Source organism: Roseibium sp. AS2 (genome assembly GCF_038900065.1).
Lineage (GTDB): Bacteria > Pseudomonadota > Alphaproteobacteria > Rhizobiales > Stappiaceae > Roseibium.
In genome coordinates this window covers 57,672-115,342 of record NZ_JBBMQN010000007.1, presented here as the reverse complement: position 1 = coordinate 115,342, position 57,671 = coordinate 57,672, and the positions used below count along the sequence as shown (strand labels likewise).

Here is a 57,671-nt window from a genome sequence, read left to right as displayed (position 1 = left end):
TCCGCGAGACGGGCCCGGCCGAATGCCTGTGCGACAGGCCCAGGCGCCTGTTCGTCAAGACCTGAGGGCGCCATGGCGGCATCGCATCTGCTTTCTTCGACACGTGAGATTCTGGACAAGCTGATCGGGTTTCCGACCGTATCTGCCGACAGCAATCTGGACCTGATCGCCTATGCGGCCAATCTGCTGGAGGACTGCGGGGCCAGGGTCTCCGTGTCCGGCGACGGCACGGGCAGCAAGGCCAATCTGTATGCGACCCTGGGCCCCGAAACGGCCGGCGGTCTGGTTCTGTCCGGTCACACGGATGTGGTGCCGGCGGACCCCGCCGAGTGGCACAGTGACCCGTTTTCAATGCGCGAAGCGGACGGGCGGCTTCATGGCAGGGGGGCGTGTGACATGAAAGGCTTCATCGCCGCCGCCCTTGCCAAGGCGCCGGAATATGCGGCTCTCGACCTGAGGCGGCCACTGCACTTCGCCCTGACCTATGACGAGGAGGTCGGCTGTTTCGGCGCGAGGCAACTGGCCGAGGACCTTCGCCGCTCGGAGCTGCTGCCCTCGGTCGTCATTATCGGCGAGCCGACCGAAATGCGGGTCATCGAGGGCCACAAGGGCTGCTATGAATACACCACGTCCTTTCACGGTACCGACGGTCACGGCTCGGAGCCGGAAAAGGGTGTCAACGCGATCCATGTCGCTGCCCGGTTCATCGGCCGGATACTTGAACTCGCCGAAGACATGCGTCTGAAGACCGGCGCCGACAGCGCCCGCTTCTCGCCGCCCTGGACGACCCTGCAGACCGGCCGGATCGAGGGGGGCTCCGCGCGCAATGTCATAGCCCGTCACTGTACCGTCGAGTGGGAGATGCGCCCGGTCCGCGAGGCGGACGCGCAGCAGGTCAAGGCCGCGCTGGAAGCCTATTGCCGGGATGATCTGCTGCCGCGCATGCGGGCTGTCTGCGCGGATGCGGACATCGTCACCGAGGTCATCGGTGAAGTGGCGGGGCTCGCCGTCATGAGCGAGAACGAGGCGCGGGACATCGTCAGGGCACTGACCGGCGCGAACCTGTGCGACGTGGTCGCCTTCGGCACCGAGGCGGGCCTGTTCCAGGCCCTTGGCATGTCCGTCGTCGTATGCGGACCCGGGTCGATTGCCCAGGCCCATCAGCCAGACGAATTTGTCAGTCTCGACCAGTTGGACAAGTGCCTGGACATGCTGACCGGACTGGAGGAAACGCTGGTGAATCCGGCATGACCGATTTGCCCGACAGCAGTGCTGCCGACGTCGCACTCAGGCTCGAAAACGCCGCCGGCGCACAGGAACGCTTCCAGATCATGTATTCGGTCCTGCGCGACCGCATCTGCACGCTTGTCTATCCGCCGGGCACACAGCTCGGCGAAGAAGCGTTGGCCGAGGAGTTCGGCGTGAGCCGGTCGCCCTTGCGCAAGGCCTTGCAGATCCTGGAAGCGGACGGATTGCTGCAATCGCAACAGGGGATCGGGACGCTTGTGACCGATGTCGATCTGGACGCGCTTGCTCAGGTTTACCAGTTGCGTTTGGAACTCAACGAACTTACCGGCAGACTGTCACCGGCGACTGTGGATGACGCATTGCTGCAGGAATTCGACGCGATGAACCGTCGGGCAGCGGTATTGCGCGCACATCCGGACCGGCATGAGTTCGCGCGACTGAACATCGATTTTTTTCATGTGTTTCAGCTCTTGAGCGAAAATCAGCCGCTGCGCGATCATTCGGAAAAACTGTTCTACCAGACCTGCCGCATCTGGCTGACCTTGATCCCGGAAGCGGCGCTCGAGCGCGAGGTCAAGGTATTTTGCGGCGAGATCGAGGAGATCACGACCGCCGTCAACTCCGACGATCTGCAAGCTGCCGCCCTGATCAGGCGGGCGCATCTGTCCATGGGGTTCAAGCGGTTGCGCAAACACAGGAAGGTGGATGCGATCGCCTGAAGCCTCGGCGGCTGTTCCATGGGCGCAATCCTGAAGGTGATCGCCGGATCGTATCGGGCAGTCCGTTTCGAACTCGGCTGAAACAAGCAACCTGGGACATGACACCAGCCAGACGCGGACTTAGCCTGACCCTCTGATTTCTTGACATCGCATGAAATCGCCGACGTCCCATTCCGCATCACCAGTGCTCGAATTGGAGAGAGGGTGCCTGAGCAAACGGCAATCGGTCGAAAACGACTCGCCTGCCTCGTCCAGCAGGGTGTTTGGGACATGCCTGTCGAAACAATGCCGCTTGCCATGGGCTACCTCAAGGCCATGGTCGACGCCGATGATCTTCTCGGTCGCGAAGTGGATGTCAGGATTGCCAACTTCGGCGGCGGCGCAACCCTTCAGCAGATGGTTCGGCGCCTGTTCAGCGGTCCCATGCCGGACATACTGGCATTCTCTGTGTTCGGCTGGAACATCCAGTCCTTCGGACGGCTCGCGGAGACTTTCAAGCAAATCAATCCGTCCGGCTGGGTGATCTTCGGCGGGCCGCATGTCGCCCATCAGGCCGAACGGGTGCTCGGCAGATGGCGCGGCGTCGACGTCGTCGTCAATGGAGAAGGCGAATTCGTCTTTTGCGACCTGCTGCGCGCCTGTGTCGCCGGCGGGCGTGTCACCGAACTGGACAGCATCGACGGTATCTCGTTTGCCGCCGGCGATGGCACGGTGCACACGACAAGACCCCGCGACCGCATCGGCACTCTGGACCGGATACCGTCTCCGTTTCTCTCCGGCGCCATTGAAATGAAAGACGCCGCTGGCCGGTTTCGCTATGACGCGGCCCTGATGGAAAGCAATCGCGGTTGCCCCTATGCCTGTTCCTTCTGCTATTGGGGCGGGGCCATCGGACAGAAGGTCCGCGCCTTCTCGCGCGAACGCCTGAAGGCCGAACTCGATTTTTTCGGCTGGCACGGGATTGAGAGCCTGGTCCTTTGTGACGCGAACTTCGGGATGCGCGCAGCCGATCTCGTGTTCATCGAGGACATCATTCAGGCGCGTGAAACACACGGGTTCCCACGTCATCTCATCACCTCGTGGTCCAAGAACAAGTCGGAGACCTTCTTCGAGGCGGTCCACCTGGTGAAAAGTTCTGGCCTGTGCAGTACGTTCACCCTGGCCCTGCAGACACTCGACGAAGACACGCTGCAACACATGGGCCGCAAGAACATGCGGATCAATCAATGGAAAGGCGCCGTGGACCGTCTCGATGCACTCGGGGTGGACAGTTACGCCGAACTGATCTGGGGAGCTCCCGGCGAAACCTATGATGGTTTTATCGAGGGGTATGACCGTCTTGCGGAACAGGTTTCCTGTATCGCGGTGTATCCGCTCCTGCTACTGCCGAATTCCCACTACGCCGACAACCGTGCAGCTTACGGACTGGTCACGTTGCGCACGCTGGAGGATGACTTCGAACGTGTCTTGAGCCACGACGCCATGACGATTGACGACAACAGGAAAATGATGCGGTTTCTGTTCTGGGCGCGCATCCTGTCCGAGAACTCGGTTTTTCGAAACATCTGGTCTCCGCTGCTGAAGCTGGCCGGAGTGTCTCAATCACAGGTTCTTCTCGCCCTCGACACCTGGATCGACGCCCAGACCGACAGGATCTCCGGGTTGCTCCGTGCCGTCCGGGACCAGATGGCGGACAGTCTCGATGCCTCGCGCTACACTGCGGGGCTGCGGATTTTCTACACCGAAGCCGGCGTCCTGGACATGCTTCTTGCCTGGTGGACGCAATCGATTAGGCCCATGGTGCCGGCACCGCACGCGGATTTGCTGGACGACATTTTTGCCTACGATCTCGCAACCCGCCCGATATACGACGATCTGGAACGGCCCGACTGGCGGTTGCAACAGGAGCCCGCGGTCGAGACCGTCCACGGAGAGTGTTTCTACGTCATCGATTGCCAGGAGATCTGCTGCGACGTTCCCGAACTTGTTCGCCGCATCAAGTCAGGCGAAAGGAACCTGTCGCGGGGTGTCCGTACTGCGGGCGGCCTTTATTTTCGCACCGGGTTCCAGCGTTGTTTCGCCAACCAGGAATTTGCCCCCCGATACATCGGCAAGACCCGGGCCATGGTCGAGGCCGCGAACCGAAGTCGCAGTCAGACACTGTCACCCGGCCACCCCGGCGCCGGAACAAGCTCCGGGAAACCCGGAACAATCGAGGAAACCAGCACCAGAACAAATCGGGTCAGCCATGCTTAAACTTTCGCCCAGTGACGTCGAAACATACAACCGGCAGGGATTTCTGATCACAGGTCACAATATCGGAGCAGACCGTCTGTCGACGCTTCATCGCGCGGTGGAGAGCGTCATAGAGGCCAATCCCGATGTCAGGCCCGAGCGGCTGGTGAACATCCATCAACCGGGCCGTAATCCGCAAGGCCTCGTCGGAGACCGGCGCTTTCTTGATATCGCGCGGGAACCGGATATTGTCGATCTCGTGAACGATGTCATCGGCCCCGACATCATTCTCTGGGGCGCTCAGCTTTTCTGCAAGCCGGCCGGCGACGGCATGGCGGTGCCCTGGCACCAGGACGGCTACTACTGGCCGATCCGCCCCTTGGCGAATTGCACCGCATGGCTGGCCCTGGACGCGTGCACGGTGGGCAACGGTTGCCTTCGGGTGATATCGGGGTCTCACCGCGAGCGCAGGTTGTTTTCCCATTTGCGGGAGGCGCGGGAGGGCCAGGTCCTCGATCTTGAGGTCAAACCGGAAGAAATCGACGAAACCAGTATTGTCGACGTTGAACTCGAAGCAGGGCAGGTTGCGCTTCTCGATGTTTTCCTGGTCCACGGATCCAATCCGAACCGGTCCGCCAATCGCCGCGCTGCGCTTGCGATGAGATACATTCCCGGCACCTCCTACATTGACATGGAGCTGTTTTCACCAAGAGCGCTCTGGTTGCTGCGTGGCAAGGATCACACGGGACGCAACGACTTCGATGTCTTCCACCGGGAACTGACCCGGGAAGAAACCTGACAAGAGGGGCAGGTGAGAGGGCCTATTCATGATCTGGGCGGATTTCGGCGAACCGGGCTTGCTGGAAGCCTTTGAACAGGGGAAACGCGCGCCTGCGAACGAGGACCAGTCTGCTCCCCTGCGCCAGTTCAGCGAAGCACTGTGGACAACGGTCTCCGCCAGGTTGCCGCGTCACGAATGTCAGTTCGTCAAGCATTGCGCGCAATGGCACAAGGACACGCTGCAGGCGGCCAGGTCCGATGACCTCGCAAAGGCCCAACGGCTTTCAAGGGAGATCTGGAAGGTCGCGCGGTCGCGCGCCCTGTCGCCACTCGCCTGCATGCTGATGGATGTCTTTCTGCCGCCGGCCGACGCTTATCTGGCCTACCGCCTGGGCGATTATGAAGGCGCCCGCGCGTTGCTTCTGAAAATTTCGGCGCTCGATGAAACGCTTGTGGGCGCGCACGGCCTGCCTTTGTTGAGCGTGCACAGACTACAGCTTTGCCACAACCTGATGCGGGTTCACACGCGGCTTTCGGAAAACGGGGCGGCGGCAAGACTGGGCGCCATGCTCCTGGACTATATCGAGTTTCGCATTGACCCGGTGGCGCCGGAACTTGTGTCCAGGCGGGAGGTGCTCGATTGTGCCTCCACCCCGGTCCTGTCGTTCTATTTCGACAAGATCTGCGGTGAAATCGCGGTGGCACTTGCCCAGGAGCCCGCTGACAGCGCAGCCGGTCTGTTCCGATTGATCCGCGCGCACGGGTCTTGCGGAGTCAGCGAATTCGCTCCCTTCGCGCACAAATGGATTGGCCTGAAGGAAAAGGCGTTGCGCGGTGAACTTGCCGGGTTCAGGGCTGCGGTCATCCCCCTGTTGCGCGGCGGGCGATCGACCGAGCCTCTTTTATGGTACGCAGCGATCATCGAGGTTATCACGGTCGCACGGACCTTCGATGACGTCCCGGCGCAAGCGTTCGCCGAGCGCCTCGCCCGAGCCGCAACGGATCTGCCGGACGCGCCGTGGATCATGGCGGCGATCCTGGATCAACCGGTCGCGCGTCAGGCCCTGTCAGCCAATTGACCGGGTCTTGTCGGTTCTGGCCCCTGCAGGACATGACATCCCCCTTTCTTTGCACAAGCCGCGCAACCGGTTGACGTTTTCCCGCCACGAAACGGCAAGCCGTATCCCTGGCACATAAGCAATTTGAGAGAAGACGGAGGGGCTTGGCCTGCGTCACCTTTGCGATATCGAGGCGATCCGGGATGCAAGGCCGGGCGGGAACGACCTCCGGCCGGCGCCAGCAACGTGTCGCAAACCGCAACAACCACGTCGACGGCCGGGCCGTCCGCCAGGGGAGACCGGTATGCAGGAATTCGAGGTCATGGATGTCGTGGCGGTGTCGCGGGAATCGTTTTCAGCGGGGATCAGACGCGCCGTCGAAGAAGCGCTTTCGACGCTCGGTGACCGTCTTGAAAGTGTCGAGATCGACCCGCCGTGGAATGTCGCGCTGACCAGCGACGGGCAGGTTGAATTCCGCAACACCGTGCGCCTGATCTACAGGTCGAACAAATAGCAGGCCTTTTCGCGCTTTCAGTCATCACGAGGAATTCGGAAAATGGGCACGTTCAAGGTGAAGGACTTTGTCGGGGTCTCCAGAAAGACATTCTCCGACACCTACCGGGATGCGATCAGGCAGGCAAAGACCGTCGTGCCAGGTGACATCGGCGGCGTGGAAGTCTCACCGCCTTTCTACGTCGTGATAACCGAAAACCGCGAGATCGAATTCCGCTCCACGGTGCGCATCGTCTACGAAACGGATGACTAGCGCACGGTTCCAGAAACGGTCCCATCACACTTGCCGTCATCTGGGACCCGGAAGGGGCGTGTTATTTCTGTTCCTTGAGAATCCTGTCCTCTGCCTGAAGGATGCTTTGCCAGCCGGACTTTGTTTCCTTGATGTAGTCTTGCCACTTTTCATCGATCTCGTTGTCGATGGTCACGATGCTGCCGGCGCCATCCGGTGCGATCGTCAGGCAGACGTTGCAGGGGTCTGACTCGTCGGAATCGGGAGTGTTCCACGTAAACAAGAGCCGATTGGGAGGCTGGAACTCCAGGTAGGTGCCCCAGTGGCAGAATTCCTCGCCGTCACGCATGTCGCAGAACAGGAACCTGCCGCCGATCCTCGGGTCGATTTCGACGCGGGCGATCTCGCCTGTCAAACCCATCGATTTCAACGCATCACTCATCCAGTCTCGCACCTTGTCGGGCTTGATCCAGCCGTTGAAGACGTCTTCCACCGGCGCATCGAATTTCTGCGTGACCTTGACGGAAATAGGCTTTCCCATGTCCTGACCTCTGTGGTTGCCTAGTGGATCATCTTAACAAACGCCCGAAACACTGTTTGGTTCCCACAGCGCGCGCGCCAAAGAAAAAGTCGCGAGGCGGAAATCTCAAGATACCGGGCCTTTTGGACTCCATACCCGGCGCCGTATGAGACCCTTCAGGTCTTTGCACTGCACCTCATGGTCACCCGGTAGCCGTTCCGATAGTCGAACAGGGGCACCGGATTGGCCAGATCCGCGCCGAACCAGTCGTAATATCTGAATGCGCCATACCCTGCCTTTCCAAGCAGAAACTCCAGGGCGCCCTTTGTCGGATACCCCACCGGAACCCAGGGGTCGCTGGTACTGGTATCGACCGACATGCCCTCGCGCTGGGTTTCATCTTCGTGCAGCAGTATGAGTGGTTGCTCGGAAAGAAATCTGGTGAGCTGTTCCATGAAGAACCTCCCGTAGATGCCTTTCGACAGTTCCAGCCAGTCGGGCGGTTCGTGAAACCCGACGGGCACGCCGACCTGTGTATCCACGATGACGTGTGCCGGCTTCAGACGGCAGATTTCCTGGATCAGCAAGGGGATATGAGCGGTATGATAAAGATAGCCGAGGCACATGATGACGTCATACTGTCCGGCCTCGAGTGTCGATATCGTGCTCAGGGCATCGCCGCACAGGAACGTGTACCGTTCGTCCGCGATCTGCTGGGTTTGCATGTTCACAACACTATTTCGGACCAGGTAGGGCCTGATTTCAATGCCTGTGCAATGGCGCGCGCCCGCCGTGAGGGCCGCGAAACTCCAGCGTCCGTCGTGACTTGCGATATCAAGCAGGCGGCTGCCCTGGATGATGTCGCGATTGTCATCGATTATGGCACGATGGCGTTCGTTCAGACGGTCCCTGTCGGCGCCGGTTTGGCTGGTCTCCAGAAATTGCGGGTAAAGGTCAAAGAACCCGCCGCCGTCCGCGGCCCGGTTGTCCTTTTGCACAGTGGGCATTTCGTTCATCTCGGAAACCCTCGACTCTGAATTGGTTGCGGAACAGGTCTTGCGGACGCAGGACAGCGGCGGCCCCTATGTCAAACGTGCGGCGGTCGGAAGGCTTGGGGTTTCTGTCACGGTGTGCGTTCCTTAAAAGCGGATCAAGGGTCTGTTTCAAGGCTCTCAAGCCCCATGAAGGGATCGGCTGTGGGATGTTTCACTCTCAGGCAGACGCTTTCGGGCGATACCATGTCCGCGGACTGGTCGTAGCTGTACAGCAGCGTCACCCGTGCCCGTGCCGTCGGACCCACCCGCGCGACGCGGTGAAGGGAGCGCCGTCCCATGAACAGGGTGAAGGCACCGGTTGGAATTTTCAGGGACCGGGGCGTGTCAACGCCGTCGAACACACGCCGCAACCCGTCGTCATTCTCGTCGTCTTCAGTCCGGATCAGGGGAACGTAGTCGAAGGTTCCACCGACATCCGCCTCCTGGATCATGAGCGACACGGCCCATTCGTTCGCGTCGAAGTGCCAGCCGAACCTTTGGTTCTCACGCATGACATTGATCATCACTCCGAGAGTTGGGCAGGCCCAGCGATACAGCGTGTCGAGATCAAGCAGACGGCGCACGAACTCGGTCAGTTCGTCGAATTGAAACAGGTCGAGGCAAGGTCCGTCCGCAGCGAGTTGCTCGGTTGTCAGGATGCCGACATCGCGCAGGTGCAGCCGCCGGCGCGGGTGGTCCTCCGCAAAGCCGCGATTGTCTTTCCAGCCATAGGCGGTGGCCGGGTACTTGTTGGGGCGCGCCTCGGCTTCTACGGCCTCGACTTCCCGGGCCATTTCCCGTGTCGCGGCCTCTGTCAGGAAACCGGGCAGCACACATAGCGTTTCCGCGCGCATCATTTCGTGACATCGCTCGATGAGTGCAGACGCACGCGGGCTCGACAGGTCGTGTATCGGGTATTGATCGAGGTCGATATAATGCGCCAGTCTCTCAAAACGCCGTTCGGTTTCAGCACGGCTGGCTGACTGGCTGCTGGCTATTGCCACGGTCGTCTCCTTGTCTTCATCTCGGTCTTCACCTTGGTCTTCACCGGGGCATGCGCCCGGCGGTTCCTGGGTTTTGCGAATTTCGGCGTTTCTGGAACGGTGCTTCTTTTGCCGGGCCGGGTCTTCTCCTGAATTGCCTGCTGGGGCGGCGACTGCCGGCCGGAGACCCGACAAGCGCTGCGCAACCTGGGAGAAGATGCAAGGGGTGGCGGACCCCTAGATTTTGCTGATCTGAAAGGCAGCTGTCATGGTTTCGCAAAGCAACAAGGAGCGCACCTTCGCGCGCCTGTCCCGCCTCGAGGCGCTTCCCGACATACTGCCGTCGCAGCCGGGAGTTCCGCGCGTCGATGTGTCCGTGGCAGTGCGCGGCGGTGCTTTCGCGAGTTCAGATGCGCAAACACGGGCAAGACTTGACGTGCCCGCGGAAGACGTCTTTGCGTCGGCCACTTCCTTCCTTTCCAGGACCTGCGGCTACGAGGACCAGGTCGCCCGGTTCGCGGAGGCCGGTATGCTCTTCTTCTATCCGAGGCGCGATCTCCTCGACGCGTCCCTGGACGAACGCCGGGCGCGGGGCGGAAACGGAGCCGTCAGCCGGGTCTTTGTCGATGACGGGCGCCTCCTTCTGGAGACGGGACGTGTGCTGATCGGTTTCGACCCGGAAACGCGGGAGGCGGACCGGAAGCTGATCATGGACCGCGCCGGTCTTCTGGAACTTGCCGGATCCGGCCTGCCGCAGGGTGTCTGGCGCGCATTGGTTCTGGATGGCACGCCGGCAGTCGAGAAGTGCCTGAACCTGCTGGACGAAAACAAGGTGACCTTCGCCGAACCGGACTTCATCGAACAGGTCGGAGGTCGGCTGACACCCGACGATCCCCTGTTCGCTCAGCAGTGGCACCACAAGGCGATTGACTGCGAGGCCGCCTGGGACATGTCCCTGGGCACCGACGTCAGGGTCGCGATGATCGACAACGGTTTCAAGACCGATCACGGCGATCTTGCGTTTGCCGCAGGGTCCGGGTTCTTCCGGACAACTTCCGACTTTCAGGACGCGGATTTTGTCCCGGGCACTCTGGGAATGCCGGAGGGCGACCATGGCACGGCGACGGCGGGCATGATCGCCGCAATCAAGGGAAACGGCTTCGGCGGTTGCGGCGTGGCGTTCGAATCGAAGCTGATGGGGATTTCCTGCCTCAACGACCAGGTCGGGACCCAGTCGACCCTTGGACGCGCGATTGCCTACGCCGCGCGGCCTGATCTCGAAGGCCGCACGGAGGCCGGAGCCGACGTGATATGCTGTTCGCTCGGGCCCGATGGTGCCGTCTGGCGGATGAGCGAGACGCTGCGGCTTGCAATCGAATTCGCGGCCACGCAGGGACGCGGCGGGCTGGGATGCCCCGTATTCTGGGCGTCGACCAATGGCAACTACCCGATCGGAGCCGACGAAGTCTGCTCCCATCCCGATACCATTGCCATCGGCCGGTCCACGGAGGCCGACACCGACGATTCTTCGGGTTACGGGCGCGAACTCGAGTTCCTCGCCACTGGCGCGCGCGTCCGGTTGCCGTCGGGCAACGGTGGCTACGGTTTCAAGCACGGCACCTCGTTCGCGGCGCCCTGTGCGGCAGGGGTGGCCGCCCTGATGCTGTCGGTGAACAGTCAGTTGACGGCCCGGGAGCTGCGTCAGATGATGCGCGACTCGTGCGACAAGATCGGCACGTTGCCCTACATCCTGGGGCGCAATGCAAGGTTCGGATGGGGCCGCATCAGCGCCCGTCGGGCTGTCGAGGCCGCAAGGGCCGGTGTTTAGGCGGGCAGGGAGGACGGGACCATTCCCGATCGCAAGCAAGAAATCCTGAAGCGTCTTTCCGGGATGGAAATCGTGAACGATGTCCACGTTTCTCCTCCCGGCCCCGCGCATTCAGCAGACACATCTGGTGGGGCGCCGGGACCCCTGACACCGGGTTCTCCGCTTCCGGGAAACCTGCCTGCCGGATCGTTGCAGAGCCTGGTGGACTCGGGTTGGGCCGTGGTGCCGCATGTTGCGGGAGCTCCCCAGAGCAGGGACGAAGACGCCTTCCTGCCCCTTGCGACCGGTGAACACGGCGGCCTGTTTGTTGTGACGGGCGCATTGACCGTGCAGTTCGACGCGCATTTGTCTGAAGACGATATTGCCCGCCTGCTGGCCGATCATGGATTGCATGTCCGGCGCAAGCTCGGCTTCGGCGGCCTGTATCTGGTCAGCGGGGCGGGAGACCAGGCCCTCGCAAAAGCCATGGATCTCAACGGGCTCGATCAGGTGTCCTTCGCCGAACCGGTTCTGGTCGAACCGCTGGGTGCGCGCTGAGAGACGTTTGTCCCACAATTCGAAATACATGAAAATCCGGCGCGGCGGCAGGCCATTGGCTGATGCCGGTCAATCAGCGCGGCGCCTCGGCGCGATAGATCGTCTGCATGTTCCCGCCGGAAGAATGATGCGGCTGTTTTTCGCGGGGCGCATGGAAGGTTTCGGCGCGGGTCGGCACAAGCCCCAGATCCCGGACATAGCCGGAAATGTCGGCGTCGGTATATGTGACGGTCTGGTAGAACGCCGGGCCCATGTCGAGCAGGAAACCCGGGCCGGTCGCCGCATAGGAATCGCCGATCATCACCGAGAAGACAACCGCGCCTCCAGCATCCGTCACAGGCAGGAACTTGCGGAAGATGGCGTCCATCATCGCCCGGTCGATATGCGAAAAGACGCTGCCCAGAAGGACGACGTCGGCCTCCCGGATGGCTTGTGCTTCGAGCGCGCTTTCGATCGCGCCGAACCGGGCTCTCGGATCCCCGCCGAACGTGCGGCCGGCATAGTCCAGACAGGCGTCTCCGTGCTTGCTCGGAGTCCCTTCGACTTCAAGTCCATAGTACCGGAAATCATTCAGACGCCCGGTCAGGAAATTGAAAAACCGGCCGAACCCGCAACCGTAATCCAGAACGGTCATGCCCTCCCGGTAATGCGGGCCCATGGCCTGAGCGAGACAGGCGCACCACAGAGAGGAAACCGGCTCGTCGTCGCAGCCGACACTTCCCACATCCGGAACCCGCCCCTCGATCAGTTTCGGAAAGGGCGTGTGTTGCCATTTCCCGGTCCACAAGGTGTCTTCGAACAGCATGGTCAGGTCTCCGCTACAGGCATTTGCGCAATTGAGTCCCGGGCGTCGCCGGCGATCCGGAGACGCAGGCGTCTCAGCTTGTGATAGTGGGGCAGGCAGTTCTCACAGGCGCGCCGGAGGCGTGGATGGTCGTCCGGCGACGGATAATCGCGCTGCCGGTTCTCCGAGAACCCGGTGCTCGCCGACAGATGCCGGTGCCAGCTCGGATCGCCCCACCAGTTGGCGTCGAAAGCATCGGGAATTCCCGGTTGCCAGGACAAGGCATCCGGCCGATGGCGCAAGCCCACCGCCGCGCACCAGGCGGCGACCGTATCCTGCGGCCTGGCAACAATGTCGGCCGCGTCGATCACGACCGGCGTTTCTCCGGTGCGTTCCACCGCCTCAACCATCGTGACCAGAGCGGCGTAGCCGGTTTCCTCGTCGCTCATGTCCGGCATGCGCGCAAAGAGCGAGGGAAGCGCCTCGTTCGGGTCACGGATCAGGAAACTGTTGCGGAACAGGGCGAGAAACGCAGGGGTCACATGCCGGACCACGTGATAGGCGTGATCCTTCACGAACACCGGCTTGTCCGCGGCCGCGTCCAGCACCTGCCGCAGGATATGGTCGAACCGCAGACCCGGATCGGGGCTGACATCCGTGCGGCGCGGACTGATCCGCTGATCGCTGAAATAATAGGGGCGGGCGAAGGGTTCGTCGAACACCTGGTGATCGCCCCGCTCGAACATCATTCTGCCCATCGCGGTCGACCTTGCCCGGGCGTGGCACCACAGGGCGAGCGGCTTTGTCATTGTGCGACCTCCAGACGATCCATGTACCAGCGCGCTCCGCCATCCACTGCAATGTCCTGCATCGTGATCGCGCCGGACGTGTCCAGGCACAGGTGAACGACAATGCTTGCGATCTCGTCGGGATCCACCAGCCTGCAGCGCGGCATGAGCCGCGTCAGCGCGTCCAGCAATGCCTGCGGTTCAACTTGTTCCGTCCTGGCCAGATCGCCGATGGCCGCGCGCGCCATGGCCGTGTCGACCCAGCCCGGACTGATCGTATTGCCGGTCACATTATACCGTGCGCCGGTCAGCGCCGCGGAACGTGTCAGCGAAACGACCCCTGCCTTCGCAGCGGCATAGGCAGGATATTCCGCCGATCCGAGCAGGGCGATATCGGACGCGATCGAGATGATCCGGCCCCAGTTGCGATCGATCATGACAGGCAGGCAGGCCCGCAAACATCGAAACGTGCCGGACAGCATGGTCCCGATTTCGTCGTCCCAGTCGGCATCTGAAAGCGTGCCCAGGCCGGCGCTGTGGCAACTGCCGGCCGCGCAGACGAGAATATCGATCCTCCCGTGACGTTTGAGGACCTTGTCCATGAAGGCGTCGACGGATCGGGTCGAGCGGACGTCGAGATCCTGTCCCGAGATCCCGTCGCCGGCGCCGGTCGCTTCGCCGGCCTTTCGGGATCCGATCACAACCTCGGCTCCTGCCTCCGCGAGCCTGCCTGCGACCGCCGCGCCGATACCGCCGGTGCCACCGGTCAAAACAGCCACCCGTCCCGCGAGTGCCTTGCTCATGGTCCGATGTCTCCGGCGCCGGAGCCGGGGCGTCGACACAGCACGATCTGCAGGCTGGTGGACCCCGTGTCTTCGGAAAAACAGCGAAATGGCGGGAAGAACTCCGGTCTGGTCGCCCTTTTCAGCGTCTCCAGCCGGGACAGTTCTTCATGAAAACGCACTGCCGTGCTGTCCGCCCGCAAGGTCAGGCAGAGAAGGCCATCGGGCCTGAGCACGTCAAGGAGGTTGCCGATGGCACGGGCCGGGGCGTGTCCGATCGTGAAAACGCCGCATGCGATGACCGCATCGAACTCCGGATCGAAGGGCAGGGGGTGACCGATGTCGGCGACGACGTGACCGTCATAAACCGCTTTTGCGCGGGCCTGCCCGATCATCCGGGGAGAGAGATCGACCGCGCAGATCCGCGAAAACCCGAGAGCGTTCAGCGCGGCGCCGACCAGCCCGGTCCCGGCACCGGCATCCAGCACCCGGACCGATGCCGGCAGCAGGCGAGCCAGTTCCGCCGCCGCGCGTTGCGCACCGGTATATCCCAGTGCCTCCTGCACATGCCGGTCATACACCTCCGCCCAAACGTCGTATCGATCCCGTAGGTCTTCCGCGCTGTCGGCGGCATAAACCCACTCGATACGCGCCAATGCCTCGTTCAATGCGGCGGTTCCGGTGTGCCCGCTAGCCAATGTGGTAAGCCTCCGCAGCATTGCCGCCGAGTATCCGGTCCCGGTCGGTCTCGGACAGGTGCGACAGCGTCTTTTGCAAGGTTCGCACCGGATCGGCATGACCTTCTTCGTGGGGATAGTCCGATGCCCACATGAACTTGTGCGCGCCGAGCAGGTTGACCATGGAATCGAATGTGAATTCGTCGGTTTCGCCGGCAACCCAGCACTGGCGCGCGAAATAGCTGCTCGGTTTCATTTTCATGATGTGGTGCCCGGTCATTTCATAGGCCCGGTCCATCCGGTCGACAAAATGGGCAATCCAGCCGCAACCGGCTTCAAGCACTCCGATCGACAGACCGGGAAAACGCTCAGGTACACCGCCCTGGAACATCGAAGCCAGCGCGATCTGGCAATCCACCGCATACATCATGTTCAGGAACCACGTGTTGCGGCCGAAGGTGGTCTCGTGGAGCTGGCGCCCGGCATGGAACGGTGAATTGCTGATGTGAAAGGCGACCGGCATGCCACGATCCTCGCATTCGCGCCAGATCGGATCGTAACAGGCATCACCATAGGAAATTCCGCTCATCGGCACGGGTGTCAGATAGAGACCACGGGCCCCCAGATCCGCGGCGCGCTTCAATTCCGAAAGGCCCTGTTCGATATTGGCCAGCGGGACCATGGCGATCGGAACGATGCGGCTCGCATAGGGTTTGCAGATGTCGTTCAGCCAGTCGTTGTAGACCTGGCAATAGGCCAGGGCCAGGTCGGTATCCTCGCACTCGCTCTGCCAGCCCAGACCCAGGGACGGATACATCAGCGAAACATCGATCTTTTCACGGTCCATCCAGCCCAGACGTTCGTTCATGTCCCGCGCGGCAGGGGGCACATGCCCTTCATAGGAAGGTCCGGTCTCGACTTTGTCCTCGTCCCACTTCTGGCGTATGTCGTCATCCAGCGTGCCGAAGGACCCCAGAGACCCGCCTTGCACGATCTGAGACTTGCGTCCGGCAATTTCCAGGTATTCGGCTCCATCCTGATCGACCCGGATCCGCAAGGCGCGCTCCTTGAAACGGGGCGCAAGATTTTTTTCCCACAAGTCCGCGGGTTCCAGAACGTGGCCGTCTACATCGATAACAAAGCCCATGGGTATCTCTCCGCCAGATAATGCCGGTACCCAGACCGCAGGGCCCCGGCGACCTCACGGTAATCATGCAGTCAAGGCCTCATCTACTCTTGAATTGCTGCATCGGCTTCTGGTGTGACGGCGGCTGTCGGAGCCGCTGACCTTCAGGAAATCCCGTGGTGACCCGCAAGCTGGCGGTCAGCCGCGCTCCCGACGCGCTGTCTGTGTGGACGCGGCAATGAACCGGTCAAGATCGTCGGAGCGGTGATACAGGCGCGTCGAAACGCGAACCGCGCTGGCCGTCCGGCCGTGGAGCGGAAAATCGACCCGCTTGACGATGATGCCGTGGTCCGTTTCCAGCCGGGCGATAAAGCGGTCGATCCGTGTCGGGTCAAAGATTGCGCCGGCATCGCGGAACGGATTATAGGCGGTCAGCCCGCTCAACAGCCTCGGGTCGCCATGCGGTGAAAACAGGTTCCCGGGTCCCAGCTCAGCCACGATCCGGTCGCGCAGGCTGGCCGACAGACCCAGAATGGCTGCCTCGATCCGTTTGCGTCCGAGCGCCTGCCAGATTTCGCAGGCCGTCTCGAGAGCCTGCAGCCGGGCGATGCTGGCGGCGCCGGCGTTCTGGACATACTCCGCGATATCGTAGGTGGGGTGTCGGCCGCTGGTGCGCGCCGGCAGGCCGCCTTCGAGTGGATACCAGATTGACGCTGCCGGCCAGAATACCGGCAGAGGATTGGGGTTGTATTCCGCCAGAACGCGATTGCGAATGTAGACGAGACCCGTGCCGGGCGGACCGCATTGCCACTTGTTTCCGGAACCGGCCGCGAAATCGGCACCCCAGTCGTGAAAGTCGATATCCAGCATGCCGGGCACATGAGCAGCGTCGACCAGTGTAATCGCGCCGTGCCGCTGTGCCAGACCCGCGATTTCCCGGACCGGCAGCCGCGTACCGAGATTGGCGGTCAGCGCCGAGAACAGAACCAGCCTGGTGCTGTCGGACACCTGTTGTTCAAACCGCGCCAGAATGTCCTCTGCGGTCTGATCGTGGCCGAAGGGGAGCGTCACGACTTTCAGACGAATGCCCAGCCGGTCGCGCAGAACCGCCAGCGGCGCAAGACTGCCGAAATGCTCGTTGTCCGTCACAACAACTTCGTCTCCGGGGGAAAGGTCCAGTCCCAGCAGGATCTTGGAGATTGAATCCGTGGTGCTGTTGGTGATCGCGATCTCGTCCGTCTCGCAGCCGAAACTCTGCGCAAGATTGGCGCGGATCCCGCCGAATGTGCTGCAGATCGGCTCGTCTGCCTCATGCAGACCGCGCAGGGGAGCGCCGACCGTGCTCGCATCCATGTTCACCAGGCCCGGATCGAGCGAGAAGAGATGGTCTACCCCGTCCAGTGATCCGCCGGTTCCGAGTGCGCAGCCGTTCAGATATTTCGTGACGTCTGGCGGCCTGGCTTGTGTTCTGACCGGAGTTTCAACGACGCCGAGTTGTTGCAGGCGATCGAAGAAGTCATGCATCGGAGTGCCTTTCCGCAATGTCTGGGCGGGTCTCTCTGGAGTTTACGCCGATGCCCGCATCAGGCTTCTCCTGCCTTGCGGCGTTTACCGGTTGAGCCGGATCAGCAGGTTGTCCGCGAGAATGTCGACATTGGGTGAATCAAGCATCGTCATGTGATTGCCCGGCACGATCACGGTGCTCACCTTGTTGTCGCTGAAACGTTGCCAGCCCCAGCTCGGATCGCTCCGTGACTGCTCCCTGTCGGGCAGGAAGTCATGTTCGGCGAGCCGCGTCCTGGCACGTATCAGCACCACCTCGTCTGCGCTGACAGGCGCCGGCCGGAAGTCCGCCAGGGCCGCAAGGTTGGCGGCATAACGCGTCGCGAGGTCGCGGGAGAGCCTGCCCGGCCTGCCGGACCCGGGACCTTGCGCCGGCAGAACTGCACCCGCCGTATCGAGGCTGCCGAAGGCCGGAAATCCCGATCCGAAAGCTGGCGACGCCGGGATGTCGAGGATCGCGAGAAGATTGACCGCCGTGCCGGAATTCTGCAGCGCCTGCGCCGTCGCATGGGCGAGTAGGCCGCCATAGGAATGACCGACGAGGGTAACCCGCCCCTGTGGAAACACGGCGCAAAGCTCAGCGGCAATCGCGGCGGCGCGCACGGCAATGGCAGCCTCCAACCCGGGATCCAGGTCAATCCCGAACACCGCGCCCGCGCCGGCCAGCCGGGCCGCAAGGTCTTTCAGGCCGGTTGTGGTCTCCAGCACCGAAGGCATCGCAATGACGGGCTCCCCTCCGGAAACACCGCACAGCCGGACGAGACGGCAGGCCCCGGGCGTCGGTGACAGCGGCGACACGGTGAAGAGACGTCCGGCAAGGCGCGCCGGCGTGTCATCGCCGAAGATTTCCGGCACCGCGCCGGACATCTGCTTTTCGAGCGCGGCGCGGAGCTCGAGCAGGGCGAGTGAATCCAGCCCCTGATCCTCGAAGGTCCTGTCGGCGGCGAACTGCTGCGTGTTCACACCGGTCAGTCGCGCGCACAGGCGGGTGACAACAGCCAGCGAACCGGTTCCGGCAACGGGCCGGACCTTTGACCCGGTCAAGTCAGCCGTGATCCCGGTTTTCCCGAAACTCATGAGGGCCTGTGGAACCGCGTCGGCGCCAACCAGATCTGAAGACGTTCTGGTCTCCTGCAGGGTCAAACCGGCCCTGGCGGCCAGTCTTGTCCAGTCATCGGTTGCCAGCAGGGGATGGCCGGGGCGAAGATCGTGGTCCTGAAACCGCCACCAGCCGGGCAGGGCACCAAAGACCATGTCGATCCAAGGCCTTGCGGCGATACCCTCGATCAGGATCAGTCTTCCGCCAGGACGGACGAGGGCGGCCGCGTGATCAAGAGCCTGCCGGACATTTCCGGCCGCGTGCAGGACATTGGCGGCGATCACCACGTCGTAGGCGCCTTCCGCAAAACCCTGCGCTGCCGCCGGTTGTTCGATGTCGAGACGCGAGACCGACACTTCGGCCCGGCCGCGCAGCCGCTGCCGGGCCCTGGCCACAAAAGACTGGCCGATGTCCGTGACCGTGTAGTCCAGGGACCCGGCCGGCGTCCCGCCGAGAACGGATAGCGTGGTCGCGAGTGTGCCCGCCCCGATCTCCAGCACGCGGAGCGGCCCGGAGCTGGTACGGACAAGCTCCGCAACAATGTCGGCCGCCGCGCGGTTGCTTGCCCGCAAGCTGGGGTCGCTCCGGTAGAACCGGGCGAGAAGCGTGTCGCGTCCACCGGGAAATAGCGCTTCCCGGCCGTCTTCGTTGCCGCGCAGGATCCCGGCAAGCCGCGCGCCGACCCGCTCCACGAGAATCAGGCCCGTCCGGCCGGACCCCGGCGAGGGACCTGGGCCGGTGTCCTGCTGCTCGTGGATATCGGCGAGACGTTCGGCCCAGGGCAGGTGCCTGGCGGCGACCACATCGCGTAGACGCGAACGCTCTACGCGGTGGTGATCTCCAAGCACACCAAGATCGGCAAAGGCCGCCCGGATATGATCCCGGGCGGCTGCATTCAGGCAAACGGCGCGCGCTCCCGGGCTGAGCGGTGCCGCCGGTGCCGCTCCGGCGTTTGCGTGGGGCGCCGGCCAATGGTCCTCAAGTTCGAACGGGGTCGGTGGCAGATGGCATTTACGGCCGGCATCCGCGCCGAACCAGGCCGTCCAGTCGATATCCACGCCCCGTTCGAACAAATGGCACAGGGCGCTTGAAGGAGCGCCGAGGCAGGCGAGCACGTGAAGCGCCTGACCGGAGCCGGTGGCACGCCATGGATCGCTGCGGCCAATGTCCGGCCGGAAATCCAGCACCACGCCGATACCTTCCTGGCGAAGATCCCCCATCTCATCCCGTGGGGAAGCGGCACAGCCACCATACGCCGGCGTGTCCAGGACACTCGGACCGGAGCTGCCACCACCTGCGGCGCGGCGGACCAGAACCTGATCGGCATCCCGGTTGCGCAACAGAGCGATCAGAACGTCCTCGATGCGGCACTGTCCCTCGAGTACAGACCCAATGTCCTTCCCAGGTCCGACAGGCACAATCCGGTCAGGGCGAACGCCCCAGCTTGTCCAGAGCTCCGTTAGGGCCAGGGAAATGGCGAAAGTGGCGATGCTGTCGGAGCCCAAGCCCCCGGACAGCCGTTGTTGCGGTCGGGCATTCAAAAATGGCTTTTCCGCACCGGGCATTTCCACCAAAAGCGCGTCAACGCGTTCCAGCGTATCGCGGAAACTCCTGTGAGAACTTCGGATCGTCCTAAGCCCCTCGTCCTCAGGGTCGAAAGTCTCCGGAAACAGGAACGCGAGGCCAGGTGGTGCCGTGGGCGGAGCCACATGCAACAGGGTATTTTCCACTTTTTTCAGTGCACTTGAAAGGTCACTTCGCCTGGGTTCGGAAAAGACCCGTCGGAATCGGTTCATCCGCCGGGTCGCCGCCATCGTGAAGGCAATGTCCGAGGGTTGGAGAGCGCGGTCCTGCGCCAGCGCGATCCGCAATCGCCGTGCCATCCGGCGAAGTCCCTCAGCGCTGCGCGCACTCAGGAGGACCGGGAGGGAGGCTGCTAGACCTGACTGCTCCTCCGATGGCGGGTCGGCGGGGGCTTCAAGGATCATGTGGCAATTGTTGCCGCCCATGCCGAAAGCGCTGACACCGGCCCGGGGAACTCCCGGCAGTGTCCAGGGACGGGAGGCCGAATTGAGGCGAAACGGGCCGGCGTCAAGGTTCATCGCCGGATTGGGTTCGGTGAAATGACGCAGGCCAGGCACCGTTCGCCGTTTCAGTGCCAGTGCCGCAGCGATCAGTCCCGTCATGCCAGCGGCTTCCGCAGAATGGCCGAACGTGGCTTTCGCAGCCCCCAGGTCGCACGGACCGGTGCGCGTTCCCGTTCCGTAGTTTTCGGCAAGAGCCACCACCTCGATCGGATCGCCGAGCCGGGTCCCGGTCCCGTGAGTCTCGATATAGCCGATTGTATCCGGAGCGCATCCGGAGGCCTTCAGTGCGCGCCGTATCGCTTCCGACTGACCCTCAATCGATGGCGCGGCAAAGCCGAGCGCGGACGCACCGTCATTGGTCACCGCCGAGCCCCGGATGATCGCGTGGACAGGATCGCCGTCCCGCAAGGCGTCGCTCAGGGGTTTCAACAGGACCGCACCGGCTCCGTCGCCGTAAACCGTTCCGTCGGAGGACCTGTCGAACGGGCGCGTGATGCCGTCGCGAGCCAGGATCATGCCGGCTTGAGGCCGGGACGACCGGTTCACGCTCAGGCGAAGCGCGGCGGCTCCGGCCAACGCCATGCTGCATTCGCCTGCGAGCAGACTTCGGCAGGCAAGATGAACCGCCACAAGCCCGGTCGCGCAGGCCGCCTGGACGTTCACGGACGGACCCGTCAGGTTGAGCGCATGTGACACGCGCGCGGATAGGAAGGCACCCGCAGTGCCAAGCAGCATCTGCAGCTCCGTCGCGGTTTCCGGAAACCCGTTGACACGGGCCGTTCCGGAATTTTCCGAAGTGTCGAGGGCATAGCTGCTGTAGCCGCAGCCCGCGAAAACACCAATGTCGGCGCCGCTGCCGAAGGTCTCCGAGCCCGCATTTTCGATTGCCTCGGAAGCGCACATCAGGAAATGCCGGTGCTGCGGGTCCATCAGAACCGCATCCCGCTCGGAAATGCCGAAGAAACCTGGATCGAATGCCGCAATTGTCTTCAGGGCATGGCTCGGGGCGGCATCGTCGTTGTCCGGTGCCTGACGGATCAATTGCCGCCAGAGCTCCTCGGGCGTGTCCGCACCTGGAAGATGGCAGGCCATGCCGATGATCGCTACCGAATTGTCACGCGTGGATTTCATCTGCTTTTGCCCTGGGATCGGAACCACCGGTTTCGCAAAGATGCTGCGTCAGGCCGCGAACGGTGGGACAGCGCATCAGATCGACAAGCTCGAACGGTCCGGACAATTGCTCCTTCAGCATCAGGAACAGTTCCACCAGTTGCAGCGACGAGCCGCCATGATCGAAAAAGGTGAGATCGATATCGATTTCGGACGTTCCCAGTATTTCGCGCCAGCAACGCAGGATCACCGCCGCCGGTCCGGACGGCGGTTCGGCGAGTTCCGGGGCAGGGATGACGGTCCGGGAGACCGGTTGAACGGAAAGTCCGCTCCGGTCGATCTTACCCGACCGGGTCAGGGGCAAATCGGAAACGATCCGGATCTCGGAAGGGACCATGACGTCCGGCAGGTCGCCTCGCAAATCCTGACGTATTCTGCGCGAAAGGATCCGTTCGATGTCCCGGCCCAGCGGGTCGTTCAGGACCGTCGGATTTCTCAAGAACCCGTCGGCGGGTTCAACAGGCGGACTGCCTTTGGACATCCAAAGCGCCAGGCTGCCGGACTTGCATCCGGCAGCAAAGGACACGCGGCATTCGTAGCCATCCCCCGAAAGGGCGAACAGGTCCTCGGGATCCTGTGCGCCCGGGTCCGGTGCGGCCCGTTCACGGATGGTTTCCATGGTGACCTGCGGCGCCGCCGCGTTCATTTGCGCCTGCAGGGCGACGTCTTCCGAAAGCCTCCGGTTCGGTATGCCGGTTACACAGACAACCGACCCCGCGTCGCAATATGAGCGCAATGCGCTCAAGGGCGGACAATCCGGCCAGTCATATGTGCGCACTGGTCGGTCCAGACCCGCGACATGGTCGAGATGAAGCACGGCATCGTAGCGGTAGAGACACATTTCGGTGTGGTGGCGGTCGCGGCGCAGCGCGAATTCGACACCTGCCACGCGTGGGAAAAGCCGCGCCAGTTGCCGGAAGTAGTCCGGATCAACGAACAGGCGCTGTTCGGACCCTGTCTGCTGCGTGACCCGCCGCGACACCTCCACTGCAAGATCGGAGGGGGCAGCCCGCGCGCATTCCAGTCTTGTGTGAAACAGCTCCAGCAAAGTCAGATTGCGCAGATCGCCCAGAAAAACCAGCCCACCCTTGCCGGTCTGCGCAATCGCGGTCTCGAGTACGGACTGGAAATAGGCGCGGTCCGGAAACAGTTCCACCACCGAATTCAACAGGACACAGTCGAAGGACCGGTCGCATTCAGCGAACGGTGTCTGGGCGGGTTGGCACGCCAGGCTGAGGCGGCTGGTGTCTAGGCCGAGTTTTCTGCAGGCGGTTTTCACCTCTTCAAGCGCCTGTGGCGATATATCGGTGCCGGCGTAGAACGTGCAGTGGTCCAGAAGCCGTGTCAGGAGCATACCGCTGCCGCAGCCGACCTCCAGCAGACGGCGGGCCCCCAGCGCGCGAATGCGCGACGCGGTCGCGTCGGCCCAGTCGCCCAGTTCGGATCGTGAATAGGAATGGTGCCGCGTGCTGTCACGCCAGCCGCGCGGATCCGTACGGGAATCCGTGCTCTCAGGCAGTTCGCTGTAGACGCTGTCCCAAAGGGTTCGCGCCCGGTCGAGCCAGGTTCGGCGCAGATCTTCCGCCACCCGATCCCGGGCCTCCTGCGCTGGAACCACAAAGGCACGCAGTCCGCCGCCTGCTTCTTGCTGCACGACAGCCGCGACCTCGACCGCGTGGCTTAGTCCGAGCGCGGTTTCAACTGCATCCAGATCGATACGAACCCCGCGCAATTTTGTCTGCCGGTCGCGGCGCCCCAGGAACTCGTAACCGTCCGGGCCCAGCCGGGCGATGTCACCGGTGCGGAAGAGCCTTTTCCCGGACCGGGGGCTGTTCGGGAAACACGCTGCCGTCAACTCCGGTTCGTGGTGATACCCGTCAGAAAGCGCTGCTCCCGCGATGCAGATTTCGCCGTCTTCGCCCGGCCCGACAGGAGCCAGTTCCTTGTCGCGCAAACTGATTTCGACATTGCTGATCGGCTGGCCGATCGGCACCCGCATGGGCCAGCAGGCGGAATCGCCCTTGAGCGTCAGAGCCGACACCACATGGGTTTCGGTGGGCCCGTAATGATTGTGCAGCCGGCAGTGGCCGCCTGCAAAAAAGGCCTCTATGGCCGGTGTGACGACAAGTGCCTCGCCGGCGGTAATGACATCGCGCAGCACCTGCGGGCGGGCAAGACCCACCGCGGCAATCAGACCAAGCGCGTGAACCGGAAGGAACATCCTGGAAACACCGCGTCTTGAGACAAGCTCCAGAAGCTGTTTCGGGTCGCGGCGGACAGGTTCGTCCGTCAGGACAAGTTCGCCGCCACCGCACAGGGTCGTCAGGATTTCCTGGGTCGCGACATCGAACCCGAGCGGTGCATACTGGAGCACCCGGTCCCCCGGTGTCAGGGGCAGTGCAGTCCGGTGCCAGCCGGCAAGATTGCGCAGAGGCCCCTCGGACATCGCGACGCCCTTGGGCGCGCCGGTCGAGCCGGACGTGTAGAGCAGGTACAGCGGTGTGTCCGGCCGGCTGTCGAGGGAGATCCGGCCGGGCGCGGCAGGCAGGTCTTCAATCCCGAGCCGAAGTGGCTGGAGCATCCCAAGCAGCAGACTGCTGCTGCAAGCGGGCGCTACCACGGTTTCCAGGCCCGCGTGACGGGCGATCACCTGCAGGCGCTTTGCGGGTAAGGACGGGTCGAGCGGCACATAGGCGCGGCCGGCCTTCATGCACCCGAGCATTGCCGCGATACGGTCCGGACCACGGTCGTCCAGAATACCGACCGGCGCCGTGCCGCCGTGCCGGCACAGCCAGTCCGCCAACGCGCAGGCGCGGGCTTCCAGCATGCCGTAGCTGATCGTCTCATCATGCGTGCTGACGGCAGGTGCGTCGGCCCGGCGCGTTGCCTGAAGCGAAACGAGGCCTGTCAAGGAATGTGGCGCCGTCCGGTTCATGTTCTGCGGGCGCCGAAAACAACGCCATCCAATGCGTCCTCCATGGAGATGACCATGAAACCCGCATAGGTCAGGCTGGTATGAAGCTGGGCTGCGGTACGGAGATAATCACCGGCTGCCGGCTCCTGCGGACAGGCTGCGCAGGCCTCGGCGACAATCAGCATGGCACCGGGCTGCAATTGATTCCATATCACTTCAAGAAGTTGTTCGAACCGTCTGATCTGACGCGTATTCGTCACCAGAGCGGCGTCAAGAAAACCGATGTCTCCACCGCACCACCAGTCCGGATCTTCCCACAGCATCACCGTGTTGTCCGGCACTTCAGGGAAGGCATCCGGATCATGCCGCCGGACACACACGTAACGTCCGTCACGTTGCGCCATCATTTCGGCGCGGTCGAAGTTGGCGCCTCCGATCTCGAGCAAACGGCTGACGTTTGCGCGCAGCAGCGCGCGGGTGATGTGGGCGTCCATGTCTTGCAGCGTTGACGGCATAGAGGGCCGGAAGTTCTCGACGGCGGCGTCCATCGTCCTCATCCTCCCTGCTGGTGCGATGCCGGCGCGGCGCGTTCCGAAAAGATGGCGCGGGTCAGAACTGGTTTCGCCGTCTCCTGGAAATCGATGTCCGGATCAAGCTTGCGGACGATGCCTTCGATCACGAGCAGTGCCAGCAGGGGAAACACCAGTTCGGGCGCGGCCCGCAAACCGTGACGCCTGTGCAGATCGAACATCTCGCCGGCGAACGCTATCAGGCTGAACTGGCTGGCCGGAAGGTTGTGATTTCGCCGGGCCAGATCGGCCATTTCTTCCAGAAACGAGGTGTGATCCGAAGGCGACCCCCGGTTGGTGGCGCTTTCCAGAACAATCTCGGCGCAACGCCGGGACCGGCCCCAGGCCATTTCGAGGAAGAACTCGGCGAACAGGCTGCGCATGCGCTGGCTCAGCTGGACACTGAACCCGGCATCCAGGATGACCACCTGGCCGCTGCGCCGGAAGTAGAGATTGCCGGGATGCATGTCGCAATGGACGAAACCATCGATGAACAGCATCGTGTAGGTTGCCGTGAGCGTGGTTTCGGCCAGCCGTCTCCTGAGACCGGCGTTGAGTGTTTCCACCGCGTCTCTGGACAGGTCGGGAATGTAGTCCATGACCACCACGTTTTCGCGGCACAGCGCCCGCACAGGCCGGGGAACCCAGACCCTGGGCACGGTGGAGACGATGTCCGCAATCCGGTCCAGGCAATCTGCTTCACGCGCGAAATCGAGCTGCATTGCAATCGCGTCGCCGATGTTTTCCATCACCTCGACAACCGCGACATTGCGAAAGACGGGAAGACGGGCAAGGAGCCGGGCGCCCGCCCGTGCAAGGGCCAGGTCCGCGGCCATGACCCTGTCAATCCGTGGACGGCGCAGCTTGACCGCCACGTCCTTTCCGCTGCCGGTCCGCGCGCGGTAGACCGAAGCCACGCTGCCGCTGGCAATGGGGATCAGGTCGATTTCGGAAAATGTGCCGGACAGCGGACTGCCGTAACATCCTGACAGTTCGGCCTGCGCCACCGCCGGGGGCAGCGAATCGACATCGTCCTGCAAACGCGCAAGTACGTTGCACAGATCAGCGGGCAGTTCATCGCGCCGGGTGGACAGGATTTGACCGAATTTCACGAAGGTCGGGCCGAGCCGTTGTACCAGGGACAGGAGCCGCTCCCAGTAGTGTTGCCGCGCGGCGGCCCGGCCGGACAGGACGCGGCGGACGAGGTAGACAGGCACCGTTGCCGCGCAATGCATCGACACCAGGGCCAGCACGGTGGCCGCCCGGGCCAGATGGGCGCTCGGGCCGGGCCCTGCAATCCGCCGTGGCTCCGCCCGTTCCCGGGTTTTGAACAGGGGGAAATGGGTCATGGCTGCAGGTCCCGCTGTGTGCTTCTGCGGATGCCGCAGTCGATCTGCCAGGACAGCGCATCGCGAACCCATGCCCCGGGCCGGATCGACACCCGCAGAACGTCGCCGGCCGCCACCTGCGACGAGGCCAGGGGCCAGATGAAAACCGCCCAATTGCAGCCGGGATAACCGGGGAAATTCGAGAGGCGAATGCCGTCGCCGAAGTCAGCCTCGAAGGCGAGTGCGAGCGCATCCAGCCGACCCGGCCGGATGATGTCGATGTCACGGTGTTCGGGCAGGGCGCCTGGTGGCTGCCCCAGATCGATCGCCGCGAGCGCCGTGGTTTCGCTCAACAGCTCCGGGGGACGGGCAAAGAAGTGCAATTGAGCCGAGGACCCCAGAAAGGGCCGGGCCGCTGCCAGCGAATATCCTGCCAGGTCATCCGACCAGACCCCCCAACTCTCGCCGTCAAAACGAATGGCGTTGATCACCGTGGTCAGCCGCTGCGGGATGATTGCACCACCGGCTTTCAGATGACGCTCCGCGCAGATGGCGAGGATCTCACCCATTTCCTCTTCCGGGCCGATGTTGCCGAGCATCTCGCTGACGAGAACATCCGCGCGCCGGGGCAGCGAGACGGTCCGCGCGTCTCCTTCCACGATCGTCACCCGGTCGGCGATGCCGTTGTCCGCCAGAATGGCGCCCGCGATGCGCGCCGTGGCTGGATCACCTTCGATGGCATAGACGTGCCCTGCGCCATGGCGCAGGGCAAGCAGTGTCAGGGCCAGGCATCCGGCGCCCACATCCACCACGACATCGCCGGGACGGACATCACGCGCCAGTGCCTTGTCATACGCTTCAAGCCGTGTCCGGTCCCCCAGCATCACCTGATGCATTTGGCCAAGCCGGGGGTCCAGATAGATGGATTGTGCGTGCGTATTCATTCAACGCTCTTTCGTGACCGGTACGCGGTCATTCAGCCGCCGGCATCTGGGACGGCATGGGAAGATCGTCGTGCGCCAGGTCCGGTTCGAACCCGGTGCTGTTCATGACCGCTTCGCGCCCGACGATCGACTCGCCCAGAACGATGGTGACGTTTCGCAGACGGCCACGCATGTTGCGCTTTTCATCGATGATTGCCGTGTCCGGGCCCTCCATGCGCAGTTCGGTTCCGGCAACGTCGCCGGTCGGCAGGTGGCCGCGGACCAGAACCGGGTTGGTTCCGTAAAGCGGGCCATCGGGAGAAACGACCTCGAACTCGGTGTCAAAGGCAATTTCGCCGCTGCGGCTGGCCGCTTCCACGGTGACTTCGCCGCCCTCGCCATAAGCGCCGCCCGATACCTTGAAGAAGCTGACACGCAACATGACGCGCCCGCCCAGCAGCTTGCTCTCGCCACTCATGGCGACACGGGCAAGCTGGGCCTGGATCCCGTCCTTGCCCTTGTGTTTTTCGGGCGCGAACAGCAGGATTTCCGTGCCGGCGGCGAGCTTGTGGTCACCGAACAGCTGGAGGACTTCCGTCTGGCCGTCGATTTCCAGTTCGACACGGGCTTCGGCGGAGCTTTGAATGATGAGCGACGGATCGACCAGCATCGAGATGCAGGGGCCGAAGCTCTCGGCGAAGAACACCTTCGGAACGATGCCGGTGGCCTGGTTCATGGCATTGGCGGTGTACCAGGCTTCCGGAAGGTTGATGCCGCGCACGACGTTCGGAGCGGTGACCACCGTGCCCGGACCATCGCCGAAAGGCGCGCCAAGCACCGGCGTGGTCAGCGGCTGCTTGTAGGGAGGAATACCGTCGACCACTCCGTCGATGGCGATCACGTCGCGATGGGCAAGACGCATGGTGCTGGTTTCGAGCACACCGAACCGGCGGATGAAGAACTGCGCCGGGAAGTTCTGGCCCGGAACGATCTGCCGCACATGTCCTGTGTTCGGAAGGTAGGGATTGGACAGGACCTGAATCCGGTCGTTCAAGGTGTGGCTGTAGCCCTTGATGCCCACTTCGGGCGCGCTGATCAGCTCAAGGTCGAACTCCGCATAGCCATCTGAATCGACACGGTGGTTGAAGCCTTCCATCGGCCACTTGTTCAGCTGGACAAAGCCGGACAGGCTGATCGTTTCGCGTTTGCCGGAATAATAGTCATCCCCGAAGACGACGGTCGCGGCAGCCAGGATATGGGGCCGGAGCGGCTTCGGCTCGATGTTGAGGGACTCATAGGTTTCATACCCCCGGGCGCCGACCATACCACCGCCGTTGCGCCGGTTGACTTCGTCATGGCCGTCACGCATCGACTTGGCGCGCGTGGCGTTCGGATTGCGTTTGTCGTCTGAGATGTATGCCATGGCCTCGTACCTCTTTCATTTCGCCATTTGGATCGGGGTGCCACAGGGGATCAGGACATGCGTCGATCAAGCCAGAGATTGGTGATGTCGAAGAACTCGATCTGCGGCACGTGCACCGCGTTGCGGACGCGGGGGCTGTGGTAACGTGACGTCATTGCGGCAAAGGCCAGAATCGGCACAATGGGCAAATCCTTCATCAGTGCGATGTCGATTTCGTGCCAGAGCGCTTCTGCTTTTTCGAGGTCGCTTTCGCGCAGTGCTTCGGCAATCATCCGGTCGACGTCCGGATTGGAATACCCGCCGTAATTGGTGGTGCCGGGTTTGTTGTTGGTCTGGAACATGGGCTGGACGATGGACCGGCCGTTGTTGCCGAACCAGTCCGGGGTCCATCCCGGTTCCGCGATATCCCAGCGGCTCGACCGGGCATTGTCCGGTGTCGACAGGAACGACCCGTAGTAGTCGGCCTGGCTGTATTTTTCGAACCGGAGCCGGATTCCGCACGCTTCGAGATCGCGTGCCACGGACCCCATCACGTCCAGATGCAACTTGACGTCGCGAACCGCCGCGATCAATTCGATCCCATCGCCGTAACCCGCCTCCGATAACAGCTCGCGCGCCTTTTCGCGGTCGCCGCGATCGCCTTCCGAAGGGTAGGGATTGAACGGGCGATGCCCTGTGCTGCCGGGGGGAATTGCAGAATGCAGCGGCTTGTTCGGAACGCCCTGCATGACGGACAGGATGTCGCTGATGGCGACCTTGTCGACCGCATAGGCAATGGCCTGACGGACATTCAGGTTTCCGATCGCGCCGCCGGCATTCTGACTGTGCATGTTGAACACGAGATAGGGATTGAGGGCGAAACCCGGATAGCTTCTCGGAAACTCGATCCGCTCCGGTTCGGGCTTGGCCCAGGACACGACGGTGAACGACCAGGCAAGGTCGGCTTCGCTGCGATCGATCATGCCGCGCAGTGTTTCGGGCGTTTCCCTTTTGATCCGGATCCGGATTCCGTCCAGGTTCTGCTGACGGATCGGGTCGCTGTCCTGTAGCCAGGCCGGATTGCGTTCCAGCCGGATCTCTTCGGGGTCGTCTGGTGAGCTGGCGAACCGGTAGGGACCGTTCGAAACGTGGTTGGCGCGCATCTCGGGACTGTCCGGAAGATAGGCGTCATATTCGACCGGTGCAGGCGAGGCGAAACCCATCGCCAGGATATTGAGAATGTCATTGGCCGGTGTCACCAGCGTCACGCGCAGTGTCTTGTCGTCAAGTGCTTCCAGTCCTGCGATCTCGTGACTGTTCTGGAAATCGGCCAGACCAGCGGCCGTTGCCGGCTTGCCCTCGAAGGCAGCCTCGTAGGCGGCTGCGTAATCCGCATAACCGTCGATGGTGCTGGTGAAATAGTGGAGCGCGCCGGCGCTGCTGACCGGATTGGGCAGGCGCTTGAGCCCGCGGATAATATCTTCGGCGGTCACTTCACGCGGCGGCGTCGTGTCCCACCGGACGCCCTCTCGCAGCTTTATGGTCACCACACGCCCGTCAGCGCTGATGCCGCCGTTTTCCGTCGTGGGGATGGTTTCGGCGATATCGGCGGCGGGCGTGAAGGCCTTGACCGCGTCGGAAAGGTCATGGGTGGCGGGATAGGCGAACAATTGCCTGGTCAGCGCTCTCAGGATCTGTCCGGAAGTCGCATAATAGGCGCTTGCCGTATCGATGTGGTCCGGGCCGCCGGGGCCCAGCAGTTCCAGGACGCCGCCTGTCTCGGGAGCCGTGTTGCCTTGCTCGCCGAATTCGATGTCGCGCAATGCCTTGTTCATGTCGGTCTCCACCCGGGAAAATATCCAGAGCCCGACTATGCGGACTGTTCCGGCCGCAGACCTCTCCTGTCTTGCTCAATGTCCGGATAGGAGCCCGGGGTGCACAATCACAGGTGGCGGGCACTGGTTCCAGGATGAACCGGCCCTTTGCCGAAGACAGGCGGATTGCCCTGGCCGAAGAACGCATCAACACCGCGCCGGCTTTTTGGAAGGCTGAGATTTACAGCAAGATAGGAGAAGACCGCGCGCGTGTCGTAGCCCAGAGTCGAATGCGTAATTTTCGCAAACATCGAGGCCACCAAATGCCTAGCGACAACGACGAAGTCATCGAAATCCTGCGCTCATTCGATGAACGACTGACTTCCATCGAAGCGCGACTGAGTACGGGCGCTCCGGGCGGTTCCACTGTCGGAAGTTCAAAGCCGGGGACGCTCAAGCCAAGCCAGTATGGAGGCTATGCGATCGAGTTTGACCGCACGTTCAACAGCGATGTCGAAAGTGTCTGGAAAACGATCACGGATCCCGAGCGCATGGTCGACTGGTACGCGGACGCGAAGGGGGACGTCAATCTGGGGGGGCGGCTCGAGCTGCATTTTCCCAACAGCGGTGCCGTCGCCTATGCGATGGTGACCCAAATGGAACCGCCCAATGTGTTCGAGCACATGTGGGTGACCGGTCAACTGGAAGACCCCGCGCAGCCGATGCCCAACGAAATCGCGGCTCGGGGCGGCACTTGCGGCGACCTGACGCTCGCGTCCAGTACCATTCGCTACGTGCTGACCGCGATGCCGGAACGCGGCACCAGGGTCCAGATGAACCATTACGTTCCGCTCAATCCCCGCCTACTGGGCGAGGGGGTCGCACGGGCGGCCCGCGACAGCAAGAACCCGGTGTCGATGACACCCGCGCCGGACATGGTGCTCGCAACCTGGGACATCCTCATGGACCAGCTTGAAATGGCCGTGAGCAATCCCGGCATCCGGGCCATGTCACGGAGCGCCGACAGAAGCGCGAGCTGGGCCTGGGACCGGTTCGAGGACCTGCGCCGTTCCTACCAGCAGGTCGTGTCCTGACCGAGGCGGTGAGAGCTCATGTCCTGTCAGGGACTTACGGGAAGCTGACCCATCGCGCCGGTACGATCGTTGCACCGGCGCGATATAGTTTGAAAACAAGGCGCCGGCCCGATCGCCGGGCTGGACGCCGGACCAAAAACCTGGCCGGAGATCTGGCTGGAAACCTGAAATGGTTTGCAGATATGAAACAGCAACGGCGGCGCCCCGGGGCCGCTTCACATTCCGGACACGTCAGATGAGACGCCCCGACCTGACAGAGCGACAAGACGCAATGGAAGTGGTTCAGGACGTCGCAATCGCGCCGGAGGCCGTCTACGACGCCTTCATCGGCCCGCGCCTGGAAGACTGGTTTGCCGCAAGGGGCACCTTGAACATGCGTCCCGAACCCGGGACGCCGTTTTATTTCGAGACCGAATTCGAAAACAGCCGACATCCCCACTACGGCCGCATTCTCGATCTCGTGCCGGGCCGGCACATAGAGATGACATGGGTGACCGAAGCCGGCACCAGGGGGGCGGAGACCGTCCTGACCATCTCGCTCGAACCGATCGAAGCCGGTACGCGCGTCACCTTGCGCCAGCAGGGATTTCTCGACACCGAAACGTCTCAACGGCACCAGGAAGCCTGGCCCAGGGTGCTGAAGCAGATGGAAACCATGCTTGGCGGTTGACCCCTCTCAGAACCTTGTCAAAGGAGAACTGCTTCATGTCTCAACTCCTGGAGAAGCTGGCCTCCGGCCCGGTAATATGCGCCGAAGGATATCTGTATGCTCTGGAAACGCGCGGTTATCTGAGCGCCGGCCCTTTCGTGCCCGAGGCGGTTCTGGATCATCCCGATGTGGTCGAGCGGCTGCATCGCGACTTCGTCCATGCCGGATCGGACATCGTCGTCGCGCTGACGTTCTACGCGGACCGGGACAAGCTGGCGGCACTGGGACGGGCAGACGATCTGGAACGGCTCAACCGGAAGGCACTCGAGCTGGCCACCCGTGTTGCCGATGAGACCGGCACCATTGCTGCAGGAAACATCTGCAACACCCGGCTGAATTACGATGCATCGGAAGAAACGGCGCGCGCGGTCAGGGCCCAGTTCGACGAACAGATCGGCTGGGCCGTGGATGCCGGCGTGGACCATATCATAGGCGAAACCTTCTATTATCTCCACGAGGCCCGCATCGCCCTTGCCGCGATCAAGGCGGCCGGACTGCCGGCGGTCATCAATCTGTCGATTCCGGCCACCGGTCTCACCGAGGACAATGTCTCTCCGGCCGAGGCCGCCCGCCAGCTGGAAGGCGAAGGCGCGGACGTCATCGGCCTGAATTGCTTTCGTGGCCCGGCAACCATGTGGCCGCTGGCCAGACAGGTCCGCGAGGCGGTGTCCTGCCATGTTGCGGCGTTGCCCGTCGCCTACCGGACGACGACCAGCCATCCCACGATCTTTTCGTTCAAGGATCCGGTCTGTTCGTGCCAGGTGCCGAATGGCGGGCCGTTCCCCGTTGCGCTGGATCCCTTTCGGTGCAACCGTTACGAATTGTCGGAATTCGCCCGCAACTGTGTCGATATCGACATCCGCATGGTCGGTGTATGCTGCGGGGCCGAGCCGTTTCAGATCGCTGCGATCGCAGGAGCGCTCGACCGGACACCGCCGGCAGCCCGCTATTTTCCCGACATGAACCTCCAGCCGGCCCGTCCGGGCTGGTAGGAACGGCCAAGGTGATCAGAAGATGACGACAAGGCATGACGTTCGTTTTCCCGGAGAAAGCATCGAATACAGGGAGGCGCGCAACGCGCTTCTCGATGCCGAACTTGCGCTGCGTCGCCAGATCGAAAAAGTAGCGGAGATGCGGCGGGCCTTGCCCCCTGGCGGAAACCTGAAACAGGATTACGTGTTCGACGCGGGTCCGGCTGATGGAAGCGGCGGCAGCGTCCGCTTTTCCGACCTGTTCGCCCCCGGCAGGGACAGTCTGGTAATCTACAATTTCATGTATGCGCCTTCCGCAGGACATCCTTGTCCCATGTGCACCGCGTTCATCGACAGCCTTGACGGGGCGGTTCGGCATCTGGAAAGGCGGATCAACATCGCGCTGGTCGCCAAGGCTCCCTATGACCGGTTGGCCGATCTGGCAAAATCGCGCGGCTGGACACATATCCGGCTGCTGTCCTCCCTGTCGAACGAATTCAACTGCGACTACAACGCGGAGCAGTCGCAGGACGTGCAGAGACCGGTCATGAGCGTGTTCACCCGCTCTGACGACGGGATCCGTCACACCTATTCGACCGAACTCCTGTTCCTGCCGCCGGACGAAGGGCAGAACCACCGTCACATCGATACCATGTGGCCGTTGTGGAACGTCCTGGACCTGGTTCCCGAGGGCAGGGGCACGGACTGGTACCCGTCGCTCGACTATTCCGCCGCCATGACCGAAGCCGACTGAGAGGACCTCGAGGCTGGTCTGCCCTGCAGGAGCAGAGGCAGCGCGAGCAGGACCGGCGGTTCGCTCTCACTTTGTTTCCTCAGCGTGATCGCGTTTGACCGCAGGGGCGCATCGGCGGTGTAGGCCTTGCGTGCAAGCAGCAGATTGCGGGACAGCAGGATCGATTTCGGATCCCCCGTGCAAGGTATGCCGGCCGCCAGGAAGGTGAGCTTGTCCTCGCCGCGCCAGGGTCTCGGCCGGGGCAGGTGGAAAGTTCCGGGATATCTTGCGATCGTGCAGGAAACCGGCATTCCGCTGGGTTGGTTGCCCTTGAATATGCCGATAAAGGCAAAACCCGGCGGTTGCATGCCATCGTCACTCCGGATCGTTCCTGAAAGCGCGTCCGGGACGGGAGCGGCGGCCGACATTTCCGCGTAGGTCGACAGGATATCGCGGAACTCGCGGCTGTCGAACAGCCTTGCCCCCTTGCGCAGGGCGCGCGGAGAAAGCCCGACAAGTTCGGCAAACCGCCGCCCGAAACTGCCGAGACTGGAATAGCCGACATCATAGGCGATGTTGATGACCTTCTCATCAGTCTGCAGCAGCACGGATTTCGCCGCCTGAATGCGCAGGCTGGAAAGATAGTTCATGGGCGTGACACCGGTCTGGTTGGCGAAGATGCGCACCAGGTGGCAACGGCTGCAGCACGCGATCTCGGCCAATGTTTCCAGGTTCAGTTCCATTTTCAGGTTGCTGTGAAGATACCGGATCACCCGGATCACGGCGGCGTGCCGGCGGTCGGTGATGATCTGGCTGATGGAGCCGGTATCCGTGACCAGCCGCTTCGATTGGATATCAGCAAGCATTTTGACCTCCCTGGGCAGGACCCGCCTGGTGGCTGAACCGGGACAGTGCGTCGATCATTTCCGGTGGTGGATCGGTTGGTTCGAGGGCACCGCTCGGTGTCATGCGCATGAACCCGAGTTGCTGATGGCCCTGCGCGATCTGCCTGCCTTCGAGCAGATATTCGAAACTCAGCGAAATGCGGTGTCCGTCACGCGCGTCGAGTGACATGACGACCTCGACGTCATCGAAGGCATGGAGCTCGGCGAAATAGTCGCAACTGCACCGTAGCGTCACAATTCGCAGATCCTTGCTCAAATCGTCCAGAATACCTGGCGCGTGAGAGCGCAGAAAGTGTTCTCGGCATCGGCCCTGCCATTCCAGATGATTGGTGTAATAGACGTTGCCGACTACATTGGTGTCCTTGAAAGACACCGTGTGATGGTAGGAGAAACTGGGTCTCGAGGCCTGTTTCGGAAGGCCTGCAGGATCAACTGAATCCATGGACTGGTTCCCTTGCCTTGAGCCCGGCGGGCCGGTGTGCGGTGGAAAGACGAGCGTTTTCGGCGACAATGGCCACGGCGCATTCCTGCCCGTTGCCGATGTTCCCGGAAGCCAGGCGGGCCGGACCGGCAGTTGCGGTGAACCAGGAGCTGCTTGAGCCTGTTCCGGCGACAAACTGGATCCTGTCGGCAATGCCGGCCTTGAAGAGGGCCTCTCGCAAGCACCAGATCCGGGTTGCCGCGGTGTTGAAATCCAGGGCCTCTTCGGCCTCCGCAAGGTGTTCGGCGAACCGAAGATCGGGACCGGCCAGCAGGGCCGACCAGTCCTGTGCCTCGACCGATTGCACATCGATCCCGACACGGTCGCGGTCAACGAATGCGGCGATGCAGGACCTGGCGCTGTGACTGACGGAGACCGCGCCGAACCCCGGCGGCAGCACCGGCTTACCGTCGGCCCGCCGCATCAGCCGCGCTGCAAGAGGCCCGCCGACCACATGGGCAAGTGCCTCATCGCGCGCGTCAGCGCGTCCTTCGGCCTCGGCCAGGCCGATGCGCAGGTCGAAGCGGCGCAGCGCGTCACCGGCCTCCCGTTCGATTGCAATCGGCAAGAGCGCGGTGGGCACGCGGTCGAAATCGCAGTTCGACAGGGCCACGAAATCCGTTCCTTCCCAGATTTCCAGCGGATCTCCGGCCTCATCGACCAACGCAACGTCGAACCGGTACCTGCCCTCGGGCGCCTTGCGTTCAACCGCCCGAACCTCGACCGGTGCGCCGCCCTTGCGCCAGAAAATCCGCTGCACCGCGACCGGCAGAACGCGGCGTTGCGGGATCGTTGCCAAAAGGACATGGAGCCCGGCATCCATCGCCGTCCGGTCCGGCAAGAGCGTTCCCTGTGGTTCGTATTCACCGAAGATCCGGCCTGTGGGCTGGGTCAGGGTGGCGCGGACCGCACGGGCCGAAAGACTTTCAATCCTGTCCAGACGGGCAAAGGGGCCCGATTGAAAGAAGACCGGTCCGTAGAGAGGGCCGGCTTTCAGGGAAACTCCGCCTGCTGCCGGCTCCGGCGCACAAGGCGGTTCTTCGCAGGTCACGGCCGTTGCCGTCATGTTGGGCCTTGCGTTGCCGTCCTGGTCCGGGCACCCAAGCGACAGCCGGACCTCTTCCGGCGTTGTTGCCAGCGCTGCCATCCTCAACAACCGTGAACCGCGCTCCGGCACTGTCACGGCACTGTGGAATTCGACATTCTCGAGTGTTCCTTGCTGTGGAGCCGTCGTCCCGACGGCTTCGGCCGCCGCGGCCATCGCCTCGATGCCCAGCACGGCCGGCAGAACCGGAATGCCGTCGAAGCGGTGGCCATCGAGCCCCGGATCACGCCCCGCCGTAAGCTCGGTTTCGCAAATGAATTCCGTACCCGGGTAAAACACCTTCCGGTGGTCACGGAAACGGTGGGCGGTGAGGTCCGGTTCGGCAAGCGAGACGGTGCCGGGTTGGCCGAAACGGCCGGTCACGAAAACCAGTGGGTCTTCCGGTGGCGACGCGGACAGAAGGTCGACAAAGGCATCAAGCGCATCATCGAGCGCAAGAGCACGAACCCCTTTCCTGGCCAGTGTATCGATCACGCCCAGGTCCTGTCCCATACCGGCCCCGGCCCAGACAGACCAGCCGAAACACACGCAATGACGGGCGGTGCGTTCTTCCTTCGCGGCGCGGATTTGTTCGGCTAGGCACGCATTGGCCCAGGCGTAGTGAGCCTCGCCCGCCAGGCCGATTTCGGAAATGATCGAGCCGAACCCGGCAAGCAGGGACAATGGTCGCCGGGTGACTGCCTTCAGCACATTCTCGAGGCCACCGACCTTGGCCGCATGGGCCTGCTTGAACTCCGCCGGACCGAGGTCCTTGAAGCGGGCAGGGTGGTTTGCGCCGGCGGCATGAACAATGCCGGTGATCGGGCCCAGGACCGCTTCGCCCTCGGCGAGGGCGCCGGCCACTGCCGATGCATCGGTGACGTCCGCCCGGGCGTAGTGAACACGCGCACCTGTCCGGGCGATCCGGTCGAGCACAGCCTTGACGGAGGAACTGTCGACCGGGCTGCGTCCCATCAGGATCAGGGAAGCGCCAAATGTCCCGGCGAGCCTTTGAGCGCATTCCGCGCCGATGCCACCGGCACCTCCGGTAAAAAGTATCACGTCCTGCGGACCCAAAGCAGGGGCCACCGGCTCTGGAAAACTTCTGAGGAAGACCTGTCGTTCCAGGCCGTTCCGGCCGGCGCGGTACGTGCCGAACCCCGGCAGGGAAAGGGACAGGAAACGCTCCCGCGCACTCCCGGTGTCCGACGATTGCCAGATCCGAAGGCTGGCAAGGTCATTTTCGATCCAGAAGGACTTCAGCAGCCCGCCCAGAACTGCCGATTTCGTGCATATCGCCAGGTGGCGCACCTTCTTTTCCAACAGGACGCAGAGCCGGTGGGCAAGTGTGGCAGGGTCCGTATCGGCTTCCACCTTGAGCATCACCGCCTCACCGGGATCCGCCTCACATGACCAGAAAGGTGCGCCGGGGGCGACTGAGCCTTCGTCGACCGGAAGCCAGCGGCTGGTGTAAAAAGCGGTCCAAGGGGCAACGCCATCCGGGTCCCCGCCGCTGGAGGTCCGATGCTCGGGAGGGCGTTCTTCGGGGGACAGGGCGGCGACACGGGTGATCTCCCGAGCGGTTTCGGCAAGCGTCAGTCCCGCGAATTCCATGCGGCCGTCGAACTCCGACAGGCCCAGGGCGCGCCCGGCCGAGCTGACCACCTTGGCGACGGCGATCGAACTGAGGTGCAGGTCGTCCAGAAACCGGTCTCCCGGCCGAAGCGAGTGGACCGGCAGCCCGGTGGCGCTGGCAACAGCATCGAACAGAACGCCCAGAGCTCCATCCTTGCCCGCGACGACCGAAAGCTCCACGGGCCGGGCAGGCGGTTCGCCGGCCTCGGGCAAGGCTTGCGCGGGCCGCACCGGTGCGAGATGAGGCGAGGAAGGGGGGACTGCGCCGCACGGGTTGGACAGGAAGGACGGCGGCCTGGAAACATCGAACGGCCGCGCCGTGGCCATCGGCAGAAGACGCGCGGCATCGACCTCGGCACCCGCAGCCCAGGCCGCCCCGATGGCGCCGAGCGCCGCATCCAGGTTTCCGGAACAGGCATCCATCGCGACCGCCGGCGTGTCGGTTTCCTGGCGGGCCAGCCGGGTCATGCCGGTGCCGGGCCCCACCTCGATCAACAGATCACACCGGTCGGCGAGCCGTTGCAGGGCTTCCGAAAACCGGACCGGTGCCTCAAGCTGCCCGGCGAGATGCCCTGCCAGATCGGTTTTGCCGTCAAACCAGTCGCCAGTCACACTGCTGACAATCCGGCCTGCTGGTGGCGGACGCAGGTCCATGTGCCTGACGGCCGCCTCGAGACCGGCCGCGGCCGGTGCCATGTCGCGCGTATGAAATGCGTGCGAGACGGAAAGCCGCAAGGCATCGACACCCTGATCCCGCGCCCGCCGCGCAATCCGGTCAATCGTCGTCGCCGGTCCCGCAAGCACAGTCTCCACCGCCGCGTTGAGGCAGGCAATCTGCGCGTCCGTGTCCCGGATAAATTCTTCCGCCGCCTCCCGGCCGCACGCAACCCGCAGCATGGCACCGCCCGGACAGGCGAGATCGCGCATCATCGTGCCCCGTTCCCGGGCAAGGCCCATGGTCTGGTTTTCGGTCCAGTCCGACGCCCAGTGCAGCGCTGCAATCTCGCCAAGACTGTGGCCCAGGGCTGCCGTCGCGTTTCTCATCCGGACATGATTCAGCAGGCTCAGACCCGCAAGGCACGCATTGATGATGAGCGGCTGGGCCCTGCCGGTGTCGGCGCCTGCTATGTGCCGGTCCGGATCGTGAAGGCTGGCCGGGTCGGTGACCTCCAGCCCGAGATCCGCGAACGCGCCGAGCGTGTCGCGAAGAGGCGCGGCCTGTCCGGGGAACAGAAGTCCGATGCGCGGATGTTTCACTTTCGCCAGAACCACACCCTCATCCGGCGTGAACAAATAACAGCCGCCCGTGTCCAGGTGAGCGATCGCACGGTCCAGGCGTTGCGCAAGGATCTCCGGGGTCCTGGCAATCACGCATGCGCGCACAGCGCGGGGGGAGGGATCCCGGGCGAGTGAAGCGGCCAGATCCACCAGTTCCGCACGCGACATCCAGAGCGTCGAACCGCGTAGCTCTGACAGCTTTTGGCGCAGATCCTGCGACGAACCCGCCGAAACGAGAAACAGCTGTGAACTGTGGAGCAGTCCGGGTGTTGCTGGACGGGAACCGGCAATGGACCGTTCGCCCTCTTCCAGAACAAGATGTGTGTTGATCCCGCCAAAACCGAAAGCGCTGACACCCGCGCAGCGCTTTTTGCGCTCCGGCCAGGGCGCACCGCGCCGAAGCGGTACGACCTTGTTTCCCGTTTCGGCGAAGACGGGGTTCGGGGTGTCGCATCCGGCCTGGGGCGGCACGAACCCGGCCTCGATTGCCTTCACCGTCTTGATAAGCCCGGCCATACCCGCAGCCGCCTTGGTATGTCCGATATTCGCCTTGATGGAGCCAATGCCGATTGGAGCCTTGCCGCCTTGAACCAGCCCGGAAATGGCGCGGATCTCGACCGGATCGCCCACCTTCGTTCCGGTGCCGTGCGCTTCGAAATAGCCGGCTTCGGAAACGGCGAGCCCGGCATCCTGCCAGGCCGCGGAAATGGCGGCGGCCTGACCCGCGACAGTCGGCCGGGTCAGGCCGCCGCGGCCATCGGTGCTGATGCCGCTGCCGGCAAGACGGGCGTGCACCTTGTGGCCGCACCGCGCCGCTTCGGCCGCCGTCGTGAGCACGCAGAACCCGGCGCCTTCGCCGGGCCAGAAACCTCCGGCGCGGCTGTCGAAGACCCGCATCTCGTCCAGGGCAAGCGCGCCGATCCGGCTGAACCCCACCAGTTCGAAAGGATCGATGCTCAGATCGACCGCCCCGACAACAACCGTATCCAGGCGTCCCGCGCGCAGATGCAGCATCGCTTCGTGAACCGCCAGCAGCGACGAGGCGCATGCGCCGTCGACGGTGAACGCCCCGCCGAGGAGGTCGAAGTGGTTCGCGATCCGCCCGGCGATCGTATTGGCCATCGACCCCGCCAGCGTCTCTTCATTGGGGGCCGGCAGCGGTTCGGTGAAGGCCTCCACGAATTCGCGCATGATCTCGCCGGCGACCTCGGCGGAAAGCTTCTGCGATGCGAGGGCCTTTTCCAGCGCCGCGGCCGCATAGGGAGCCCGCAATCGCAGCGCATTTGCCCGCGACGTCTCGCCGGTCAGGGTGTTGGCCACGATCACTCCGGTTCTGGCTTTCTCCAATCCGTCGCCGTCTGGAAACCCCGCGTCGCTCAAGGCCCGCGCCGCCACATCAAGCGCCAGCCAGTGAGCAGGATCAGAAGCAACATAGGCCGCGTCGGGCACCCGGAAGGCTTCCCTGTCGAAGGCATAGTCAGCCAGCAGGGCACAACGGATGTCGGGAATTGAGTCCGCTTCGCCGACGCTGGCCGCGGAATAAGATTTGATGTCCAATCGCCCGGGAGGAAACGGCCGGAACGCCTGCCGCCCCGTGGTGACGAGGTCCCACAGCGCGGCGGGTGACGGAGCGTCCGGATATTCGCAGGCCATCCCGACAATCGCCACCGATCGGTCGGCTCGGGCAAGAGGCAACGCCGGCGCTGTCGGGAAGGTTTGCTGGCTTGTCATCGACGCGTCTCCCACTCGTACCCACCGGCACTTCGCATCGAGTGTAGGACCAGTCCGTTCTGTCGATATTGCTGCCCTGTTGCCCTGCCATTGAACAAGTTCCCCGGCAAAGTTGCGGAGAAATTCGATCAGACTGTTTCTGATCTGGTAAAGACCTTGTTGAAATCGTTCATTGATCTGGCCTTGAACTGACGCAATCGTTGCAGGCCCGTCGTGCCGGAGTTGCACTGGTCTTGTGCAGTCCTAGTCACTGAATGTTCGCGGTATGAAACAGGCCCTTCCTCCTTGAGCGTTTCGCTGGCGCAGACACAAAAAAAGCCCCTGTTGAACAAGGGGCGTCAAGGAAACTTGAAGTGTCGGGGGAGTGCCGCGGTCAGGCAACCATGTGGCGTTGGGCAATTTCCGACGCCTGTTTCAGGTGCTGCGGCAGGTCTTCATAGAATTCATTGCTCTTGAGCTGATTGAGCAGACGCCGGGTTTTCTGCATCGGTCTGATCCCGCATTCGCGGGACAGGCTCTCGCTGAACAGTTCGTAGTTTTCGATTGCCCGGGACCGCCGTCCGCCTAGCCCCATCAGCAGCATGTATTGGCACTGCACCGCCTCGTCGAGAGGGTCGACGCGTAGCAGGTTGTGAACGACCGAGATCGCGCTGTCGATCTGTCCACGGGCCACCAATGCCGAACTGAGTATCATGCCGCCGTGCAAGACGGCGTTGTTGGTGCGTTCACGTTCGAACCAGATCCATTCATTGTCGAAACCCTCCAGAAAGGGGCCCTGGTAGGCTTCGAATGCCGTCCGCAAACGCTGAAACAATTCGTCACTGAGTTCACCACCCTGCGCAATGCCGGACGCCACGATGTTGGACACGCAGGCGTTTACGTCCGCGGCGTCGAAACTGATCTTTGTGGATGGATGAAAACACACTTCGTCCGCATTGGACTGTATCGTCTTGAACGATGCTCCGTCGCTTACTGCCAGCGCCTTGCGCAGGCGCCAGAGCGCGGTGTTCAGGATCTGGCGTGCCGCGCTCGGAGAGGCATCGGGCGCGATCATCTCCACCAATTGTTCACGGCGCAGCGCCGACGGTGCGTTCAACGCCAGAATGACAGGGATCAGTCTTGCCTGAGCTCCAAGCCCGAAATGCCGTGCTTCACCGTTTACCAGAACGCCAAACCGACCCAGCGTAATTATCTGAATCATATGTAATGCTCCGCTTCGAACATAGAACAATAACGGCGCGTGCTCGGATTGGTTTTATCGTAGGGTGTATACGATTAAAAAGTTTTGAGCAGACTGGTGCGCAGACAGTACGAAATACTTTAGCTGGTTCGCTCCCCGCCCAACTTTCCTTGTCGAAATAGTCCGGTTAGATTGAAAGAGTGTCAAGGAAAAATTGTAAATAGTACGAATTACAACCTGTTTCGAAAAAATTGCCATCTGGTGTTGTCCTGCAGGGACCTGGTGCCGGACGGGTTAGCGGGTTCGAACGGTTTGAATACGTCGGCGGGCCGGACCTCCGTCAGCCTGGCACAGGCCAAACCGGTTGGATTGCCAGCCCTGATCAGACAGCTTTACCCGGTTAAACGGCCTGGGATGACCCGCCTGACGGTTCCAATTGCCGGACCTGTGAACGCTGTGTGTTGCGGGCGTGGAGCGAGAGCATGGCGAACCAAAGGCCGCGGGCGATCGTGACACAGGTCAGGGCATAGAACAGGCCGAACACCAGGTGCAGCTCCATGAAGACCGCGTAGAGAGCGGCGACGGCACAACCGAATGCGGCCTGGCTCCACAGGCCGCGGGGGGAGGTCGCCGGGTCGGTGATCATGTAGAAGGTGAACAGGATGAACGCGAACCCGGTCATGGGCATCAGTGTCGTGATGAGAGGATCGCCGTGGATTGTCGCGCGCACGACCGCCTGAACTGCAAAGGCCCCGAGCCAGAAGCCGATCAGCGGCATGCGTCCGGTAAGTTTCAGGTTCAGCAGCGACCCGGTACAGATCACGAAGGCAGGCAGAAGCCAGTCGACGAACCCGGAGGTTGCTTCGGTAAACTGGTAGGGCGGCGCAATGCCGACCGTCGGGAAAAGCACAAGCGCTGCGGTGATCCCGATATTGGACGGATTCAGGAAATGGCGATCCGCCCGGCCGATGCGCACCACAAACAGGTGTTTTGAAGAAATTGCCAGAGACGTTGCGAAGGCAATCACGAGGAGCTGTTCATGCGCCATCAGCAGCATCGCGATGGCAAGCCCCGTGATATGCGCGGGCAACAGGAACACCACCAGGTTCGGCCAGCTCCCGGAATATCTGGGAGCGCGGCCAGCGCTGCGCGCGGACAGGGTCTCCAGAACAAGTTCGGTCGCGTAAGCGGTTGCAAGGGCGACAAACGGCGTGATCCAGGATTGCTCGAAGCCGAGATAGAGATGGCCAATCACGTTCAACGAAGTAATCGCAACCGCGAAGCGCGTCAGTCCCTTGATCCTGGGCGAAGAAAAATCCGGTCTGGCTGATACTGGTTTCATTGGTTTGTCTCCGATCTGGAGGGGGCGCCCGGCACGGAGCCATCGGTCAGCAGGATGCGATGTCTGCCGGGCTCCAGCGTCACGGTTTTCCGGTGATGCCCGGTGCCATCGCGCCATGCGAGATTAACCGTCGCCGGGCCGGCTGCGGCGCCCAGGCCGAAGTGTATTTCCGGCGCGTCCTTGCCTGAATGGCCTTCACCACCCGGCAGCACTTCCGAATGAAGCTGCCCGTCCGGACCAACAAGAGTTGCGATTGCGCCGATAGCCGGGCGGGTCCGCGATGTGCCCTTGCCCTCCGGCAGCCTGAGATCCAGCGTAAGGGAGGGCACAGGAACCGCGGTGTTCACAAGCAGGATCGACGGCTGCCACTGGCGCGCGATCACCATGTCCACGTCACCATCTCCATCGATGTCTCCGGTCGCAATCCCCCGGGAGATCGAGGTTTCGGCCAGGACGGGCAGGTGTACACGGGCATAGGCTGCCCCGCCCGTCTGATCGTAAAGCACGTCCTGAACATCTCCGGACAGGGCATCACCCAGTCTGATTTCGGGCCAGACGTCAGGATTGGCAAGCAACTCGTCATTGCCCATTGCCAGTTCGTGCAGTTCCGGCCAGCGATCCACCTGACCGGCGACGAACCCGGTTGCCTGCACGAACTCCAGGTCCCCGTCATTGTCGAAATCGGCGAAACGCGCATCCCAGGACCAGGCACTTCGCGCCAGGGCGTAACGGCTGCTTTCCTCCACGAACGGCGCGCGCCCCGAAGTCCAGGCGCCTTCCTGTGCGGTCTGGCGAAACAGCAGGTGGCTTTCCATGAGCGCGTATCGTTCGGCGATGTTGCTGACATAAATGTCCAGCCGACCATCGGCATCGATGTCCATGAAGTCGACACCCATGCCCTTGAAACTGTCCCGGCCGAGAACTCTGGACCGCGAATCCGTGAGCCTCCGCCGTCCTTCCACCGCGGCGAACACCGGTTGACCCTGAGTGCTGCGGTTGTGCAAAAGCTGGTCGGGACCGAAATCATTGGCAATGTAGATCTCAGGCAGCCCGTCTCCGTCGAGGTCCGCCGCACCGAGCGCCAGTGTCCAGCCGTCCGGTACGGCGGCATCGAGCGCATCGCTGGCATCGACGAACGCACCGGTACCGTCTCCGAGAAACAGCCGGTTACGGCCGGCATTGCGGGCCCGGGACATCGAATGCTGCATGTGCGCGTCGCCGCCGCTGCCAAGGACGTTGAAATTGCCGGGGAAATAGTTGCCGAAAAGCAGGTCGAGATGTCCGTCCCCGTCCGCATCGGTCGTGATCGACGCGTTGGTGTGCCAGATCTCGGCACCGGGCAGCAGCGGTTTGGGGGCGTAGTCTGTGGCCGCGGTGTGAAGCGTGGGCGGGCGCCCCCAATAGGTGACGATCAGGTCAACCTGTCCGTCACCGTCCAGATACCCGGGCAGACACCCCATCGGCGCAATCGCACCGCCGCTTTCGATCGGAACGGCTTTCTGGGCGAACCGTCCGCTCTGGTTGGGAGCGGGCAGGATCGTGACGGTATCGAAGCGCGGGTCGACATGGCAGATATCGTTCGACAAGCCGTCGCCGTCATAATCGAACAGGGCGACCGCGGCACCGACCGCCGAGATCCAGCCCGCGATCCGTTCGAAATCCGGATGGGTTTCACGGATCAGGCTGGCTTCGGCTTCGGTTTTGCCGGGCGGGTCCGGCAGAAGATAGGCCTCGAACGCCATCGAGGATTCCGAAGCGGTCTGGTGCCGGCTGTCCACGTCGACATGCGCCATGACAAGCAGGGCCGCCGGAATGGTGAAAGCTGCAAGCTTGGCCTTCATCATTCATCCTCCGTTTGCACAAGCGGAATTGAAAGCGTGCTGCGCAGCCTTGCGCGCCAGGCCTGGTAGTCCTTCCAGCCTTCTGACAATGACCGGTCCGTTCCACGATCCGGACAGGTCACGGTGACTGTCCGGGCCAGAGCGGCGGTCCCGGCACCGCAAGTCTCGCCCGACGCAATCATCAGGTTTTCGTCCGACCCGGAGCCGTCATCGGTGCGCGCGCTCGCCGCAAATGCCACGCCCTGGGCCATGTGGTCCCGCAATTTCGGAAACCGTTCCGCCAGAAACCGCCAGTCGGCTGCCTGCGCCGGTCCGCAATAGGCCATCGCAAGGGACAGGCCCGCAACAAGGTCAGGGCGATGCCCGGCGGCCTGCGTTTCAATGATTGCGGATGCGGCGGCCGCGGATCCGCCGGAGGCAAACCAGAGCCCGCGTCCGATGCCTTGATCATAAGCGGCATCCAGACCGTGCGGCAGCCGCGGCCGCTTGCCCGTCAGGACACCGGGCCGGGAGAAATAGATGTCGTGAAAGCCCCAACCGTCGACCGAAAGCGGGATCAACAGAGGATCCAGGTTTTTCCAGATCCGGGACCGGAACCAACCCAGCCGGGCAACGGCCCAACCGGTGCCGACATGGATGAGATAGTCAAAACGCGGTCCTGAAACCTCACGGAGCCCGGCCAGGCGCCAGGGTTGAAAGGAAAGCGTGTCGCGGAGCGCCGCACCCATCGCGGCCCCCTCGGCAAGAAAGCCCTGGAGGTCCGGTGGACGTCCCGCCAGGGCACGGCTGTATGCGGTGAAGGGGTCTGGTCCGATCAGGGCATGGTATCCAGCCAGAAAGGCTGCGCCGACCGCTTCGAGCCGGTCCTTGGCTTCCGCCGAATTTGCGATGAAGCCGCGCCGTTCCAGGGACGTCTCGCCGGCCTCTATCCGGAGAAACCGGCTGAAATTCAATCCGGTGTCCGCCACATGCGTCAATTGCCGTGCTGTATCCATTCCCGCGTCTCCGACCCTCGAAACTTCAGGCAAGCGCATGTGAGGATAAAACCGTCGCTGAGTGGAAAATGCCTTGAGATTGATGGATCTCGCGATCAGTTTCCGAGCAGGATGACCTGACCACCGGGCGAGCGAAGCTTTGCCGCACCCGACAGGGCGTCGGTTGAAACCGAAACGCCGAGACCTTGAAGACGGTCAATGATCGTGGTGACCGACTCGTCCACATAGGTGATCGCCAGCCGACCGGCAGACACCGTCGTTTCAGGGACGGCTGCGCAAATGCACAGCATCAGGAGATCGGTGTTGAGACAACGGCATACCTTTTCGTGGGGCTGCCGGTAGCTGCGTTCCCGGAAACCGAGTTTGCCGTAGTGGGCTCTGGTTGCCTCAGCATGGCGGGTTACGAGGCGCAGGTTCGAAAAGGTTCCGCAGACAAGTCCCGGAGCCTGGCCCGAAACGGGATGTTCATGCCGCAGTTGCTCGACCAGAATCGTCCGCACGCCTTCCGGATCGTCCAGGAACGTCCTCGCGTTCAGGACCGGGCGGTCCTGTGCAACATAGTGTAGATCGTGTCGGAAACGCCGCTGAGACGCATCTACACCGTCGATATGGGTGCAATAGAGGATCAGGGAGGTTCGGGCGCGGGTACTGTGGCGGAGCAAGATCCGGAGGGATCTGTCGCTGAGAGCGGTTATGCCTTCCGGTTCTGCCGGGTCTTTCAAAAAACCGATCTGACGAAAAAAGGCGAGATCCGCGCGTATCGCAGGTGTTTCAATCAGCAATGCGAAATCGAAAAACGATACCTGCAAGTTTTTACTCCGATAAAACAGGTCGGAAGCGGCCTGACAGTTTCAATGCCAACGTTATGAACCGCCGGAAGGTCGTACTTCTCCCGTTTTGCTTGAAAAGGCCGACAATACGAGGCGTGACCCGGAACAACGAGACGGGCAACACATAAGTGTTTTCCTGCTGGACACTCCAATGCTTTTCAACAAAGGCAAACCCAAGAAGGGGAGGCTGAGAGCCGTTGCGGACGCCAGTTTACGCCATGGACTGATCAGCATTGTTCGCCACCCAACCAGCGTGCCGGCGACCGCGGGTCGGATCAGGATCTGAAAGGGCGACCGGGATTAAGGGGCGCCAGATTGTCTACGGACGTGTGTTTCGCACTGGCGCGCAGTCTGCGCCGTATCGATCCGGCTTCACCGGCGACGGCCGCCCACCTGCGGGTGCGCTCTCGCGCCCCGGTCCGGTGACGCGTGTCGAACAACGCCTGTCCCAGGTCGACAACGGACTTGCGAAAGCCCGTCCAGTCTGTTTCGGAAAGGCCGGAGCCGGCTTTTTCTTTCCAGTCCAGACCCGCGCGCAACGCCAGCGAATAGTCTTGCGCGCGCAAGGCCCGCCGAAATCTGAAATAACTGTAGTGTTCCGTCGCCTTGAACCGGCTCGCCAAATTGACCAGCCGGTCCCGTATTTTGTGCCCGAAGACCCGGTAACCGCAGACTGCGGAAACGGCCACCAGAACGAGAGCGGCGAGCCAGGTGGCGATGGAGGCCCAGGCGTTGGCGTCCTCCGTCCCGGGTTCGTCTGCTAGGGAAACGCCGGCCACCCTCAGGTCGATCGCGGCAACCGTCTCCGTTTCTACCGAACCGCTTTCCAGATCGTACCAGGAAAGCGACATGGCGGGGATCAGATATGAGCCTGCGTTTTCGGCCACGACGGTCATGACTTCGGTTCGTGTTCCGGTGAGATTGCCGCGGTTTTCAGTTTCATCGAGGACCGGCGCCTTTGCGTAAAAGGCCAGGCCGTCGATTTCCGATGCTGACGAAAGTGGTGGAACGAACAGAGGCGACACCCCGGAGACGGTCACGGTCGTTGTCAGGATGAGGGCATCGCCTGCATTCAGCGCCTCGGGACTTCCTTCCGTTGTCCTGACCAAAGAAAGTGATTTCGCGGCAAGAAATGGATCGAGCGCTTCGCCGCCTGGTGGCAATTCTCCCCTGATTTCAAAGGCACCAGTGCTGATTTGCGTTTCAATGGGCTGCCGTGTCGCCGGATCAGCGTAGGTAATCCTGATGGTGTCTGCCGGGATCCGGAATGGTCCGCGTATCATCGGGTAAAGCCGATAGGCGCGTGTGACGCCTGACCAGGTTTCTCCCTTGATGCTCTCGCTGATGGCGGTGGTGGCCCTGGAGGGAAGGCGGACGATCACGTTCGGTATTTCGAAATCGGGAAAGAGCGGCGGTGTCGGCATCCAGGTCGGCACCAGAATGGTGACCCGGAAGATGACAGGCTGTCCCGGTATCGCGGTGTCACTTTCCAGGGCCGTCCGGACAATCGGCTCAGGCACGGCTTGCGCCCAAACCGGATGGGCCCCGACGAGGGCGAGCAAAAGGATCAGATTGCGGATCATCTTGTCTCCCTCGCAGCCTCTATTGCGAACCGGGATTTCAGGAACTCGCCGGTCCTTGTGTCGACGGTCCGCATCCATTGTTCGGCTGTCTCTGGCAGGGCCGAACGCGTGTCCTCTTGCGGCGTTTGCTGACTATCGGCCCCTCGGCCTGCCTCATTGTCATAGACAACGTCATCGGCTCCGATGCCCGCCTGTTCGCCGGTATCGGATTGTTCCCGGGTGGTTTCGATATAGTCCAGGATATAGCGTGACAGTTCCAGGTTATGCCGCGCCGCAAGATCGTTCGGATCCCGTTCAACCGCTTTTTCAAACGCCTGTACCGCCGGACGGTAGGACCGCGACCTGATCAGCGAAAGACCTTCCCCGACGGCGGCGTCAACGCCGTCCTGCCAGGCGTACAGCTCGGCGGCCTCTTCGTATTTCCCCAGCCGGTACAGCGCCAGCGCTTTCCAGGCGGCATCTTCGAAAAGATCCGCCGCCATTTGATAGTCCTTGTTCTCGAAGGCAATCCGGCCCTGCTGGTCGGGGGTCAGAAACCAGTCCTTCCAGCCGTCCGCATGGGCATTTTGCATCGGTGCCAGGAGGCCGACAGAGACCAGAAGTACGGACCAACGCATGGTCCATCCCCGGCGAAACCAGAACAGCATCAGCAACGCGGCCGGCCAAAGAAAGATCCGGCCCTTATCCTGCCACTCCAGGCGGTCATCCCTTGACAAGGCGGCCTGATACGCCGCCTGCAGGTTTTGCGACACACGTTCGACGTCGGCACTGTCGGTGGTCACATCGATCAGCTTTGTACCCGGCACCGCCTCAAGAGCCGCAGCGGCGGCGCTGTCGCGCGCGAAAAACCAGAACAGCACCGGGACCCCGCGCGCATCTGCATGGCGCTTGAACGCCGGCAGATCCGCGTCGGTGATCCCGTCCAGAAGGAACAGGATCGCACCGGGTGTCGTCTGACCGGAAAGAATCTCGTCGGCCATTTCCAGGGCATCGCGCGCGGAATTGCCGTCCCGGGGCATGACACCAGGATCGAGGCCTTCCAGGAACGGTGTCAACACGTCAGGGTCCTCGGTGGGCGGCACCACCTGATGCGCCGACCCGGAATAGGCGATGAGCGCCGACTTCGATCCGGCACGCCTCTCGAGCAGATCACGTATCTTGTGTTTCGCCCGTTCCAGCCTGTTCGGTGGAACATCCGGGTTCAGCATCGAACCGGAGACTTTCAGGGCGATGACGAGTGGCGCGGTATCCGAGACGAGCGGATCGGGAACGCGAGACCACGTCGGACTGGCGGTGGCCAGAACCAGAAGTCCAAGTATCAGGGCGACACCGTCAATGGGCAATATCCGGCCGCGTCCCTGCCGGCCGACCGTCAGCGCCTGCGCCAGGTGGGGCGCAATGGTCACCGGCATCTCCCGGCCACCGGTCAGGGACCCTCTGATGATCCACCACAGGATCCCTGTCGCCGGCAGGGCGATCAGCCACCAGGGACGGATGAAATGAAACGCGGAGAAATCGGCCGGGTACAGATCCATGCTCACACTGTCTTTCGCCGCAGGGTGGAAGCATACAGAACGGCAAGCGTGAGGAAGGCGATACCAGCAGCAAGACCGCTCGGGATATGGGCTAGGCTTTCCCTGGGCCGGTAGCGCGTCGTTTCGACCGCTCTTGGTTTCTGTGCGTCGATGCGCGTGTAGATATCTGACAGGGCGGTTTCGTCCCCGGCAAAATAATATGCGCCGCCGGCGGTGGAGGCGATGTCGTTCAGGGAACGCTCATCCAGGCGCTGCTCGCCACTCCCGTCCGGATCGCCGACGCCGATGGCGATGATTTCAATGGATTCACCGGCAGCAATGGCGGCGGCGTTGATCGGTGTCATCCGGCTGCCCGTATCGGCGCCGTCGCTCAGCACGATCAGAAGCCGGTCTTCGATCGTGCTGGACTGAAACGTCTTGATGGCGAGGCCGATGGCATCGCCGAGCGCCGTGTGCGGGCCGGCCATTCCAACCTCCGTCTGTTCAAGCAGGGCACGAACGGAACCGAGATCCTCAGTAAAAGGGGCTTGCACGAAGGCTTTTGTACCGAAAACGATCAGCGCGATCCGGTCGCCGTCGCGCGCGGACACGAAGTCACCGACGACCCGTTTGACCGCATCCAGCCTTTGTGTCGGCTCACCTTGAGCCGACCTGAAATCCCGCTGATCCATGGAGCCGGAAATATCGATGGCCAGCATCACGTCGCGGGCGGCCTTTTCCTGAACAATCGGCTCGCCAACCCGTTCGGGACCCGCGAGCGCGCTCACAAGAAGCCCCCAGATGAGAATCGCCGCACCATTCTGCAGCATCGTGCGCCGAAAGACGACGGCGCCCGCCCTGGGTGCAACATCCGCCGCATGGGCCAGGCGCCTGAAAAAGGGAAGTCGAAGCGCGGAGACCGTCTCCTGATGCGCGGGCAGGACGTACCGGATCACCAGGGGCAGAGGAGCCAGCAGGAAGGCAAGGGGGGTGGCAAATTCGATCATGGCGACGCCACCCGATGCATCTTGATCCAGGTGCGCACCAGGGGTTTCAACGGCTCTTGGGTTGTCTCCGGCCGATACGGCGCCGCGATCAGATGCCGCCCCGGTCCTTCGGAAAACGCGGATCCGCCATAAGACCTGTCCAGAAACGCCAGCCATTCGGCACCATGCAGAGACGCGACTTCGGCCCGGGGATAGGCGGAGAGGGCGGTTCGCCGAAGGAGACCGGCCAGGCGGCTGGCCTCGTCCGGGCATCTGGCCAGTTCCGCGAGTGCCTGTCGCCGGTATGCGGTCTTGCGGCGCCTGATCCGGACCCACCGGACCACCAACCCGGAAATTGCAAGAAGTGCCAGACCCAGCCAGATCCATCCGGCGGTTTGCGGAGCCATGGAGACCGGTGCGGGCTCAGGCAGAGGTTCCAGCAGATCGACCAGGTCGGCAAGGTTCAGTCCTGTCCAGTCGCTGTTCATGCCGGGCCGCCGTTTTGGTCCAGCCTGAAGCCTGTCAGCCGGCGCATTTGCGGAACGGTTTCTTCGCCCGCACTGAGTGGCAGAACCGGCAGCCTGTAGCGCTTTTGCCAGGCAAGAATTTCCTGAATCCGGCCGGAGGAGAAGTCCTGAAGTCTTTGTCGGGTGTCGCCGCTGGACGTGTCCAGTTCGACCTGCAGGACGCCGTTGGAAACCACCAGGTTCAGGTCTTCCGGGATTTGCCGGGAGATCGGATCGGTCACGGGGCACAGCACGACATCATTGTGCCGGGACATCTGCGCGATCAGCGTTTCGGTGGTTTCATCGATGCCGTCAAAATCGGACAGGATCAGGATCAGATGATTGCGACGCGCGATCCGGGTGACACTTGCCAGCACCTGATTGAAGGTCCCGGGCGTATCGGTGATCGGAGCATCCGCACGCAGCAAATGGTTGGCGCGTACCAGCGAAGCCAGGAACTGGTCGCGGGCACGGACACTGGCACGGGGCCTGATTTCCGCGGCAAAATCGTCCCCGAACACGATACCGCCGACGCGGTCCCCCTGATCCAGTATCCGGAACGCCGCAAGAGAGGCAGCCTCGGCGGCAGTCACCGACTTCATCGCGTGTCTGGTGCCGAAAAACATGGACATGCGCTGATCGACGACCAGCAGCGCGGGCCGGTCCCGTTCCTCGCTGTAGACCCGGACATGCGGCTTGCCTGTCCGTGCGGTGACCTTCCAGTCGATTGTCCGCGGATCGTCGCCAGGAAGATATTCGCGCAGGTCCTCGAAATTGAGTCCCCGCCCACGCAAGCGGGAGGCATGGCGTCCGTTGAGAACGCTGGCTGCCGGCTGTCGCGGCAGAAACCGCAAGCCACGGGCCTGGCTTTCCAGCGACCGCAAATGGGACAGCGTCACGTGAATGCGCGGATCGCCCAATTGTATCCGGTCAACGGAGTTTGCCGACAAGCCGGCCCGTGTTCTGGCTGTGCGATCTCGCATTTGCGTCTCCGGGTTCCACAGACCCTAGGTCAGGGCGACATTCCTGACGATTTCGTCGACAACCTTGTCAGGGGACACGCCATCACCGTCGGCCTCGAAAGTGAGCGTCAATCGGTGCCGGAACACATCCGCGGCGATGGCCTGGATGTCGGTCGGGTCGACGTAGTCGCGCCCGGCAAGCCAGGCGTGTGTCCGGCCGCATTTGTCCAGCGCGATCGAGGCCCGCGGACTGGCTCCGATTTCGATCCAGCGTGCCAGGTCCTCCGAATAGAGTTCCGGTGTCCTGGTCGCGTAGACGAGATCGGCCATATACCGCGCGATGGCGTCCGAAACGTGGATATTCGCGATTTCCGCACGGGCGTCGAAAAGGGCAGCTTGCGGTACGGGAGCCGCACTCTCCGTTGCCGTCTTCGCCGTCTTGTCCGGCTGCATCGCATCGGTCAACGCGGACCGCTCTTCCCTGCGCACCAGATCGATCACCTTCACCTCATCCTCGACCGGCGGGTAGGTGATCAGGATATGCATCAGGAACCGGTCCATCTGCGCCTCGGGCAGGGGATAGGTCCCCTCCCGTTCCACCGGATTTTGGGTGGCCATGACCATGAAGAGCGGATCCATCTTGTGGGTGGTGCCCGAAACGGTCACCTGGCGCTCTTCCATGGCCTCGAGAAGGGCGGCCTGGACCTTGGCCGGGGCCCGGTTGATCTCGTCCGCCAGAACGATATTGGCGAAAATCGGTCCTTTTTCGAACCGGAACGTGCCGGTGCCACCGGACTGATGATAGACCTCCGTACCGGTCACATCCGACGGCAGCAGGTCCGGCGTGAACTGGATCCGGCTGAAATCGGCCTCCAGGTTTTTTGCCATCGCCTTGATGGCCCGGGTCTTCGCAAGCCCCGGCAAACCTTCGACGAGAAGGTTGCCGTTCGCCAGCAATCCGATCAGCAGCCTGTCGATAACCCCTTCCTGGCCGATGATGGACCGCTGCATGCGCTTTTTGAGCGACTGGATCTGTTGGAGGGGATCTGGCATCAGGTCATCCGAATTGCTTGGGCAGGAGTTATTGAGCCGAAAGGGCTTCTTTGAGGACAGCGCCGAGCGACCCGCTCGGGGCCTTGATCCGCAAATAAGCCGCGACTGTCGGCGCCACGTCGACGGTTTCAACCCGGCTCGAGATCCTTTGGGCGTTCATTCCAGGACGCGAGAATATGATCGGCACATGGGTGTCATAGGTCCAGGGAGAACCATGGTGAGAGGCGACGTGGAGACCGTCGAAATCCCCGACGAACCAATGCGGCTCGAACACCACATAAACGTCACCGGAGCGTGCGGTATGGAAATTCGCCAGGACGGCGGCACTCACGGAAGTTTTGGCGACAGCCGAACTTGCCAGGTCCTCGCTGGAAATGGCGTAGGCGATCGCGGGCATGTTCTGCAGTTCCCGCGCGAGCGCTCTGGCGACGTCGGCCTTGTTCAACCCCTTGTCCGCGATCAGCCGGTCATCGAGATAGACGTAGGGCTGGGAAAAGGAGGCGATCAGGTCCTGAGCGACACCGAACTCGGCGACCAGGGCTTCTGCTGCCGGTTCCTTGTCGATGTCATCGAAATTGAAGAACCCTGCCGGAACTCCAAGGTATTCAAGGTAACCTGGCACTTCTGCCGCACCGTGATCGGCGGACAGGACGACAAGTGTGTTTTCAAGACCCACTGTTTCGTCGACATGCGCCAGCAGAGTGCTGAGGGACTTGTCCAACCGGCGCAGATTGTCTTCCGCCTCCAGACTTGAGGGGCCGAAGATGTGGCCGACATAGTCGGTCGAGGAATAACTGACAGACAGGTAATCGGTCACCGCGTCGCTTCCGATCTCTTCATTGTCGATCAGGGAGGCCGCGAAAGAAGTCGTCAGTTCATCGCCCGCCGGGCTGAGTGTAAGAAGTGTTGTATAATATTTGCTGTCCCGGGCACCGAACGGGTGAGGAAAGGTGCGGCCAAATCCAGGAAGTTCCGTTTCCCAGTCCGCGTCGTCGAATTCGATGAAACGATAACTGTCTTCGGTGTCGGACAGGGTCCAGTCGGTATAGGCATAGGCCGAAACATGTCCGGCGTCGTTCCATTTGTCGACCCATTCCGGATAGGCATCCATGTAATAGCTGGATGTCACGAAACGGCCTTCGCTTTTGGAAAACCAGTAAGCGGTTCCTGCATGACCTGCCATGGAAATGGCACCGCGATCCTTGATGGAAACACCGAAAACCTTTGAAACACCCGCATTGGCAATGGCGATTTCATCGGAGAGGGTTGAGGACAGGATCGAGGTAGGAGAGCGTCCATCCGAAGTGGCGGCGCGTTGCGTTGGATCGATTTCCGTCGAAGGATCAACACCCGACGTCGCCAGCAACGGATAATCGGGATCCTGCACGTTGTAAAAGGGGGTGCCGGTCGACCGGTCAAACCAGAGATTGGCAACCATGCCGTGGACCGAGGGATCGGTTCCGGTTGCAAGCGTTGTATGCCCGACGATGGTTTCGGTATTGGCATGGCGGTGATGGGCGTTGGTATAATAAACCCCGTTGTCGAGGAGATATCGAAAACCCTTGTCACCAAAGTGCTCGAGGTTCCGGTCGATCAGATCACCGCGGAGCTGGTCCACCGTGATCTGCAGCACCAGGCGCGGAGCCTGAGGTTCGGCGAAAACTGGTCCCGACCAGAAACCGGTCAGAAGAAGACCGGTCGTCATGCGGAGGTGCCTTGACCGTAATTTCATAAGAGCCTCTCCTTTGCAGTCGGGGAAGATCCGGGCAGGTCCGGAAAGAGACGGGCGCACCGCGACCGGTCCTCGACTGTGGTCTTGTTAAAGCCGGACAGGGTTGCCCGTGAATCCCAGGCGGCCGTTCCGCTGCCTGGGATGGGGAAACCGCGCCCTATTTAGACCCGGTCGAGTCCGTCATCATCTCCATGACCTGGTCGATGGAGAAACTGGCCGGTTTCTGGCGTGGCGGGAATTCCTGGAATGTTTTCAGGAACTCGGCGACATAGGCCTGCGCCGGCACCAGGAAGAACACCCGGTCGATCATCCAGTCGTAGTAGGTGTTCGAGGTCACATGCGCACGCTCATAGGGATCCCGGCGCAGGTTGGTGATCATCGGAACGCGCAAGACCGTCCAGGGTTCGATCCAGGCCCGCAAGGTGGCGAACTCCTTCTGCTCGAGGAAAATCGCCTTCCAGTCATCATAGCGCAGGGCCGTGAGTTCTCCTGTGTCCGCGAAATAGAAGATCTCCTTGCGCGGTCCTGCTTCCTCTTCACCCAGAAGATGCGGCAGGAAATTGTAGCCATCGAGATGGACCCTGTAGTCGCGGCCGATCGCCTGAACGCTGCCTTCCTTCAATTTCGCCTTGATGTCCGGATCGCCGGCGGCTGCAAGATAGGTCGGCAGCCAGTCCATGTGGTGCATGATTTCGTTCGAGATCGAACCCGACTCGATCTTGCCCGGCCAGCGAACCATCGACGGGACACGCCAGCCGCCTTCCCAGTTGGTGTTCTTTTCACCGAAGAACGGAGAAGAGGCCGCATCGGGCCACGTGTTCATGTGCGGGCCGTTGTCGGTCGAATAATGAACGATGGTGTTGTCCGCAATGCCAAGTTCATCCAGCACTGCAAGCAGTTGTCCGACATGACCGTCATGCTCAAGCATGGCGTCGCTGTATTCGTCCTGACCGGAAATGCCGCGGACCTCGTCCTTGATGTGGGTCCTGAAGTGCATCCTTGTGCCGTTCCACCAGACGTAAAACGGCTTGCCCTGATCGTTGGCCCGGCGAATGAAATCGATCGCCGCCGTGACTGTCTCGTCGTCGACCGTTTCCATACGCTTTTTCGTCAGCGGACCGGTATCTTCAATGGCACCGTCGGCAGAAGACTTGATCACGCCGCGCGGCCCGTAACGCTCGCGAAACGCTGGATCTTTCGGGTAATCCGGGTTTTCCGGCTCTTCCTCGGCGTTCAGGTGATAAAGATTGCCGAAGAACTCATCAAAACCGTGATTGGTTGGCAGCATGGAGTCCTGGTCACCCAGATGGTTCTTGCCGAACTGACCGGTCATGTAGCCATGTGGCTTCAGGAGCCCGGCAATGGTCGGGTCCTCGACCTGCATGCCAAGGTCCGCGCCCGGCAGGCCGACCTTGGAAAGGCCTGTCCGGAAAACGCTCTGGCCCATGATGTAGGAAGACCGGCCGGCGGTGCAGGACTGTTCGCCGTAATAGTCGGTGAACATCATGCCTTCCTTGGCGATCCGGTCGATGTTTTCCGTGCGGTATCCCATCAGGCCGAAGGTGTAGGCGGAGATATTCGACTGGCCGACATCGTCACCCCAGATGACAAGTATGTTCGGTTTTTCATCCTGTTGCGCGAATGAAGGCGTCACAATTGCCAGTAGCAATGCCCCCGCAGCAAAGGCAGACAATCTGCCGGCACACAATCTCATTCCCGTAAACATGATATATTCCTCCACTAGGCCGAGATGAAATATACACCTATTGCGACACATTCTATTGACAATGGTCAAGCCTGTTGAAAATTACCA

General features: G+C 62.4%; 48 protein-coding genes (1 of these 48 only partly in view). 15 read left to right on the top strand and 33 right to left on the bottom strand.

Annotated features, from left to right (window positions below):
- The 8 genes from WNZ15_RS20040 to WNZ15_RS20005 all read left to right on the top strand — a co-directional run.
- A protein-coding gene (locus tag WNZ15_RS20040) for a M24 family metallopeptidase (protein WP_342894799.1) crosses the window boundary here: on the top strand, window positions 1–65 show its 3' end. The gene continues 1,120 nt to the left of window position 1, outside the view; the window shows 65 of its 1,185 coding nt (coding positions 1,121–1,185); its start codon lies beyond the left edge, outside the window; the stop codon is at window positions 63–65.
- A 7-nt stretch (window positions 66–72) separates the two neighbouring features.
- Window positions 73–1,251 carry an acetylornithine deacetylase gene (gene argE, locus WNZ15_RS20035; RefSeq protein WP_342894798.1) on the top strand — a complete coding sequence of 393 codons (1,179 nt, stop codon included), beginning with the start codon at window positions 73–75 and terminating at the stop codon, window positions 1,249–1,251.
- Window positions 1,248–1,967 carry a GntR family transcriptional regulator gene (locus WNZ15_RS20030; RefSeq protein WP_342894797.1) on the top strand — a complete coding sequence of 240 codons (720 nt, stop codon included), beginning with the start codon at window positions 1,248–1,250 and terminating at the stop codon, window positions 1,965–1,967. Before argE ends, WNZ15_RS20030 begins: the two co-directional genes overlap by 4 nt.
- 204 nt (window positions 1,968–2,171) lie before the next feature.
- Entirely contained in the window at window positions 2,172–4,223 is a 2,052-nt protein-coding gene (locus tag WNZ15_RS20025) for a KedN5 family methylcobalamin-dependent radical SAM C-methyltransferase (RefSeq protein WP_342894796.1), read from the top strand.
- Window positions 4,216–5,001, top strand: coding sequence for a phytanoyl-CoA dioxygenase family protein (locus WNZ15_RS20020; RefSeq protein ID WP_342894795.1), 786 nt, complete (start codon window positions 4,216–4,218; stop codon window positions 4,999–5,001). The genes WNZ15_RS20025 and WNZ15_RS20020 overlap by 8 nt, the downstream gene beginning before the upstream one ends.
- A 28-nt stretch (window positions 5,002–5,029) precedes the next feature.
- A complete protein-coding gene (locus WNZ15_RS20015) occupies window positions 5,030–6,061 on the top strand; it encodes a hypothetical protein (RefSeq protein ID WP_342894794.1) in 1,032 nt (343 codons plus the stop codon).
- Between the two features lie 283 nt (window positions 6,062–6,344).
- On the top strand, window positions 6,345–6,554 hold the full coding sequence (locus WNZ15_RS20010) for a dodecin domain-containing protein (protein ID WP_342894793.1): 210 nt from the start codon (window positions 6,345–6,347) through the stop codon (window positions 6,552–6,554).
- A 42-nt stretch (window positions 6,555–6,596) separates the two neighbouring features.
- Window positions 6,597–6,806: a hypothetical protein gene (locus WNZ15_RS20005; protein ID WP_342894792.1), complete on the top strand. Its 210-nt coding sequence runs from the start codon at window positions 6,597–6,599 to the stop codon at window positions 6,804–6,806.
- 61 nt (window positions 6,807–6,867) lie between these two features.
- On the opposite strand, the gene WNZ15_RS20000 is transcribed toward WNZ15_RS20005, so the two are convergent.
- The 3 genes from WNZ15_RS20000 to WNZ15_RS19990 form a co-directional block, all read right to left on the bottom strand.
- A complete protein-coding gene (locus tag WNZ15_RS20000; protein WP_342894791.1) occupies window positions 6,868–7,326 on the bottom strand; it encodes an SRPBCC domain-containing protein in 459 nt (152 codons plus the stop codon).
- 155 nt (window positions 7,327–7,481) lie between these two features.
- A complete protein-coding gene (locus tag WNZ15_RS19995; protein ID WP_342894790.1) occupies window positions 7,482–8,312 on the bottom strand; it encodes a methyltransferase domain-containing protein in 831 nt (276 codons plus the stop codon).
- 143 nt (window positions 8,313–8,455) lie between these two features.
- A complete protein-coding gene (locus WNZ15_RS19990; protein ID WP_342894789.1) occupies window positions 8,456–9,343 on the bottom strand; it encodes a hypothetical protein in 888 nt (295 codons plus the stop codon).
- Window positions 9,344–9,590: 247 nt separating this feature from the next.
- Here WNZ15_RS19990 and WNZ15_RS19985 point away from each other — a divergent pair, with 247 nt between their 5' ends.
- Complete coding sequence (locus WNZ15_RS19985) at window positions 9,591–11,150, top strand: S8 family serine peptidase (protein ID WP_342894788.1); 1,560 nt, start codon at window positions 9,591–9,593, stop codon at window positions 11,148–11,150.
- Between the two features lie 201 nt (window positions 11,151–11,351).
- On the top strand, window positions 11,352–11,687 hold the full coding sequence (locus tag WNZ15_RS19980; protein ID WP_342894787.1) for a hypothetical protein: 336 nt from the start codon (window positions 11,352–11,354) through the stop codon (window positions 11,685–11,687).
- 73 nt (window positions 11,688–11,760) lie between these two features.
- Here the strand turns inward: WNZ15_RS19980 and WNZ15_RS19975 are convergent, their stop codons facing one another.
- From WNZ15_RS19975 to WNZ15_RS19910, 14 genes are all read right to left on the bottom strand, one after another.
- Entirely contained in the window at window positions 11,761–12,492 is a 732-nt protein-coding gene (locus WNZ15_RS19975; protein ID WP_342894786.1) for a class I SAM-dependent methyltransferase, read from the bottom strand.
- Between the two features lie 2 nt (window positions 12,493–12,494).
- Window positions 12,495–13,280, bottom strand: a complete 786-nt coding sequence (locus WNZ15_RS19970; protein WP_342894785.1) for a hypothetical protein — start codon at window positions 13,278–13,280, stop codon at window positions 12,495–12,497.
- Window positions 13,277–14,062, bottom strand: coding sequence for an SDR family oxidoreductase (locus WNZ15_RS19965; protein WP_342894784.1), 786 nt, complete (start codon window positions 14,060–14,062; stop codon window positions 13,277–13,279). The genes WNZ15_RS19970 and WNZ15_RS19965 overlap by 4 nt, the downstream gene beginning before the upstream one ends.
- The gene (locus WNZ15_RS19960; protein ID WP_342894783.1) at window positions 14,059–14,709 is read right to left on the bottom strand and encodes a class I SAM-dependent methyltransferase; all 651 of its coding nucleotides are present in this window, start codon (window positions 14,707–14,709) and stop codon (window positions 14,059–14,061) included. Before WNZ15_RS19960 ends, WNZ15_RS19965 begins: the two co-directional genes overlap by 4 nt.
- A 22-nt stretch (window positions 14,710–14,731) precedes the next feature.
- Window positions 14,732–15,865: an amidohydrolase family protein gene (locus WNZ15_RS19955; protein ID WP_342894782.1), complete on the bottom strand. Its 1,134-nt coding sequence runs from the start codon at window positions 15,863–15,865 to the stop codon at window positions 14,732–14,734.
- A 177-nt stretch (window positions 15,866–16,042) separates the two neighbouring features.
- Entirely contained in the window at window positions 16,043–17,368 is a 1,326-nt protein-coding gene (locus WNZ15_RS19950) for an aminotransferase class V-fold PLP-dependent enzyme (RefSeq protein ID WP_342894781.1), read from the bottom strand.
- An 84-nt stretch (window positions 17,369–17,452) separates the two neighbouring features.
- The gene (locus tag WNZ15_RS19945) at window positions 17,453–21,724 is read right to left on the bottom strand and encodes a beta-ketoacyl synthase N-terminal-like domain-containing protein (protein ID WP_342894780.1); all 4,272 of its coding nucleotides are present in this window, start codon (window positions 21,722–21,724) and stop codon (window positions 17,453–17,455) included.
- Window positions 21,708–24,674, bottom strand: coding sequence for an AMP-binding protein (locus tag WNZ15_RS19940; protein ID WP_342894779.1), 2,967 nt, complete (start codon window positions 24,672–24,674; stop codon window positions 21,708–21,710). Before WNZ15_RS19940 ends, WNZ15_RS19945 begins: the two co-directional genes overlap by 17 nt.
- Before the next feature lie 20 nt (window positions 24,675–24,694).
- A complete protein-coding gene (locus WNZ15_RS19935) occupies window positions 24,695–25,225 on the bottom strand; it encodes a hypothetical protein (RefSeq protein ID WP_342894778.1) in 531 nt (176 codons plus the stop codon).
- A 5-nt stretch (window positions 25,226–25,230) separates the two neighbouring features.
- On the bottom strand, window positions 25,231–26,595 hold the full coding sequence (locus WNZ15_RS19930; protein ID WP_342894777.1) for an AarF/UbiB family protein: 1,365 nt from the start codon (window positions 26,593–26,595) through the stop codon (window positions 25,231–25,233).
- The gene (locus tag WNZ15_RS19925; protein WP_342894776.1) at window positions 26,592–27,518 is read right to left on the bottom strand and encodes a 50S ribosomal protein L11 methyltransferase; all 927 of its coding nucleotides are present in this window, start codon (window positions 27,516–27,518) and stop codon (window positions 26,592–26,594) included. Before WNZ15_RS19925 ends, WNZ15_RS19930 begins: the two co-directional genes overlap by 4 nt.
- A 28-nt stretch (window positions 27,519–27,546) precedes the next feature.
- A complete protein-coding gene (locus WNZ15_RS19920) occupies window positions 27,547–28,920 on the bottom strand; it encodes a DUF6004 family protein (RefSeq protein WP_342894775.1) in 1,374 nt (457 codons plus the stop codon).
- A 50-nt stretch (window positions 28,921–28,970) separates the two neighbouring features.
- On the bottom strand, window positions 28,971–30,734 hold the full coding sequence (locus tag WNZ15_RS19915; RefSeq protein WP_342894774.1) for an ABC transporter substrate-binding protein: 1,764 nt from the start codon (window positions 30,732–30,734) through the stop codon (window positions 28,971–28,973).
- A gap of 107 nt (window positions 30,735–30,841) precedes the next feature.
- Window positions 30,842–31,024, bottom strand: a complete 183-nt coding sequence (locus WNZ15_RS19910; RefSeq protein WP_342894773.1) for a hypothetical protein — start codon at window positions 31,022–31,024, stop codon at window positions 30,842–30,844.
- 12 nt (window positions 31,025–31,036) lie between these two features.
- On the opposite strand from WNZ15_RS19910, the gene WNZ15_RS19905 reads away from it, so the two are divergent.
- The 4 genes from WNZ15_RS19905 to WNZ15_RS19890 all read left to right on the top strand — a co-directional run bounded on the left by WNZ15_RS19905 (window position 31,037) and on the right by WNZ15_RS19890 (window position 34,241).
- Window positions 31,037–31,807: an SRPBCC domain-containing protein gene (locus WNZ15_RS19905; protein WP_342894772.1), complete on the top strand. Its 771-nt coding sequence runs from the start codon at window positions 31,037–31,039 to the stop codon at window positions 31,805–31,807.
- A 235-nt stretch (window positions 31,808–32,042) separates the two neighbouring features.
- Window positions 32,043–32,477: an SRPBCC domain-containing protein gene (locus WNZ15_RS19900; RefSeq protein WP_342894771.1), complete on the top strand. Its 435-nt coding sequence runs from the start codon at window positions 32,043–32,045 to the stop codon at window positions 32,475–32,477.
- Window positions 32,478–32,512: 35 nt separating this feature from the next.
- Window positions 32,513–33,508: a homocysteine S-methyltransferase family protein gene (locus WNZ15_RS19895; protein WP_342894770.1), complete on the top strand. Its 996-nt coding sequence runs from the start codon at window positions 32,513–32,515 to the stop codon at window positions 33,506–33,508.
- 22 nt (window positions 33,509–33,530) lie between these two features.
- Complete coding sequence (locus tag WNZ15_RS19890; protein WP_342894769.1) at window positions 33,531–34,241, top strand: DUF899 family protein; 711 nt, start codon at window positions 33,531–33,533, stop codon at window positions 34,239–34,241.
- Here the strand turns inward: WNZ15_RS19890 and WNZ15_RS19885 are convergent.
- From WNZ15_RS19885 to WNZ15_RS19850, 8 genes are all read right to left on the bottom strand, one after another.
- Entirely contained in the window at window positions 34,211–35,086 is an 876-nt protein-coding gene (locus WNZ15_RS19885) for an AraC family transcriptional regulator (protein WP_342894768.1), read from the bottom strand. The two genes, WNZ15_RS19890 and WNZ15_RS19885, sit on opposite strands and share 31 nt — an antisense overlap.
- Window positions 35,076–35,567: an acyl-CoA thioesterase gene (locus WNZ15_RS19880; protein WP_342894767.1), complete on the bottom strand. Its 492-nt coding sequence runs from the start codon at window positions 35,565–35,567 to the stop codon at window positions 35,076–35,078. Before WNZ15_RS19880 ends, WNZ15_RS19885 begins: the two co-directional genes overlap by 11 nt.
- A complete protein-coding gene (locus WNZ15_RS19875) occupies window positions 35,554–41,334 on the bottom strand; it encodes an SDR family NAD(P)-dependent oxidoreductase (RefSeq protein WP_342894766.1) in 5,781 nt (1,926 codons plus the stop codon). Before WNZ15_RS19875 ends, WNZ15_RS19880 begins: the two co-directional genes overlap by 14 nt.
- 373 nt (window positions 41,335–41,707) lie before the next feature.
- Window positions 41,708–42,535: a BTAD domain-containing putative transcriptional regulator gene (locus WNZ15_RS19870; RefSeq protein WP_342894765.1), complete on the bottom strand. Its 828-nt coding sequence runs from the start codon at window positions 42,533–42,535 to the stop codon at window positions 41,708–41,710.
- A 379-nt stretch (window positions 42,536–42,914) separates the two neighbouring features.
- The gene (locus tag WNZ15_RS19865) at window positions 42,915–43,856 is read right to left on the bottom strand and encodes an enediyne biosynthesis protein UnbU (protein ID WP_342894764.1); all 942 of its coding nucleotides are present in this window, start codon (window positions 43,854–43,856) and stop codon (window positions 42,915–42,917) included.
- Window positions 43,853–45,700 carry a CRTAC1 family protein gene (locus WNZ15_RS19860; protein WP_342894763.1) on the bottom strand — a complete coding sequence of 616 codons (1,848 nt, stop codon included), beginning with the start codon at window positions 45,698–45,700 and terminating at the stop codon, window positions 43,853–43,855. The genes WNZ15_RS19865 and WNZ15_RS19860 overlap by 4 nt, the downstream gene beginning before the upstream one ends.
- A complete protein-coding gene (locus tag WNZ15_RS19855; RefSeq protein WP_342894762.1) occupies window positions 45,697–46,692 on the bottom strand; it encodes a DUF1702 family protein in 996 nt (331 codons plus the stop codon). The genes WNZ15_RS19860 and WNZ15_RS19855 overlap by 4 nt, the downstream gene beginning before the upstream one ends.
- 95 nt (window positions 46,693–46,787) lie before the next feature.
- On the bottom strand, window positions 46,788–47,192 hold the full coding sequence (locus tag WNZ15_RS19850; protein WP_342894761.1) for a hypothetical protein: 405 nt from the start codon (window positions 47,190–47,192) through the stop codon (window positions 46,788–46,790).
- A gap of 69 nt (window positions 47,193–47,261) precedes the next feature.
- Between WNZ15_RS19850 and WNZ15_RS19845 the strand changes: the two genes are divergently transcribed.
- The gene (locus WNZ15_RS19845) at window positions 47,262–47,561 is read left to right on the top strand and encodes a hypothetical protein (RefSeq protein WP_342894760.1); all 300 of its coding nucleotides are present in this window, start codon (window positions 47,262–47,264) and stop codon (window positions 47,559–47,561) included.
- Between the two features lie 236 nt (window positions 47,562–47,797).
- On the opposite strand, the gene WNZ15_RS19840 is transcribed toward WNZ15_RS19845, so the two are convergent.
- The 8 genes from WNZ15_RS19840 to WNZ15_RS19805 form a co-directional block, all read right to left on the bottom strand.
- A complete protein-coding gene (locus WNZ15_RS19840; RefSeq protein ID WP_342894759.1) occupies window positions 47,798–49,105 on the bottom strand; it encodes a hypothetical protein in 1,308 nt (435 codons plus the stop codon).
- Window positions 49,102–50,640: a VWA domain-containing protein gene (locus tag WNZ15_RS19835; protein WP_342894758.1), complete on the bottom strand. Its 1,539-nt coding sequence runs from the start codon at window positions 50,638–50,640 to the stop codon at window positions 49,102–49,104. The genes WNZ15_RS19840 and WNZ15_RS19835 overlap by 4 nt, the downstream gene beginning before the upstream one ends.
- A gap of 2 nt (window positions 50,641–50,642) precedes the next feature.
- Window positions 50,643–51,626: a VWA domain-containing protein gene (locus WNZ15_RS19830; RefSeq protein WP_342894757.1), complete on the bottom strand. Its 984-nt coding sequence runs from the start codon at window positions 51,624–51,626 to the stop codon at window positions 50,643–50,645.
- On the bottom strand, window positions 51,623–52,093 hold the full coding sequence (locus WNZ15_RS19825) for a DUF4381 domain-containing protein (protein WP_342894756.1): 471 nt from the start codon (window positions 52,091–52,093) through the stop codon (window positions 51,623–51,625). Before WNZ15_RS19825 ends, WNZ15_RS19830 begins: the two co-directional genes overlap by 4 nt.
- Window positions 52,090–53,094: a DUF58 domain-containing protein gene (locus WNZ15_RS19820; RefSeq protein ID WP_342894755.1), complete on the bottom strand. Its 1,005-nt coding sequence runs from the start codon at window positions 53,092–53,094 to the stop codon at window positions 52,090–52,092. The genes WNZ15_RS19825 and WNZ15_RS19820 overlap by 4 nt, the downstream gene beginning before the upstream one ends.
- Before the next feature lie 24 nt (window positions 53,095–53,118).
- On the bottom strand, window positions 53,119–54,126 hold the full coding sequence (locus WNZ15_RS19815; protein WP_342894754.1) for a MoxR family ATPase: 1,008 nt from the start codon (window positions 54,124–54,126) through the stop codon (window positions 53,119–53,121).
- A gap of 28 nt (window positions 54,127–54,154) precedes the next feature.
- Window positions 54,155–55,831 (bottom strand): alkaline phosphatase family protein, encoded by a 1,677-nt coding sequence (locus WNZ15_RS19810; protein WP_342894753.1) that lies wholly within the window; start codon window positions 55,829–55,831, stop codon window positions 54,155–54,157.
- 184 nt (window positions 55,832–56,015) lie between these two features.
- Complete coding sequence (locus WNZ15_RS19805) at window positions 56,016–57,584, bottom strand: arylsulfatase (RefSeq protein WP_342894752.1); 1,569 nt, start codon at window positions 57,582–57,584, stop codon at window positions 56,016–56,018.
- Window positions 57,585–57,671: the final 87 nt, after the last annotated feature.

Bases quoted from the DNA above. Each gene is read 5' to 3' on its own strand.
- argE (WP_342894798.1), top strand. From the start codon at position 73: ATGGCGGCATCGCATCTGCTTTCTTCGACACGTGAGATTCTGGACAAG.
- WNZ15_RS20030 (WP_342894797.1), top strand. From the start codon at position 1,248: ATGACCGATTTGCCCGACAGCAGTGCTGCCGACGTCGCACTCAGGCTC.
- WNZ15_RS20020 (WP_342894795.1), top strand. From the start codon at position 4,216: ATGCTTAAACTTTCGCCCAGTGACGTCGAAACATACAACCGGCAGGGA.
- WNZ15_RS20015 (WP_342894794.1), top strand. From the start codon at position 5,030: ATGATCTGGGCGGATTTCGGCGAACCGGGCTTGCTGGAAGCCTTTGAA.
- WNZ15_RS20010 (WP_342894793.1), top strand. From the start codon at position 6,345: ATGCAGGAATTCGAGGTCATGGATGTCGTGGCGGTGTCGCGGGAATCG.
- WNZ15_RS20005 (WP_342894792.1), top strand. From the start codon at position 6,597: ATGGGCACGTTCAAGGTGAAGGACTTTGTCGGGGTCTCCAGAAAGACA.
- WNZ15_RS20000 (WP_342894791.1), bottom strand. From the start codon at position 7,326: ATGGGAAAGCCTATTTCCGTCAAGGTCACGCAGAAATTCGATGCGCCG.
- WNZ15_RS19995 (WP_342894790.1), bottom strand. From the start codon at position 8,312: ATGCCCACTGTGCAAAAGGACAACCGGGCCGCGGACGGCGGCGGGTTC.
- WNZ15_RS19985 (WP_342894788.1), top strand. From the start codon at position 9,591: ATGGTTTCGCAAAGCAACAAGGAGCGCACCTTCGCGCGCCTGTCCCGC.
- WNZ15_RS19975 (WP_342894786.1), bottom strand. From the start codon at position 12,492: ATGCTGTTCGAAGACACCTTGTGGACCGGGAAATGGCAACACACGCCC.
- WNZ15_RS19970 (WP_342894785.1), bottom strand. From the start codon at position 13,280: ATGACAAAGCCGCTCGCCCTGTGGTGCCACGCCCGGGCAAGGTCGACC.
- WNZ15_RS19965 (WP_342894784.1), bottom strand. From the start codon at position 14,062: ATGAGCAAGGCACTCGCGGGACGGGTGGCTGTTTTGACCGGTGGCACC.
- WNZ15_RS19955 (WP_342894782.1), bottom strand. From the start codon at position 15,865: ATGGGCTTTGTTATCGATGTAGACGGCCACGTTCTGGAACCCGCGGAC.
- WNZ15_RS19950 (WP_342894781.1), bottom strand. From the start codon at position 17,368: ATGCATGACTTCTTCGATCGCCTGCAACAACTCGGCGTCGTTGAAACT.
- WNZ15_RS19945 (WP_342894780.1), bottom strand. From the start codon at position 21,724: ATGAAATCCACGCGTGACAATTCGGTAGCGATCATCGGCATGGCCTGC.
- WNZ15_RS19935 (WP_342894778.1), bottom strand. From the start codon at position 25,225: ATGGACGCCGCCGTCGAGAACTTCCGGCCCTCTATGCCGTCAACGCTG.
- WNZ15_RS19930 (WP_342894777.1), bottom strand. From the start codon at position 26,595: ATGACCCATTTCCCCCTGTTCAAAACCCGGGAACGGGCGGAGCCACGG.
- WNZ15_RS19925 (WP_342894776.1), bottom strand. From the start codon at position 27,518: ATGAATACGCACGCACAATCCATCTATCTGGACCCCCGGCTTGGCCAA.
- WNZ15_RS19920 (WP_342894775.1), bottom strand. From the start codon at position 28,920: ATGGCATACATCTCAGACGACAAACGCAATCCGAACGCCACGCGCGCC.
- WNZ15_RS19915 (WP_342894774.1), bottom strand. From the start codon at position 30,734: ATGAACAAGGCATTGCGCGACATCGAATTCGGCGAGCAAGGCAACACG.
- WNZ15_RS19910 (WP_342894773.1), bottom strand. From the start codon at position 31,024: ATGTTTGCGAAAATTACGCATTCGACTCTGGGCTACGACACGCGCGCG.
- WNZ15_RS19905 (WP_342894772.1), top strand. From the start codon at position 31,037: ATGCCTAGCGACAACGACGAAGTCATCGAAATCCTGCGCTCATTCGAT.
- WNZ15_RS19900 (WP_342894771.1), top strand. From the start codon at position 32,043: ATGAGACGCCCCGACCTGACAGAGCGACAAGACGCAATGGAAGTGGTT.
- WNZ15_RS19895 (WP_342894770.1), top strand. From the start codon at position 32,513: ATGTCTCAACTCCTGGAGAAGCTGGCCTCCGGCCCGGTAATATGCGCC.
- WNZ15_RS19890 (WP_342894769.1), top strand. From the start codon at position 33,531: ATGACGACAAGGCATGACGTTCGTTTTCCCGGAGAAAGCATCGAATAC.
- WNZ15_RS19885 (WP_342894768.1), bottom strand. From the start codon at position 35,086: ATGCTTGCTGATATCCAATCGAAGCGGCTGGTCACGGATACCGGCTCC.
- WNZ15_RS19880 (WP_342894767.1), bottom strand. From the start codon at position 35,567: ATGGATTCAGTTGATCCTGCAGGCCTTCCGAAACAGGCCTCGAGACCC.
- WNZ15_RS19875 (WP_342894766.1), bottom strand. From the start codon at position 41,334: ATGACAAGCCAGCAAACCTTCCCGACAGCGCCGGCGTTGCCTCTTGCC.
- WNZ15_RS19870 (WP_342894765.1), bottom strand. From the start codon at position 42,535: ATGATTCAGATAATTACGCTGGGTCGGTTTGGCGTTCTGGTAAACGGT.
- WNZ15_RS19865 (WP_342894764.1), bottom strand. From the start codon at position 43,856: ATGAAACCAGTATCAGCCAGACCGGATTTTTCTTCGCCCAGGATCAAG.
- WNZ15_RS19860 (WP_342894763.1), bottom strand. From the start codon at position 45,700: ATGATGAAGGCCAAGCTTGCAGCTTTCACCATTCCGGCGGCCCTGCTT.
- WNZ15_RS19855 (WP_342894762.1), bottom strand. From the start codon at position 46,692: ATGGATACAGCACGGCAATTGACGCATGTGGCGGACACCGGATTGAAT.
- WNZ15_RS19840 (WP_342894759.1), bottom strand. From the start codon at position 49,105: ATGATCCGCAATCTGATCCTTTTGCTCGCCCTCGTCGGGGCCCATCCG.
- WNZ15_RS19835 (WP_342894758.1), bottom strand. From the start codon at position 50,640: ATGGATCTGTACCCGGCCGATTTCTCCGCGTTTCATTTCATCCGTCCC.
- WNZ15_RS19830 (WP_342894757.1), bottom strand. From the start codon at position 51,626: ATGATCGAATTTGCCACCCCCCTTGCCTTCCTGCTGGCTCCTCTGCCC.
- WNZ15_RS19825 (WP_342894756.1), bottom strand. From the start codon at position 52,093: ATGAACAGCGACTGGACAGGACTGAACCTTGCCGACCTGGTCGATCTG.
- WNZ15_RS19820 (WP_342894755.1), bottom strand. From the start codon at position 53,094: ATGCGAGATCGCACAGCCAGAACACGGGCCGGCTTGTCGGCAAACTCC.
- WNZ15_RS19815 (WP_342894754.1), bottom strand. From the start codon at position 54,126: ATGCCAGATCCCCTCCAACAGATCCAGTCGCTCAAAAAGCGCATGCAG.
- WNZ15_RS19810 (WP_342894753.1), bottom strand. From the start codon at position 55,831: ATGACGACCGGTCTTCTTCTGACCGGTTTCTGGTCGGGACCAGTTTTC.
- WNZ15_RS19805 (WP_342894752.1), bottom strand. From the start codon at position 57,584: ATGTTTACGGGAATGAGATTGTGTGCCGGCAGATTGTCTGCCTTTGCT.